General features: G+C 71.7%; 42 protein-coding genes, 2 rRNA genes and 2 pseudogenes (1 of these 46 running past the window's edge). 22 read left to right on the top strand and 24 right to left on the bottom strand.

What is annotated here, in order from left to right; translation table 11 throughout:
• The 4 genes from smpB to ftsE all read right to left on the bottom strand — a co-directional run.
• On the bottom strand, positions 1–176 hold the 5' end (the start) of the coding sequence (gene smpB, locus ABZ896_RS22505; RefSeq protein WP_360931782.1) for an SsrA-binding protein SmpB. The gene continues 367 nt to the left of window position 1, outside the view; only the first 176 of its 543 coding nucleotides appear in the window; it begins with the start codon at positions 174–176; the stop codon falls past the left edge of the window.
• Between the two features lie 139 nt (positions 177–315).
• The gene (locus ABZ896_RS22500) at positions 316–1,488 is read right to left on the bottom strand and encodes a S41 family peptidase (RefSeq protein WP_360931770.1); all 1,173 of its coding nucleotides are present in this window, start codon (positions 1,486–1,488) and stop codon (positions 316–318) included.
• Between the two features lie 67 nt (positions 1,489–1,555).
• Positions 1,556–2,473 (bottom strand): permease-like cell division protein FtsX, encoded by a 918-nt coding sequence (gene ftsX, locus ABZ896_RS22495; RefSeq protein ID WP_360931767.1) that lies wholly within the window; start codon positions 2,471–2,473, stop codon positions 1,556–1,558.
• 42 nt (positions 2,474–2,515) lie between these two features.
• Positions 2,516–3,205, bottom strand: a complete 690-nt coding sequence (ftsE, locus tag ABZ896_RS22490) for a cell division ATP-binding protein FtsE (RefSeq protein ID WP_164433344.1) — start codon at positions 3,203–3,205, stop codon at positions 2,516–2,518.
• Positions 3,206–3,438: 233 nt separating this feature from the next.
• On the opposite strand from ftsE, the gene ABZ896_RS22485 reads away from it, so the two are divergent.
• On the top strand, positions 3,439–3,630 hold the full coding sequence (locus ABZ896_RS22485; protein ID WP_360931763.1) for a hypothetical protein: 192 nt from the start codon (positions 3,439–3,441) through the stop codon (positions 3,628–3,630).
• 105 nt (positions 3,631–3,735) lie between these two features.
• On the opposite strand, the gene ABZ896_RS22480 is transcribed toward ABZ896_RS22485, so the two are convergent.
• The 4 genes from ABZ896_RS22480 to ABZ896_RS22465 form a co-directional block, all read right to left on the bottom strand.
• Entirely contained in the window at positions 3,736–4,554 is an 819-nt protein-coding gene (locus tag ABZ896_RS22480; protein WP_360931760.1) for a hypothetical protein, read from the bottom strand.
• A 292-nt stretch (positions 4,555–4,846) separates the two neighbouring features.
• Positions 4,847–5,950 carry a peptide chain release factor 2 gene (prfB, locus tag ABZ896_RS22475; RefSeq protein WP_360931757.1) on the bottom strand — a complete coding sequence of 368 codons (1,104 nt, stop codon included), beginning with the start codon at positions 5,948–5,950 and terminating at the stop codon, positions 4,847–4,849.
• Positions 5,951–6,029: 79 nt separating this feature from the next.
• Positions 6,030–7,259 (bottom strand): serine/threonine-protein kinase, encoded by a 1,230-nt coding sequence (locus ABZ896_RS22470; RefSeq protein WP_360931754.1) that lies wholly within the window; start codon positions 7,257–7,259, stop codon positions 6,030–6,032.
• A 116-nt stretch (positions 7,260–7,375) separates the two neighbouring features.
• Positions 7,376–9,112 (bottom strand): protein kinase, encoded by a 1,737-nt coding sequence (locus tag ABZ896_RS22465; RefSeq protein ID WP_360931751.1) that lies wholly within the window; start codon positions 9,110–9,112, stop codon positions 7,376–7,378.
• Positions 9,113–9,390: 278 nt separating this feature from the next.
• Here ABZ896_RS22465 and ABZ896_RS22460 point away from each other — a divergent pair, with 278 nt between their 5' ends.
• The 5 genes from ABZ896_RS22460 to ABZ896_RS22440 all read left to right on the top strand — a co-directional run bounded on the left by ABZ896_RS22460 (position 9,391) and on the right by ABZ896_RS22440 (position 20,082).
• Positions 9,391–13,923 (top strand): FHA domain-containing protein, encoded by a 4,533-nt coding sequence (locus tag ABZ896_RS22460; protein ID WP_360931748.1) that lies wholly within the window; start codon positions 9,391–9,393, stop codon positions 13,921–13,923.
• Positions 13,924–14,088: 165 nt separating this feature from the next.
• Positions 14,089–15,468 carry an extracellular solute-binding protein gene (locus tag ABZ896_RS22455; RefSeq protein ID WP_360931745.1) on the top strand — a complete coding sequence of 460 codons (1,380 nt, stop codon included), beginning with the start codon at positions 14,089–14,091 and terminating at the stop codon, positions 15,466–15,468.
• Between the two features lie 4 nt (positions 15,469–15,472).
• Positions 15,473–16,813, top strand: a complete 1,341-nt coding sequence (locus tag ABZ896_RS22450) for a sugar ABC transporter permease (protein ID WP_360931741.1) — start codon at positions 15,473–15,475, stop codon at positions 16,811–16,813.
• On the top strand, positions 16,810–17,688 hold the full coding sequence (locus ABZ896_RS22445) for a carbohydrate ABC transporter permease (RefSeq protein ID WP_360931738.1): 879 nt from the start codon (positions 16,810–16,812) through the stop codon (positions 17,686–17,688). The genes ABZ896_RS22450 and ABZ896_RS22445 overlap by 4 nt, the downstream gene beginning before the upstream one ends.
• Positions 17,689–17,823: 135 nt before the next feature.
• A complete protein-coding gene (locus ABZ896_RS22440) occupies positions 17,824–20,082 on the top strand; it encodes a bifunctional glycosyltransferase family 2 protein/CDP-glycerol:glycerophosphate glycerophosphotransferase (RefSeq protein ID WP_360931735.1) in 2,259 nt (752 codons plus the stop codon).
• Positions 20,083–20,218: 136 nt separating this feature from the next.
• Here the strand turns inward: ABZ896_RS22440 and ABZ896_RS22435 are convergent, their stop codons facing one another.
• A complete protein-coding gene (locus tag ABZ896_RS22435; RefSeq protein ID WP_360931732.1) occupies positions 20,219–20,632 on the bottom strand; it encodes an organic hydroperoxide resistance protein in 414 nt (137 codons plus the stop codon).
• 121 nt (positions 20,633–20,753) lie between these two features.
• Here ABZ896_RS22435 and ABZ896_RS22430 point away from each other — a divergent pair, with 121 nt between their 5' ends.
• From ABZ896_RS22430 to ABZ896_RS22415, 4 genes are all read left to right on the top strand, one after another.
• Positions 20,754–21,233 (top strand): MarR family transcriptional regulator, encoded by a 480-nt coding sequence (locus ABZ896_RS22430; protein ID WP_360931729.1) that lies wholly within the window; start codon positions 20,754–20,756, stop codon positions 21,231–21,233.
• Positions 21,234–21,352: 119 nt separating this feature from the next.
• Entirely contained in the window at positions 21,353–22,552 is a 1,200-nt protein-coding gene (locus ABZ896_RS22425; protein WP_360931779.1) for a glycosyltransferase family 87 protein, read from the top strand.
• 38 nt (positions 22,553–22,590) lie between these two features.
• Positions 22,591–23,571, top strand: a complete 981-nt coding sequence (gene galE, locus ABZ896_RS22420) for a UDP-glucose 4-epimerase GalE (protein WP_360931726.1) — start codon at positions 22,591–22,593, stop codon at positions 23,569–23,571.
• Between the two features lie 73 nt (positions 23,572–23,644).
• The gene (locus ABZ896_RS22415; RefSeq protein ID WP_360931723.1) at positions 23,645–24,583 is read left to right on the top strand and encodes an ADP-ribosylglycohydrolase family protein; all 939 of its coding nucleotides are present in this window, start codon (positions 23,645–23,647) and stop codon (positions 24,581–24,583) included.
• 7 nt (positions 24,584–24,590) lie between these two features.
• Here ABZ896_RS22415 and ABZ896_RS22410 read toward each other — a convergent pair whose 3' ends face one another.
• The gene (locus ABZ896_RS22410; RefSeq protein WP_360931776.1) at positions 24,591–24,821 is read right to left on the bottom strand and encodes an SDR family oxidoreductase; all 231 of its coding nucleotides are present in this window, start codon (positions 24,819–24,821) and stop codon (positions 24,591–24,593) included.
• Here ABZ896_RS22410 and ABZ896_RS22405 point away from each other — a divergent pair.
• A pseudogene (locus ABZ896_RS22405) lies at positions 24,786–25,307 on the top strand (Crp/Fnr family transcriptional regulator); the annotation flags it as partial. The gene ABZ896_RS22410 and the pseudogene ABZ896_RS22405 overlap by 36 nt on opposite strands.
• Positions 25,308–25,456: 149 nt before the next feature.
• Here ABZ896_RS22405 and ABZ896_RS22400 read toward each other — a convergent pair.
• Entirely contained in the window at positions 25,457–26,095 is a 639-nt protein-coding gene (locus tag ABZ896_RS22400) for a TetR/AcrR family transcriptional regulator (RefSeq protein ID WP_360931720.1), read from the bottom strand.
• Between the two features lie 251 nt (positions 26,096–26,346).
• On the opposite strand from ABZ896_RS22400, the gene ABZ896_RS22395 reads away from it, so the two are divergent.
• Both ABZ896_RS22395 and ABZ896_RS22390 read left to right on the top strand, forming a co-directional pair.
• Positions 26,347–27,264 carry an ABC transporter permease gene (locus tag ABZ896_RS22395; protein WP_360931717.1) on the top strand — a complete coding sequence of 306 codons (918 nt, stop codon included), beginning with the start codon at positions 26,347–26,349 and terminating at the stop codon, positions 27,262–27,264.
• Complete coding sequence (locus ABZ896_RS22390; RefSeq protein ID WP_360931714.1) at positions 27,257–28,063, top strand: ABC transporter ATP-binding protein; 807 nt, start codon at positions 27,257–27,259, stop codon at positions 28,061–28,063. The genes ABZ896_RS22395 and ABZ896_RS22390 overlap by 8 nt, the downstream gene beginning before the upstream one ends.
• A gap of 83 nt (positions 28,064–28,146) precedes the next feature.
• Here the strand turns inward: ABZ896_RS22390 and ABZ896_RS22385 are convergent, their stop codons facing one another.
• Entirely contained in the window at positions 28,147–33,096 is a 4,950-nt protein-coding gene (locus ABZ896_RS22385; protein ID WP_360931711.1) for an NAD-glutamate dehydrogenase, read from the bottom strand.
• A gap of 531 nt (positions 33,097–33,627) precedes the next feature.
• On the opposite strand from ABZ896_RS22385, the gene ABZ896_RS22380 reads away from it, so the two are divergent.
• A complete protein-coding gene (locus tag ABZ896_RS22380; RefSeq protein ID WP_360931708.1) occupies positions 33,628–34,194 on the top strand; it encodes a DJ-1/PfpI family protein in 567 nt (188 codons plus the stop codon).
• 144 nt (positions 34,195–34,338) lie between these two features.
• Here ABZ896_RS22380 and ABZ896_RS22375 read toward each other — a convergent pair whose 3' ends face one another.
• On the bottom strand, positions 34,339–35,004 hold the full coding sequence (locus tag ABZ896_RS22375) for an HAD family hydrolase (protein ID WP_360931705.1): 666 nt from the start codon (positions 35,002–35,004) through the stop codon (positions 34,339–34,341).
• A gap of 268 nt (positions 35,005–35,272) precedes the next feature.
• Complete coding sequence (locus tag ABZ896_RS22370; protein ID WP_360931702.1) at positions 35,273–35,788, bottom strand: hypothetical protein; 516 nt, start codon at positions 35,786–35,788, stop codon at positions 35,273–35,275.
• A 309-nt stretch (positions 35,789–36,097) separates the two neighbouring features.
• Between ABZ896_RS22370 and ABZ896_RS22365 the strand changes: the two genes are divergently transcribed.
• A complete protein-coding gene (locus ABZ896_RS22365) occupies positions 36,098–36,865 on the top strand; it encodes an Rv3235 family protein (protein WP_360931699.1) in 768 nt (255 codons plus the stop codon).
• Positions 36,866–37,080: 215 nt separating this feature from the next.
• Here ABZ896_RS22365 and secA read toward each other — a convergent pair whose 3' ends face one another.
• Complete coding sequence (secA, locus tag ABZ896_RS22360; RefSeq protein WP_360931696.1) at positions 37,081–39,918, bottom strand: preprotein translocase subunit SecA; 2,838 nt, start codon at positions 39,916–39,918, stop codon at positions 37,081–37,083.
• Between the two features lie 270 nt (positions 39,919–40,188).
• Between secA and ABZ896_RS22355 the strand changes: the two genes are divergently transcribed.
• Together ABZ896_RS22355 and ABZ896_RS22350 are read left to right on the top strand one after the other, a co-directional pair.
• A complete protein-coding gene (locus tag ABZ896_RS22355; protein ID WP_360931693.1) occupies positions 40,189–40,761 on the top strand; it encodes a GNAT family N-acetyltransferase in 573 nt (190 codons plus the stop codon).
• Between the two features lie 67 nt (positions 40,762–40,828).
• Positions 40,829–42,040, top strand: a complete 1,212-nt coding sequence (locus ABZ896_RS22350; RefSeq protein ID WP_360931690.1) for a crosslink repair DNA glycosylase YcaQ family protein — start codon at positions 40,829–40,831, stop codon at positions 42,038–42,040.
• 37 nt (positions 42,041–42,077) lie between these two features.
• On the opposite strand, the gene ABZ896_RS22345 is transcribed toward ABZ896_RS22350, so the two are convergent.
• The 7 genes and pseudogenes from ABZ896_RS22345 to mtnA form a co-directional block, all read right to left on the bottom strand.
• Positions 42,078–42,824, bottom strand: coding sequence for a response regulator transcription factor (locus tag ABZ896_RS22345; RefSeq protein WP_360931687.1), 747 nt, complete (start codon positions 42,822–42,824; stop codon positions 42,078–42,080).
• 202 nt (positions 42,825–43,026) lie between these two features.
• Positions 43,027–43,719 (bottom strand): ribosome-associated translation inhibitor RaiA, encoded by a 693-nt coding sequence (gene raiA / locus ABZ896_RS22340; RefSeq protein ID WP_360931684.1) that lies wholly within the window; start codon positions 43,717–43,719, stop codon positions 43,027–43,029.
• 1,053 nt (positions 43,720–44,772) lie between these two features.
• Positions 44,773–45,405 (bottom strand): annotated as a pseudogene (locus ABZ896_RS22335) (ComF family protein); the annotation flags it as partial.
• Between the two features lie 253 nt (positions 45,406–45,658).
• Entirely contained in the window at positions 45,659–47,497 is a 1,839-nt protein-coding gene (locus ABZ896_RS22330; protein ID WP_360931681.1) for an LpqB family beta-propeller domain-containing protein, read from the bottom strand.
• The gene (mtrB, locus tag ABZ896_RS22325; protein ID WP_360931678.1) at positions 47,487–49,565 is read right to left on the bottom strand and encodes an MtrAB system histidine kinase MtrB; all 2,079 of its coding nucleotides are present in this window, start codon (positions 49,563–49,565) and stop codon (positions 47,487–47,489) included. Before mtrB ends, ABZ896_RS22330 begins: the two co-directional genes overlap by 11 nt.
• Position 49,566: 1 nt before the next feature.
• Positions 49,567–50,256: a two-component system response regulator MtrA gene (mtrA, locus tag ABZ896_RS22320; protein WP_189786864.1), complete on the bottom strand. Its 690-nt coding sequence runs from the start codon at positions 50,254–50,256 to the stop codon at positions 49,567–49,569.
• 124 nt (positions 50,257–50,380) lie between these two features.
• Positions 50,381–51,529, bottom strand: a complete 1,149-nt coding sequence (mtnA, locus tag ABZ896_RS22315; RefSeq protein ID WP_360931673.1) for an S-methyl-5-thioribose-1-phosphate isomerase — start codon at positions 51,527–51,529, stop codon at positions 50,381–50,383.
• A gap of 140 nt (positions 51,530–51,669) precedes the next feature.
• Here mtnA and ABZ896_RS22310 point away from each other — a divergent pair, with 140 nt between their 5' ends.
• Genes ABZ896_RS22310 through ABZ896_RS22290 form a run of 5 tightly spaced genes read left to right on the top strand, consistent with a single transcriptional unit; the run spans position 51,670 to position 57,289 of the window.
• Positions 51,670–53,031, top strand: coding sequence for a hypothetical protein (locus ABZ896_RS22310; protein ID WP_360931670.1), 1,362 nt, complete (start codon positions 51,670–51,672; stop codon positions 53,029–53,031).
• A 31-nt stretch (positions 53,032–53,062) separates the two neighbouring features.
• Complete coding sequence (locus ABZ896_RS22305; RefSeq protein ID WP_360931773.1) at positions 53,063–53,791, top strand: DUF4129 domain-containing protein; 729 nt, start codon at positions 53,063–53,065, stop codon at positions 53,789–53,791.
• The gene (locus ABZ896_RS22300; protein WP_360931667.1) at positions 53,788–54,990 is read left to right on the top strand and encodes a DUF4350 domain-containing protein; all 1,203 of its coding nucleotides are present in this window, start codon (positions 53,788–53,790) and stop codon (positions 54,988–54,990) included. The genes ABZ896_RS22305 and ABZ896_RS22300 overlap by 4 nt, the downstream gene beginning before the upstream one ends.
• Complete coding sequence (locus ABZ896_RS22295; RefSeq protein WP_360931664.1) at positions 54,990–55,979, top strand: MoxR family ATPase; 990 nt, start codon at positions 54,990–54,992, stop codon at positions 55,977–55,979. Before ABZ896_RS22300 ends, ABZ896_RS22295 begins: the two co-directional genes overlap by 1 nt.
• Positions 55,979–57,289, top strand: coding sequence for a DUF58 domain-containing protein (locus ABZ896_RS22290; RefSeq protein WP_360931661.1), 1,311 nt, complete (start codon positions 55,979–55,981; stop codon positions 57,287–57,289). The genes ABZ896_RS22295 and ABZ896_RS22290 overlap by 1 nt, the downstream gene beginning before the upstream one ends.
• A 97-nt stretch (positions 57,290–57,386) precedes the next feature.
• Here the strand turns inward: ABZ896_RS22290 and rrf are convergent.
• Both rrf and ABZ896_RS22280 read right to left on the bottom strand, forming a co-directional pair.
• Positions 57,387–57,503 (bottom strand): 5S ribosomal RNA (gene rrf / locus ABZ896_RS22285).
• A 71-nt stretch (positions 57,504–57,574) separates the two neighbouring features.
• A 23S ribosomal RNA gene (locus tag ABZ896_RS22280) occupies positions 57,575–57,671 on the bottom strand; the annotation flags it as partial.

Below are 57,671 nucleotides of genomic sequence, written 5' to 3'. Positions count from 1 at the left end.
GACTTGACCTCGGTACCGGTCAGCACGATGCCGGCCTCGTAGGTGTCGATGATCGCGTAGTCGTGCCGGGCCTTCTTGTTCTGGGCGACGATCTTGCGCTTGCCGCCCTTCTCCCCGTCCTGCGCCTTCGCGCCCCCACCACCCTGCTTGGGCTGGGACTCCTTCGGTACGTACATTCCCTTGCTCATAGTGCCGTCCATTTTCGCACTAGGGAGGGGTGGCGGGGTACCTCTTAATCAGGGGGTGCGGACACCGACTCAGGGGCGCGGGGAACTGCGCGACAAGCCCCCACCGGCCCGCAGCCAAGCAACGACCTCAGCCGCCCAATCCCCCGAGCACGGTCTCAGCCTGCCGAAGAGCCCCGTCATCGGCCTCAAGATCCGGCACGATCCCCCGCCCGTCGACCCCCCGCCCCGACGGCGTCCGGTAATGCCCCACGGTCAGCTCGGCCACCACCCCGTCCGGCAGCCGGCTGGGCATCTGCACGGACCCCTTCCCGAACGTCCGCGACCCCACGACAACGGCCCGCCCCCGGTCCTGCAACGCCCCGGTGAGCAACTCGGCCGCACTCATGGTCCCCCCGTCGACCAGAGCGACCAGCGGTCTCGCCGTATCCCCACCGGTCTCCGCGTGCAGCGCCCGCTGCCGCCCGTCGACGTCGTACGTCGCGACCAGCCCCCCGTCGAGAAACGCGGACGCGGCGGTGACGGCCTCGGAGACCAGCCCCCCGGAGTTCCCGCGCAGATCGAGAACGACGCCCGCCCCGGCCGGCGCCTCCCGCACGGCGTCCCGTACGGCCTCCCCGGACCCCTTGGTGAACGCCGCGATCTTGATGACGGTGATCCCGTCGTCGAGCTCTCGAACAGTGACCGAGTCCGTGGACAGCAGAGCGCGCCGCACGGTCTCGCTCCACGCGCGTGTGCCCCGCTCCAGACCCAGCCGTACGGTCGTGCCGGCGGCCGCGTCCGTGGCGTCACCGCGCAGTAAGGAGACCACCTCGGTGACCGGCCGCCCGTCGACCCGCTGCCCGTCGACGCTGCGCAGCAGATCGCCCTTGTGGATCCCGGCACCGGCCGCGGGCGACCCCGACTGCACCTTGGTGACCTCGATACGGCCGTCCCGCTCGCGCCGCGCCCACAGTCCGACGCCGGTGTACAGCCCGTCGAGGGCCTCCTCGAACTCCTCGTACTCGCCACGGGAGTAGACGGCCCCCCAGCGGTCCCCGCTCCGGCTCACGGCCCGCTCGGCCGCCTCCATCGGCGACTTCCCGTCGGCCACGGCCTCCTCGGCCGCCTGCGTCACGCTCTCGTGGTGCCCGGCGGGAGAGGCCGAACGCGCGCTGTCGGCAGCGGACTTGCGCTCCCCGCGCTCCGTGTCCGGCAACGCCCCGGTGGCCGCCCCGGCCACCAGCACACTCGCGAACACCAACGTCAGAGCCGCCCCGCGGCGCACACGGCGGGGCTGACAGAACAGGTCTCGGCCTGACATGCCGGTGAGTCTAGGACAAGGGGAAGGGCCGCACGGGCGGTTGCCCGTACGGCCCTCTTGGCATGTGTCACACCTTCAGGTACTTGCGCAGCGCGAAGAACGCCGCCAGCGCCGGCATCAGGAGGCTCGCGGCGAGGATCAGGGGGAGCTTGGTGAGGACCGCGTCCCAGCCGATGAAGTTGATCAGGTTGAGCTTCTGGGACAGGGCGAGGCCGTGGTCGATGAGGAAGTACCGGGCGATCACCAGGAAGCCGCAGGCGACCACACCGCCGATGAGCCCGGCGACCGCGGCCTCCGCGATGAACGGCGCCTGGATGTAGAAGCCGGAGGCGCCGACGAGCCGCATGATGCCGGTCTCGCGCCTACGGCTGAACGCCGAGACGCGCACGGTATTGACGATCAGCATCAGCGCCACGACCAGCATCAGCACCATGACCATCAGCGCCGCCCAGTTCATGCCGTTGAGCAGCCCGAAGAGGTTGTCCAGGATGCCCTTCTGGTCCTGCACGGACTGCACGCCGTCGCGCCCGTTGAAGGCGGTCGCGATGACCTGGTACTTCTCCGGGTCCTTGAGCTTGATCCGGTACGACTCCTGCATCTGGTCCGGCGTCAGGGACGCCGCCAGCGGGGAGTCGCCGAACTGCTCCTTGTAGTGCTTGTAGGCCTCGTCCTGGGACTCGTACGTGACCTTCTCGACCACCGACATCTTGTCCAGGTCGGACAGGACGTCCTTCTTCTGGTCCTCGGTGACCGCGCCCTTGGCGCAGTTCGGGTCGGACTCGGCGTCGCTCTTGTTGCAGAGGAAGATCGAGACGTTGACCTTGTCGTACCAGTAGCCCTTCATGGTGCTGACCTGGTCGCGCATCAGGAGCGACCCGCCGAACAGGGCGAGCGACAGGGCGACGGAGACGATGACGGCGAACGTCATCGTCAGGTTGCGGCGGAGACCGACACCGATCTCGGAGAGTACGAACTGGGCGCGCATGGCGTCTTCTTCAGGCCTTTCCGTGGACGCTTCGGACGGCGGTCAGTGCTGGTAGCCGTAGACGCCGCGGGCCTGGTCCCGGACGAGGCGCCCCTGCTCCAGCTCGATGACGCGCTTGCGCATCTGGTCCACGATGTTCTGGTCGTGCGTCGCCATCAGCACGGTGGTGCCGGTGCGGTTGATCCGGTCGAGCAGCTTCATGATGCCGACGGAGGTCTGCGGGTCGAGGTTGCCCGTGGGCTCGTCGGCGATCAGCAGCTTGGGCCGGTTCACGAAGGCCCGCGCGATGGCCACGCGCTGCTGCTCACCACCGGAGAGCTCGCCGGGCATCCGGTCCTCCTTGCCGCCGAGCCCGACGAGGTCGAGCACCTGCGGCACGGACTTGCGGATCTCGCCTCGGGACTTGCCGATGACCTCCTGGGCGAAGGCCACGTTCTCCGCGACCGTCTTGTTCGGCAGCAGCCGGAAGTCCTGGAAGACCGTCCCCAGCTGGCGCCGCATCTGCGGCACCTTCCAGTTGGACAGGCGTGCGAGGTCCTTGCCCAGCACGTGCACCTGCCCCTGGCTGGTCCGCTCCTCGCGGAGCACCAGCCGCAGGAAGGTGGACTTTCCGGAGCCGGAGGACCCCACCAGGAACACGAACTCGCCCTTCTCCACTTCCAGGGAGACATCCCTGAGTGCGGGGCGGGTCTGCTTGGGGTAGACCTTGGATACGTTGTCGAATCGGATCACGGATGCACCACGGTTGGCCGGGGGTAGATGAGCGTGACCATACGCGACCCGGGTGCACGCGCGCAGGCACAGGTTCGGGTTGGGTATCGGATGTGCCTGTTTGTACCGCCCTCGCGGGCCCCTCTTTCCGGCTCACAGGCGACACCCGGGGGAACCTGGCACAGTAGGGAAGGGAACGTTCTCGTACGCGGAGGCGTTCTAAGGACGGAAGCACTCGCGAGAAGGGCACGCGCATGACGTACGACCGGCTGGTGTGCGCGAACTGCGCCGCGCCCGTGAGTGAGGGCCGTTGCCCCGTGTGCCGCGCGAACCGTCAGCGGCTGCAGCAGGAGAGCCCCTTCGCGGGCCTGAACCCCATGGCGCTGATCGCCCTGCTCGCGGTGCTGATCGCGGCGCTGGCGCTGGTGGCCCACCAGACCGCGTAGGCGCGGTCCCGAAGACGCCCGAGGGGCCCGGAGCGATCACGCTCCGGGCCCCTCGTCGTACAGCGTGTGTACGGAGTGTTCCCGTACGACCGCCTACCGCCGCCGTCAGGCAGCGGCGCCGCGGCCGCCCGCGAGGCGGGGCAGGACGCGGAAGCCGATGCCGCCGGCGATCATCGTGGCGGCACCGATCACCAGGAAGGCGGTCTGGCCGGCACCGGTCTCGGCGAGCTCGGCACCGTTGCCCTGAGCCTGCGCGTCGGACCCGGTGTCGGTCAGCGCCGAGGACCCCTCGTCCTGAGTGACGGCGTCGTTGCCACCGCCGTCGGGGGTGGTGTTGTCACCACCGGTGGAGCCACCGGTCGAACCGCCGGTGCTGCTGTCGCCGCCCGTGGAGCCACCGGTCGAACCGCCCGTGGAACCGCCGGAGGTGGAGCCGCCCGAGGTGCCGCCGGTCGTGTCGCCGCCGGTCGTGCCACCCGTGGTGTCACCGCCCGTGCTGCCGCCCGTCGTGTCGCCACCGGTCGTGTCACCGCCGCCGATCAGGCCGCCGATCGAGGCGTCGCCGCCCGTGGAGCCACCGGTCGTGGGGTCACCCGTGCCGCCACCGGTGGTGGTGTCGCCCGTCGTGCCACCCGTGGTGGTGTCACCGGTGGTGCCACCCGTCGTGGTGTCGCCCGTGCTGCCGCCGGTCGTGCCACCGCTGATCACGCCGCCGATCGCGCCGCCCGTGGTGTCTCCGGTGGTCCCGCCGGTGGTGTCACCCGTGGTGCCGCCGGTCGAGGGGTCGTCATCGTTGGCCGTGACGCTCAGGCCGATGTTGGCGTCGAGCGCCGAAGCGGCGCCCGCCGCGGTCAGCGAGGCGCCCGCCGCGATCACGGCACCGGCGGCTATGCGCGCGATCCGGACCCGCGTCTTCTTCGTCATGTGTTTGCTACCCCCAGTAGCTCATCGTCAATGAGGCGGCGCTCGGGGCCGTGATCGACGGAGGAAGGTAGCCGTACTCAAGTCCCCCGGTTCACATGCGCCCCAGAGATACGCATGCCGCGCTTTACCCTTCCCATTTTTCAAAGCAACGTCAAGGGCGTTGCGCGCGCGATGTCCGACTCGGAAGGGTTTGCCGGAGGGGGGAGTCTGTGAGTGTGATGTAAAACCCAGACATCACGCAAACTGCCGCCCACTGGACGGCAGTTGCGTAAACGGGGTCAAGTCGACAAAGTTACTTCTCCTGCTGCTTGCGCCAGCGAATTCCGGCCTCGATGAAACCGTCGATCTCGCCGTTGAAGACAGCCTCGGGGTTGCCGACCTCGAACTCCGTACGCAGGTCCTTGACCATCTGGTACGGGTGCAGGACGTACGACCGCATCTGGTTGCCCCAGGAGCTGCCGCCGTCCTTGAGGGCGTCCATCTTGGCCCGCTCCTCCTGGCGCTGCCGTTCCAGCAGCTTGGCCTGGAGGACGTTCATCGCGGTCGCCTTGTTCTGGATCTGCGACCGCTCGTTCTGGCAGGAGACGACGATGCCGGTGGGCAGGTGGGTCAGGCGCACCGCGGAGTCGGTGGTGTTGACGCCCTGTCCGCCGGGCCCGGAGGACCGGTAGACGTCCACGCGCAGCTCGGACTCGTCGATCTCGATGTGGTCGGTCTGCTCGACCACGGGCAGGATCTCGACACCCGCGAAGGAGGTCTGCCGGCGGCCCTGGTTGTCGAAGGGCGAGATGCGCACGAGCCGGTGGGTGCCCTGCTCGACGGACAAGGTCCCATAGGCGTACGGCGCCTGCACGGAGAAGGTGGTCGACTTGATGCCGGCCTCTTCGGCGTACGACGTCTCGATGAGCTCGGTCTTGTAGCCCTTGGCCTCGGCCCAGCGCAGGTACATCCGCTGGAGCTTCTCCGCGAAGTCGGCGGCGTCGACGCCACCGGCCTCGGCGCGGATGTTGACCAGCGCCTCACGGGAGTCGTACTCGCCGCTGAGGAGCGTACGGACCTCCATCTCGTCCAGCGCCTTCTTGACGGCGGCGAGCTCGGACTCGGCCTCGGCGCGGGTGTCCGGGTCGTCCTCCTCCTCGGCCATCTCGAAGAGCACGGAGAGATCGTCGATCCGGCCCCGCAGGGTCTCGGCCTTCCTGACCTCGGCCTGGAGGTGGCTCAGCTTGCTGGTGATCTTCTGCGCCTCGTCCGGGTTGTCCCACAGGGACGGCGCGGCCGCCTGCTCCTCGAGCACGGCGATGTCTGCCCTCAGCTGGTCGAGGTCCAGAACGGCCTCGATCGACTCCATGGTCGAGGAGAGGGACTTGAGCTCTTCGGATACATCGACGACTGCCACGCCCTCCAGCCTAACGGCTCCGCCGATGGACCGACGCCGGGTGACCGCAGGCGGCAGAGCACCCCGCGTGGACCACCCCTCACGGCGAGGCGGGCGCCGAGTTCCGCGTGTCCTGCGGCGTCGCCCCCGCGTCGTCCGTGGCCGCCCACACCCCGATCCCCGCGGCGACGGCCAGTACGAGCGCCCCGATACCCAGCGCCACCCGGCGCCGCCGCGCGACCACCCGGTTCCGCGCGGACCCGGGCCGCGGCGCACCCGCGGCGCGCGGCACCCGCGCCGTCCCCCGCGCGCCCCCGGCCAGCTCGTCCGGCGCCGGTACCCGCATCGACGTGTGGGTGTCCCGGTTGGAGTCGGCCGGCTTCGCGCCCGGAACCAGCGGTACGGCGCCCCGCCGCACCGGCCGCCCGGAGGCCACCGGCTCCTGCGGCAGCGCCTCCTCCACGTCCTCCTCGTCGTCCGGCTCGTCCACGTCCAGCGGGGGCATCCCGGCCAGCAGCGGCAGCAGCTCCCGCAGCCGCGCGCCCAGCTCGGAGGCGCGCAGCCGGGAGGCCGGCGCCTTGGCGAGGCACTGCACCATGAGCTGCCAGAGCTCGTCGGGGATGCCGGGAAGGGGGACGACCGTCTCCGTGACGTGCCGGCGCAGCACCGCGCCCGGGTGGCCGCCGCCGAAGGGCGTGAAGCCCGCCAGCAGCTCGTAGAGCACGGTGGCGAGCGCGTAGATGTCGACCGCGGCGCGCGGCGGCAGGCCCTCCACGATCTCCGGCGCGAGGTAGTCCGGCGTACCGATGATCTTCGTGGCCCGGGTCCGGCGCGGGGAGTCGATGAGCTTGGCGACCCCGAAGTCGGTCAGCAGGGCCGGGTGCGCGCCGCCGGGACCGAGCGGGCCCTGCATGTCCAGCAGGACGTTCTCCGGCTTGACGTCGCGGTGCACGACCCCGGCCGCGTGCGCGGCGGCGAGTCCGTCGGCGACGTCCGCGACGATGGCGACCGCGGCCTCGGGCGCGAGCCGCTTCTCCCGGTCCAGGCGGGTGCGCAGATCCGTGCCGCGGACCAGGTCCATGACGAGCGCGAGGTCGTTGCCGTCGACGACGAGGTCGCGCACGGAGACGACGTTCGGGTGCTCCAGGCCGAGCAGGGCGGTGCGCTCCTGCACGAACCGGCCGACGAGCTCCTGGTCGGAGGAGAGATCCTCGCGCAGCATCTTGATGGCGACGGGCCCCTCGGGCCCCTCACCCAGCCACACCGTGCCGGCGCTGCCCCGCCCCAGGATCTGGTTGGCGGTGTACCGGCTGCCGATCTTCCGTCCCAAGACTGCTCCTACAGACGCGTGTTGTCGTTAAAACTACGCGCCGGAAGAGCCAACCTTCACCGCGGAGACGGAAATCACCCGCCAGGTGTCGACAAATCCCCAACCTCGTCGTGCGGCTACTGCCCGGAAGTTCCGGAGGAACCGGATGATCCGCCCAGATCCCCGATCCAGCCGGTGACCGTGTCGAACCAGTCGCCGAGCTGCTGCCAGTAGCTCTTGCCGGTGCCGATCCACTCCTGGAGGGGGCTCAGCTCCCAGACCAGCCAGCCCGCCACGAACAGGATGACGATCGTGAACAGGCAGCCCTTGAGGCAGCCGAGCCCGGGGATCTTCATCGGGTTGGCGCTGCGCTGCCGCGGCTCGCGCGGCTCGCGCCGGGGCTGCTGCGGCTCCGGCCGCGAGGGCGGCGGGGCGTACCGCTGCGGCTGCTGCTGCGCGGGGGCGGCGTACTGCTGGGGCTGTTGCTGCGGCTGACGGCCGTAACCGCCCTGCTGGGGCCGCTGCTGCTGCGGCTGCTGCTGTTGGGGCCGCTGCTGCTGCGGCCGGGCGGCCTGCCGCTGCGGGCGGCGGCGCAGCGGGTCCTCGCTGGGGTCGAGGTACTGGACCTGCGTCTGTTCGTTGCGGTCCCGGGCCGCGCGCAACTGGTTCTGCCAGGGGTGCGGCTCCTCGGGCCCACCGGGCTGCCGGCCCTGCTGCCCCTGCGGACCGCCGTACTGTCCCGGCTGCCCGGGCGGCATCGGCGGCATGACGGCGGTCGGGTCGGCCGCGCCGCGGTTCGTCGGGAGTACGGCGGTGGGGTCGGCCGCGCCGAGCGGGTTCCCGGGGCCGGTGTGCGGCAGGACGCTGGTCGCGGCGTTGGGGTCGAAGGCGCCCGCCCCCGCGCCGTGCGGCAGCACCTGGGTCGGGTCGGCGGCGCCGGGCATGTCCGGGACGGCCGTCGGGGCCGGGTCGGGCGCGAGCAGCGCGGCCACGCCCTCGGCGGCGGCGATCTGCGCGGAGTTCGCGTGCACGCCGACGCCCTCGGCGACCGTGCGCAGGGCGCGCGCGAGGTTCTCGGCGCTGGGGCGTTCGTCGGGGTTCTTGCGCAGACAGCGCTCGATGACCGTCCACAGCGGGTCCGGGACCGTGGAGGGGCGGCGCGGCTCGGCGCTCAGGTGCTGGTGGAGCACTTCCAGGGCGGTCTGGCCGGCGAACGGCGGACGGCCGGTGACCAGCTCGTACAGCAGGATGCCGGCGCCGTAGATGTCGACGGCGGAGGTCTGCGGGCGGCCCTCGGCGGACTCGGGAGCGACGTACGCGGGCGTGCCGACGAATTCCTGGGTGCGGGTCAGGCCCGGCGAGTCGGCGAGGCGGGCGATGCCGAAGTCGGTCAGCAGGGGGTGCATCTGGCCGCCGTACTGCCGCAGCAGCACATTGGCGGGCTTCAGGTCGCGGTGGACCACGCCGTCGGCATGGCTCGCGGCGAGCGCGTCGGCGATCTGGGCGGTGAGCAGGGCCGCTCCGACCGGGCTGAAGGGGCCGTTCTCGCGCAGGTAGCGGTGCAGGTCGGGGCCCTCGACGAGGTCCATGACCAGGGCGAGCAGATCGCCCTCGACGACCAGGTCGCGGACCCGCACGATGTTCGGGTGGGTGAGCCGGAGCAGCACGGAGCGCTCACGCAAAAAGCGCATCACGATGTCCGGGTCGCTCGCGAGCTCCTCCTTGAGGACCTTGATCGCGACGGTCTCTCCGGGCTGGCCCGCGACAGCGGCCTCGGCGCCCGCGGCCTCCCGCTGGCGGGCACGCCAGACGGTGCCCGTGGCGCCGCGTCCGAGCGGCTCCTCGAGGAAGTACTTGCTGCCTACCGGCCGCACGTCATGCGCTCCCTGCTGCTTGCCTGTCCGTTCCGACCCAACTGTAGTGCCGCCCTTCACGCATGTTCGAAGGAAAGACGCTTCCCCCTGGCTCCCGGTTGCCAACCGTGAACGTGACCGATCTCAAGTGATCACGGACACCGCACCGAGCAGGCACTTTTAGGGGCAGAGCCGACCAATCAAGATCACTTGCGTCCGGGTGGTGGGCGCGTTGTCAGTGGTGGGTGCGAGGATGCCTCCAGTCAAGGAGGACCTCGTAGAAGGGACCGCTGACGGCGATGCAGATCCGGCTGACCGTCGTAGACCCGCTGGGCCCGCCCGACCGGGCCCGGGGCCGCGCCGCGAGCTGCGACGTGCTGGTCACGGCTCCCGTCGGCACCGCCCTGGCCGCGGTGGCCTCGGCCCTCGCCTCGGCGGTCTCGGCCGGCGACGGCCCGGTGGTGCTGTTCGCCGACGGCGAGCGGCTCGACGACCGCCGCGCCACCCTGGGCGAGCCCCCGCTGATCGACGGCGCCGTGCTGTCCCTGGGCGCCCCGGCCGCCCCCGAGCCCCACCCCGAGCTGGACGACGCCCCGACCCAGCTCCATGTGGTCGCGGGCCCGGACGCGGGCGGTGTCCACCTCCTGCACGGCGGCCAGATCCACATCGGCCGCTCCGCCGACGCGGACGTCCCGCTGGACGACCCGGACGTCTCCCGCCTGCACTGCGCGATCACCGTCGACCCCGACGGCCGCGTCGCGGTCGCCGACCTCGGCTCCACCAACGGCACCCTCCTGGACGGCACCCGCGTGGGCCCCCACCCGGTGCGCTTCCCTCCGGGGGCGCTCCTGAGGATCGGCGAGTCGGCCCTACGGCTGTCCCCGAGCGGGGTCGACCGTCTCGGCGTCGCCCCGGACGGCGAGGGGCACGTGCGCGTGGGGGGCGACGAGGCGGACGGGACGGCGGGACAGGCGCGTGGGGGGCGGACGGGCGCCGGTGGGATCGGCAGGGCCGGATCGGCTCCGGGTGCGGGACAGGGACACGGGACCCGCACAGACGCGCAGGACAACCGCCGGTCCGGACCGGCTCCGGGCACAGGGCAGGGGCACAGGGCGCGGACGGACCTGCAGGACGCCCGCGGGTCCGGATCGGCTCCGGACGCGGGACAGGGGCACGGGCCCCGGACGGACTCGCAGGGTGCCCGCGGCGCCGGAGAGGGGCCGGGCTCGCGGCGAGGGCAGGGGGCGGGCGGTTCGGTAGCCGGTGGGGGTGGTCCCGTCGCCGCGGGGGCAGGCGAGGACTCGCCACGCGCGCGTACGACCGCCGATGGCGTCGACGCCCGGGTCCGGCCGTCCGCCGACCGGGTCCACCCGGGCCACGACACGGACGGCTGGGGCGCCCCCGGGGCGCCGGTCGTCGTGCCGGGGCAGGGGGGCGCGCCGCCGATCGAGAACCAGGACCCGGGCAGGTCCGGCCTCGTCGGCCGAGGCGACCGGACGGTTCCCGGGGACGGACCCGGCGGTACGACCCCCTCCCGGGGCGGCGGCCGCGACGGCTCGGATCCGCGCGGCCACGGCCCCGACGGCACCGCGCCGACCGGCGGCGATCGACAGGGCCGTGGGGACACACACGCCGGCCGCTTCGGCGTTCCCGGGCTGGACCAGCCGTCCGTCTCGGACCCGGCCCGCGCCTCGTCCCGTACGACCGCCGACGCTCCCTTCGACGACACCGGCCTCTCCGAGGACTCCCCGGCCGCGGGCCGCCGTAAGGGAACCCCCTTGCGCGGCACGGCCGTCCCGGACACCGGCCGCCAGGAAGACACGCCCCGGCACGACACCACCGTCTCCGACGCACCCGCGACCGGCCGCCGCAAAGGCACGCCCCCGCGCGGCTCGTCGACCCCCGAGCCCCCCGACACTTCCGCCCCCGACACCCCCGCAGCCGGTCGCCGCAAAGGCACTGTGGGCGGGACCGGCGGCTCGCGGCGGCGCGGTGGGATCGGGGCGTGGGCGCGGCGGCTGGCCGGGGGGCGTGGGGAGCAGGAGGCGGTCGGGCGGGAGGCGTACGACGAGGAACCGGCGGCCGTCGAAGCCGTCCCGTCGGCCACCGCCCCCCAGGCACCCGAGGTCTGGCCGGACCCGGCGGCCCTGCTGCTGACGGCGCTGGGCCCGGGCGTACGGCTGTGGGAGCGCGACCCGGGGCACCCGGAGGCGCTCACCGTCCGGCTCGGCACCGCCGACCGCGCGGCCCCCGACGGCTCGGGGCTGCTGCCCGCCGTCCCGGTCACCGCGGACCTGCGGGAGGCCGGCGCACTGGGTCTGGCCGGTCCGCGCGCGCGGCTCGCGGGGCTGGCCCGCGCGGTGGTGGCGCAGCTCGCCGCGCTGCACGCGCCCGAGGCCCTGGAGCTCGTCCTGATCAGCGCGGACCGCTCGCGCCCCACGGAGGAGCGGACGGCGGAGTGGGCCTGGCTGGGCTGGCTCCCCCATGTCCGTCCGGGCCACGGCCAGGACTGCCGGCTCCTGCTCGCCTACGACCGGGAGCAGGCGGCGGCCCGTACCGACGAGCTTCTGCGGCGCCTGGAGGACCACCTGGCCGACACGGCGGGCCGGCCCCCGACGGTCCCCGCGGCGAGGTCGGAGCAGGACCGGCTCCGGGGCGCCGCACGCCGGCCGTCCTGGGCCCGGGAGGACGAGGACGGCGAGGGCCTCAGGGGGCCGTACACCGTGGTCGTGGTGGACGGCGACCCCGGCGGCGCGGACGTGCGCAAGGCGGTGGCCCGGCTGGCGGCGGAGGGCCCGCAGGCCGGCATCCATGTGGTGTGCCTGGCCGAGACGGCCCCGGCGTCACCGGCCTCCCCGGTGACGGAGACGTACGAGGCCGCGTGCGCGGCGGCGCCGACGTTCCGCGAGTGCGGCGCGGTCGGTCTGCTCAGCGGCGACGTGGCGACGGCCCTGCGCCTGATGCGGGTGGCCCCGGCCGGAAGGCCGGTGGACGGGGGCGCGACGGCACAGGGCAACGCGTCCGACGCGGCCGCGGCGCGCAGCGGCTGGGACACCGACGGAGACACCGGGGCGTACCGGGCCGACACCGGCCTGTCCGGCACAGGCACAGGCACCGCTACCGGCACCCGACCGCCCGGATCCGGCACCACCCCGTCCGAGGCCGACACTGGCTCCCGCCGGCCGCCTCGAACCGTCACCGACCCGTACGGGACGGACACCCGCTCGCCCCGGTCCGGAGCCGACACCCGCTCTCCCCGCCGGTCCGCAGCCGACCCGTCCGGATTCGGCGCCCCACCGCCCCGACCCACCGCCGACCCGTCCGGTCCCGCCCGAGCCGACGCCGACGGCGCCGCTCCACGTGCGCGTGCCGCTCACCCCGGCGCGGACGGCTCCCTCACCAGCACCCAGCTCCCCCGCCCCGGCACCGAGACGGTCCCCTCCGCCTCCGACGCCGCCCGCCCCACCCCCGTGGGCCACGGCACCGTCGCCGCCGTGGACGCCGTCTCCGCGGCCTGGGCGGAGCGGTTCGCGCGGGCGCTGGCGCCGTTGCGGACGGACGGGACCGGCGCCGGCCGGCACACCCGGGTCTCCGCGCCGCTGCCGCAGTCGGCGCGGCTGCTGGACGAGTTGGGGCTGGCCAGGGCCACCCCGGCGTCGCTGATGACCCGCTGGGCGGACGCGGCCGACGACACGGAGTCGCTGGGCGGGCGGGCGTGGGCGGTGCTCGGCGCCGGCCCGCGCGGCCCGGTCGGCGCGGACCTCGTCGCCGACGGGCCGCATCTGCTGATCGAGGGCCCGGCGGGCAGCGGCCGTACGGAACTGCTGCGGGCGGTCGTCGCCTCGCTCGCCGCGGCCGAGCGCCCCGACCGGCTGGGTCTCGTCCTGGTCGACGGCCGCGACAGCGTGGGCGCGGGCGCCGGCGGCCACGGCGAGGGTCTGCGGGTGTGCACGGACGTCCCGCACGTCACGACCCACCTCACCGCCAACGACCCGGTCCGCATGCGGGAGTTCGCCCAGTCCCTGAGCGCCGAGCTCAAACGCCGGGCGGAGCTGCTGGGCCGCTCCGACTTCACGGAATGGCACACGGGCCGGCAGCTGACGGGCCGGATGGTCGCGCAGCGGGCCACCACGCCCCCGAACAGCCACACCGGCACGAGCACCGGGAGAGGTACCAGCGCCGCGACCGGGGTCGGCACCGGATTCGGCACCGGCTCCCACTCCACCCACCCCGACGCCTCCGCCGACCTCGACTCCCCGCCCAGCTCCACCATCCGGCTGCGTCCCGCCGCCGCCCGGCGGCAGCAGGAGGCCGCGCCGCCGCTCCCCCGCCTCGTCGTGGTCGTCGACGACCTGGACGCGCTGGTCTCCCCGCCGCTCGGCTCCCCGGGCCGCCCCGCCGCCGGCTCGGTGATACGCGCGCTGGAGGCGGTGGCCCGTGAGGGCGAGCGGCTCGGGGTGCACCTGGTCGCCGCGGCCGGCCCGGACACCCGTACGGCGGAATCGGAGCCGTCGAGAAGGGCCACCCTGCGCGTCGCCCTGGATCCCCCGGCCACCGGCCCCGACGAGCCGTCCCCCGGCCGCGGCCGTCTGACCTGCCCCGACGGCCGTACGACCGCCTTCCAGGGCGGCCGGGTCACCGGCCGCATCCCCCGTACGGCGACCCTGCGCCCCACGGTCGTGCCGCTCGACTGGGACCGCATGGGCGACCCCCCGACCCGCCGCCCGGTCCGTGAACTGGGCAACGGCCCGACGGACCTGGCCCTGCTGGCCAGCGCCCTGGAAAGGGCGGCGAAGGAGGTGTCGGCCACCGAGGTCCCCTCGCTGCTGTGACCGAGGCCGACGGCAGCCCGCCCCGACCCCGCGCACTGGTCACGAGGGGGTCACGATCCCCCGGTTGACATCAGACGCGCTCTTGCCGACCCCGTGCTCCCGGCGTAGACCAGACCGCACGGGACAGCCTTCAACGTTCGACGAGGAACGAAGAACGGGGTCGTGATGCGCAGCACGAGCAGCACAAACCGGAAGACCAGGGCGGCGAGGACCGCGGCGGTCACCCTCACCGCCGCCCTGGCCCTCTCCCTCACCGCTTGCGGCGGAGACGACGACAAGAGCAGCGACAGCGGTGCGACCGGCGGCAAGGAGACCGGCACCACGGTCACCCTCCCCAAGCTGAACGGCGCGAGCCTGGAGGTCGCGGCCGTCTGGAGCGGCGCGGAGCAGGCCAACTTCAAGAAGGTCCTCGCGGAGTTCGAGAAGCGCACCGGCGCCAAGGTCTCGTTCGTGCCCGCCCAGGACCCGATCATCAACTTCCTGGGCTCGAAGGTCGCGGGCGGCCAGCCCCCGGACATCGCGATGCTGCCGCAGCCCGGCGCCATCAAGCAGGCCGTGGACAAGAAGTGGGCCAAGCCGCTGGGCGCGGAGGCGAAGGCGGAGCTGGCGAAGAACTACTCGCAGGGCTGGCAGGACATCGGCAAGGTGAACGGCGAGCAGTACGGCGTCTACTACAAGGCCGCCAACAAGTCGCTGATCTGGTACAACGCGAAGGTCTTCGAGAACGCGGGGGCGAGCGAGCCCAAGACCTGGGCCGAACTGCTGACCACCGCGCAGACGGTGTACGACTCGGGCGTCACCCCGTTCTCCGTCGGCGGCGCCGAGGGCTGGACGCTGACGGACTGGTTCGAGAACGTCTACCTCTCCCAGGCGGGCCCGGAGAAGTACGACCAGCTCGCCAAGCACGAGATCAAGTGGACGGACCCGTCCGTGAAGGACGCGCTGACCGCGCTGGCCCAGGTGTGGGGCAAGAAGGACTACGTCGCGGGCGGCGCGAAGGGAGCGCTCCAGACGGACTTCCCGGCCTCGGTCACCCAGACCTTCACCGGTGGCGACCAGCCCAAGGCGGCGATGGTCTACGAGGGCGACTTCGCGCAGGTCAACATCGGTACGGCGGGCGCGAAGGTGGGCACCGACGCGAAGGTATTCCCGTTCCCGAAGGTCGGCGACACCGCCCCTGTGGTCTCCGGCGGCGACGCGGCGGTGATCCTGAAGGACTCCAAGGCCGCGCAGGCGCTGGCGACCTTCCTGGCCTCCCCGGACGCGGCCACCATCCAGGCCAAGCTGGGCGGTTACCTCTCGCCGAACAAGAACGTGGACAACTCCGCGTATCCGAACCCGGTGCAGCAGAAGATCGCCAAGGCGCTGATCGACTCGGGCGACGACTTCCGCTTCGACATGTCCGACCAGGCCCCGCAGGCGTTCGGCGGCACGCCCGGCAAGGGCGAGTGGAAGGACCTGCAGGACTTCCTGACGAACCCGACGAACATCGCGGGGACCCAGGCGAAGCTGGAGGCCGACGCGGCGGCCGCCTTCGGGAACTGACGGCATGACCACAGCCACGACGGCGGGGGCCGCACCGGCCCCCGCCCCCAAGTCCCGCAAGAGCGTGACCGGCACCCGCAAGACCGTGGCGGCGCTGTTCCTGCTGCCCGCTCTCGTGCTGCTGGGCGCGCTCGTGGTCTACCCGATCGGGTACTCGGTCGTGCGCAGCTTCTACGACCAGTCCGGTGACGGTTTCGCCGGGTTCGACAACTACAAGACGCTCTTCACCGACGACGGCATCCGCACCGCTCTGAAGAACAACATCATCTGGGTGGTGTTCGCGCCGACGATCGCCACCGCGCTCGGTCTGATCTTCGCGGTGCTGACCGAACGGGTGCGCTGGGGAACGGCGTTCAAGCTGGTCGTCTTCATGCCGATGGCGATCTCGATGCTGGCGGCGGGCATCATCTTCCGGCTCGTCTACGACCAGGACCCGGACAAGGGCGTCGCCAACGCGGTGTGGGTGGGCGTCCACGACACCTTCGCCGAGTCCTCGGCGTTCCCGAAGGCGCACCCGGGCCGCGACTCGCCGCTGGTCGCCGACAAGGGCGGCTTCATCACCAAGGACACGGTCCGCACCGGCGCCACGGTCACCCTGCCGCTGGTGGGCGTGGCCCCCGACCAGATGCCCGGCGACGCGCGGAAGGCCGTGGCGCCCCAGGCCGACCCGGGCCGGATCACCGGCACGACCTGGCAGGACTTCACCCGCGGCAAGGGTGTGGGCAAGCTCGGCGTGCCCGACCCGACCGAGCTGGGCTACCCCGGGATGAAGATCGAGGCGGTCAAGGACGGCAAGGTCGTCGAGACGGTGAAGGCCGGCGACGACGGCACCTTCTCCTTCTCCGAGAAAGCGGACGGCGCTCAACTCCGGCTCCCGGCGAGCAACTTCAAGGAGCCCTACAACGGACTGGACTGGCTCGGCCCGTCGCTGGTGACGCCGTCGATCATCGGGGCGTACATCTGGATGTGGGCCGGGTTCGCGATGGTGCTGATCGCGGCGGGGCTCGCGGGCATCCCACGGGATCTGCTGGAGGCGGCCCGGGTGGACGGCGCGAACGAGTGGCAGGTGTTCCGCAAGGTCACGGTCCCGCTCCTCGCGCCCGTCCTCGCGGTCGTCGCCGTCACGCTGATGATCAACGTCCTGAAGATCTTCGACCTGGTCTTCATCATCGCCCCGGGCTCCTCCCAGGACGACGCGAACGTCCTCGCCCTGGAGCTGTACCGCAAGGGCTTCGCCGAGGACCAGCCGGGCGTGGCGAGCGCGATCTCGGTGTTCCTGCTGCTGCTGGTGATCCCGGTGATGTGGTTCAACATTCGACGGCTCAGGCGGGAGGTGCGGCGATGACCACGGTCGACTCCGTGAAGGCCAGGCAGTCCCTCGGCTCCCGCGTGGTGGAGAAGGTCAGCGGCGGTGCGGTCAGCGTGTTCCTGATCGTCGTCGGGCTGTTCTGGCTGATGCCGACGATCGGGCTGCTGATCTCCTCCCTGCGCTCCCCGCAGGACATGACGGCCAGCGGCTGGTGGGAGGTGTTCACCAAGCCGTCCCAACTCACCATCGACAGCTACGACAAGCTCCTGCAGAACGGCGACATCACCGACTCCATCCTCAACACCGTGCTGATCACGGTCCCGGCGACGCTCCTCGTGATCGTCATCGGCGCGCTCGCGGGCTACGCGTTCGCGTGGATGGAGTTCCCGGGCCGCGACTGGTGGTTCATGGGCGTGGTCGGCCTGCTGGTCGTCCCCGTGCAGGTCGCGCTGATCCCGATCGCCGAACTCTTCGGAAAGATCGGCCTGTTCGGCTCGATCTTCGGAGTGGTGCTCTTCCACACCGGCTTCGGGCTGCCCTTCGCGGTGTTCCTGCTGCGGAACTTCTTCGCGGAGATCCCCCGCGAACTCCTGGAGGCGGCACGGCTGGACGGCGCGGGTGAACTGCGCCTGTTCACACGGGTCGTGATGCCGCTCGGCGGGCCCGCGATCGCGAGCCTGGGCATCTTCCAGTTCCTGTGGGTGTGGAACGACATGCTGATCGCGCTGGTGTTCACGAACGTCGGCAGCCAGCCCATCACGGTCGCCCTGCAGACCCAGATGCGCGCCTTCGCCGACAACGTCGACGTGCTCGCGCCCGGCGCGTTCATCTCGATGGTGATCCCGCTGATCGTGTTCTTCGCGTTCCAGCGGCAGTTCGTGTCCGGCGTGATGGCGGGCGCGGTCAAGTAGCCCGTACGACAGCCCGATTGACCCGTACGACAGCCGTATTGGAGGGACAGTCCCCCATATGCCGCACGCGGCGTAACCAACCTCCATGGGCCGGCGTTCCAGGGCCGACCGCCCGCGCCGACCCATGGATGTGCCGTGCCCAGGTTCAGTGTCATCGTCCCCGCCCACAAGGTGCAGGCGTACCTGCCCGCGTGCCTGGATTCGGTGCTGTCGCAGTCGTACGAGGATCTGGAGCTGATCGCGGTCGACGACTGCTCGCCGGACGCGTGCGGGCAGCTCGCCGACGAGTACGCGGCCCGCGAGCCGCGGATGCGGGTGGTGCGCCTGGACCACCACCAGGGGCCGGGGCCCGCCCGCAACGCGGGGATCGCGCAGGCGACCGGTGACTACCTGGTCTTCCTCGACGGCGGCGACACCCTCACCCCGCACGCGCTGCGGTCGATCGCCGACCGGCTGAAGGAGACGGGCGAGCCGGACGTCCTGGTCCACGACCACGCGCTCACCGACCGGACGGGCCGGACCGTCGGCAGCGGGCTCTGCGGTCACCTCGGCGAGCAGGGCCCGGCGCCCTTCCGTCTGGAGGACCGGCCGGGCCTGCTGCGGGTGGCCACGGCGGCCGGGAACAAGGTGTACCGCCGGGAGTTCGTCGAGCGCGAGGGCTTCGCCTTCCCGCCGGGCAGCCACGAGGACACGCCCTGGAGCCACCCGGTCCTGATGACCGCCGAGTCGATCGCCACCCTGGACCGGGTGTGCGTGCTCCACAGGCGGCACCGCCGCGGGACGGTCCACGTCGGCCACTTCGACGTCTTCGACCAGTACGACCGGCTCTTCGCGTACGTCGACGCACGCCCCGAACTCGCCCGCTGGCGGCCGGTGTTGTTCCGCCGCATGGTCGACCACCTCGCGGCGCTGTTCACCGACCGGGACGGCCTCCCGCGCGAGAGCCGCGCCGAGTTCCTCCGCAGGGCGCGTGCCCATCACCGCGCCCACCGCACCCCGGGCCACCCGGTCCCGGTCGGCTCCCGGGTGCACGACACCCTGATCCGCCTGGGCCTGGACCGCACGTACCGCGCGCTGGAGTGGTCCAGGCGACTGGGCCGGCGCACCGGCGCCCTCGCCGTACGCCTGTCAAAGGCCGTGCGCACGGCCGCACTTCGACTGCACTACCGGATCCAGCTGCGGCTGCCGCTGCGGGAGGACCGTGCCGTCTTCGCCGCGTACGGGGGCCGCGGGTACGGCTGCAACCCCGGTGCGCTGGAGAAGGCGTTCCGCACGTACGCCCCGCAGCTGCGCACCGCCTGGATCGCCGACCCCCGCCACCACCACACGATCCCGACCGCGGCCCGCCGTCTCACGCCCGGCACGGCCGCGTACTGGACAGCGCTCGCCCGCTCCAAGTACCTGGTGAACAACACCGAGTTCGACGGCCGCCTGGTCAAGCGCCCCAGTCAGGTCCTCGTACAGACCCAACACGGCACGCCCCTCAAGCACATGGGCCTGGACCTCCGCGAACGCCCGGCGGTGGCACGGAACTTGGACGTCGACGCGCTCCTGAAGGACGTCGACCGGTGGGACTTCCTGCTGTCCCCCAACCGCCACACCACCCTGACCTGGGAGCGCGTATACCCCGGCGGCTACACCACGCTGCCGTACGGCCAGCCCCGCAACGACGTGTTCCAGAGGGCGACTTCGGAGGACGTACGGCGGATCCGCGAGTCGCTCGGCATCCCGGAGGGCACGGTCGCGATCCTCTACGCGCCGACGTACCGCGACCACCGCCGCACCCAGCGCCCGCTGTTGGACCTGGACCGGCTGCTGCGCCGCCTCGGCCCCCGCTTCGTCGTGCTGGCCCGCGCCCACCACCGGCACGGCGGCCCGCTCGCGCCCTCCGTGCCGGGCCGGGTCATCGACGTCACCGACCATCCGAGCGTCGAGTCGCTGTGCCTGGCCTCGGACGCGCTGGTCACCGACTACTCGTCGCTGATGTTCGACTACGCCAACCTGGACCGGCCGATGGTGATCCACGCCCCCGACGACGGCCACGCGGCGTACGAGGCGGCTCGCGGCACCTACTTCGACCTGCGCTCCTTCCCGCCGGGCGCGGTCGCGCGCAGCGAGGACGAGCTGACCGACATCTTCGCCACCGGCCACTGGCGCGGCTCCCGCTCCACCCAGCTGCGCTCGGCGTTCCGGACCCGATTCTGCCCGTACGACGACGGGCGCGCCGCCGAGCGGGTCGTACGCCATGTCGTGCTGGGCGAGACGGAGTTGCCGCCGGTCGTGCCGCTCGCGGAGCGGCATCCGGTGCCGTCCGCGGCGGCCGCGTCCGAGCGCACCCCGCTGGCCACCGTGCCGCACCCGGCGAGCCCGCGGGCCGTCACCGAGAGCCTCTGAACACCTGTCCCGGCAAGGGGAGTTGCGTATGCCCTCCAGCCCGTCGCGGCCGACCCCGAGCCGCCCGTCCACCTGGCGTCCGGCGGGGCGGCCGGGGCGCTGAGCCCATCACAGCGACTCACTCGACCTGCTCGTCCTACTCGACGACGAGGTTGACCTCGATGTTGCCGCGGGTCGCGTTGGAGTAGGGGCAGACCTGGTGGGCGGTCTCGACGAGCTTGCGGCCGGTCGCCTCGTCCACGGTGTCGGGCAGCTCGACGCGGAGGGTGACCTTGAGGCCGAAGCCCTCGCCCTGCTTGCCTATGCCGACCTCGGCGGTGACGGCGGCGTCGCTGACGTCCACCTTGGCCTGGCGGCCGACGAGACCGAGCGCGCTGCCGAAGCAGGCCGCGTAACCGGCGGCGAACAGCTGCTCGGGGTTGGTGCCCTGGCCGTTGCCGCCCAGCTCCGCCGGCGGGGCGAGCGCGACGTCGATCTTGCCGTCGTTCGTGTACGCACGGCCGTCACGGCCGTGGGTGGCGGTGGCGACGGCGGTGTAGATCGCGTCCATGGAAGACCATCCCTCTCGAAGTCGGTTCCGGCGGCCTTCCCGCGGCCGCCTCACGACGACAAGTAGAGCACACAATTCAATTGTGCACAACTAAATGGCTCGCACGAGCTACCCTGGAGCCATGACCACCTCGCCCACCACCGACTGGCTCCGCCTCGACCAGCAGATCTGCTTCTCCCTGCACGCCGCGTCCCGCGCCTTCAACGGCGTCTACCGCGTGATCCTCAAGGACCTGGGGCTGACCTACCCCCAGTACCTCGTGATGCTCGTGCTGTGGGAGCACGGCGACCTGCCGGTCAAGAAGCTGGGCGAACACCTGCGGCTGGACTCCGGCACCCTGTCGCCGCTGCTCAAACGCCTGGAGGCGGCGGGTCTGGTACGGCGTGAGCGCAGCGCCCGCGACGAGCGCTCGGTGGAGGTGCGGCTGACCGACTCCGGGACGGCCCTGCGCGAGCAGGCGCTCCAGGTGCCGCGCCGGATCGCCGCCGCGACCGGCTTCGACGTGACCGAGATCCGCGAGCTGCGCACCCGCCTCGACGAGCTGACCGCGCGGATGGACGCCGTGGCGCAGACGGAGGCGCGGGCGGCCGAGGGAGCCTGACCCTTACCGAAATCTAGGCACGCTTTGGCACCGGTGCGGCATATGCCCGCTTACGATCCGCCGGTGTGAGACATCCCCGCGCCGCGCCGGCCCTCGCCTGGCTCACCACCCGCGCCCTGATGCTGTGGCTCCTCGCCCACGACCGACTGCGCGTGCTGGGCCACGGCGACGTCACGCGCGAGGTCTCGGGGCTGTACGGCCACTGGTACGGCGTCCTCACCCACGGCGCCTTCCCGGTGCACGACCCGCTCTGGCAGTACCCGCCGGGCGCGGGCCCCGTCCTGCTCTCCCCCGCGCTGCTGCCGGGTCTGAGCTACCTCCAGGGGTTCGTGGCGCTGACCCTGGCCGCGGACGCGGTGATCGCGCTGGCGCTGACCCGCGCGGGCACGCGTGAAGGCCGTACCCTCCTCGGCGCGGCCTTCTGGATCTGCGGCCTCCCCCTCCTCCTGCACGTCCCGCTCGCCCGTTACGACGTCCAGGTCACCGCCCTCGCGGTGCTCTCCCTGCTGCTGTCGACGCGCTCCACGCGCGCGTGCGGCGCGTTCGCGGCGCTGGGGGCGCTGGTGAAGGTGTGGCCGGTCCTGGTGCTCACGGGCCTGCCGAAAGGGCGGGCGGCCCGATCGGCGTGGACGGGGGCCGCGGTCACCGGGACCACCGTCCTGGCCCTCCTGGTGACCCTCTTCGACCACCCCTTCGCCTTCCTGCGCGGCCAGGGCGCCCGGGGCGTGCAGATCGAGTCCTTCGGCGGCACACTGCTCGCGCTGGCCCGGCACGCGGGCTGGCCGGGGAAGGTGCGGTACCGGTACGGGGCGCTGGAGTACACCGGTCCGTATGTCTCGACGGTCGCCCACGTCTCCCTCGCGCTGACGGCCGTAGCCCTGGGTCTCGTGCTGCTGTGGCGGGCGCGGGCCAGGCGCTGGGGCGAGGCCACGCCGTACGACGCGGCGCTCGCCGCCGTCCTGCTGTTCACCGTCACCAGCCGGGTGATCAGCCCCCAGTACCTGATCTGGCTGCTGGGCCTGGCCGCCGTCTGTCTGACCTCCCGGCACACCACCCAGCGCCCGGTCGCCGCGCTGCTGCTGGCCGCGACGGCGGTGACCGCCGTCGTCTACCCGGTCCTGTACGACGAGGTCACGGCGGCGACCTGGACGGGCTGCGCGCTGATGGTCGTCCGCAACGGTCTGCTGGCGGCGGCCGCCGTGCTGTCCTGCACGCGCGTGTGGCGCTCGACGGTGACACCGCCACTACCACGCGCCTCCCGGGGCGCACAGGCGCTCACGCCGGCCGCGCCCGCCGGGGCCCACGGCCTGCTTCACTGATACGCGCACAGGGGCAACCGACGAGGGGACGGCCGTACATGACCTGGCTGATCACCGGCGGCGCCGGCTACATCGGGGCGCATGTCGTGAGGGCGATGACCGGGGCGGGCGAGCAGACCGTGGTCTACGACGACCTGTCGACCGGCATCGCCGAGCGGGTGCCGGCCGACGTACCGCTGGTGGTGGGTTCCACGCTGGACGCCGACAAGGTGGCGCACACCCTCGCCGACCACGAGGTCACCGGGGTCGTCCATCTCGCGGCGAAGAAGCAGGTCGGCGAGTCGGTGGACCGGCCGCTGCACTACTACCGGGAGAACGTGGAGGGCCTGCGCGTCCTCCTGGAGGCCGTCTCGACGGCCGGGGTGTCCTCCTTCGTCTTCTCGTCCTCCGCGGCCGTGTACGGCATGCCGGACGTCCCGCTGGTCACGGAGGAGACCCCGTGCCTGCCGATGTCGCCGTACGGCGAGACGAAGCTGGCCGGGGAGTGGCTGGTCCGCGCGACGGGCCGGGCGACGGGCCTGTCCACGGCGTCCCTGCGCTACTTCAACGTGGCGGGCGCGGCCGCCCCCGAACTCGCCGACACCGGCGTCTTCAACATCGTCCCGATGGTCTTCGAGAAGCTCACCGAGAACGCGCCCCCGCGCATCTTCGGCGACGACTACGACACCCCGGACGGCACCTGCGTCCGGGACTACATCCACGTGTCCGACCTGGCGGAGGCCCATGTGGCGGCGGCCCGCACCCTCCAGTCCGCCCCCGGCCGCGACCTCACCCTCAACATCGGCCGCGGCGAGGGCGTCTCGGTCCGCGAGATGATCGACCACATCAACGCCCTGACAGGCCACGACCGCCCCCCGACAGTCCACCCCCGCCGCCCCGGCGACCCCACCCGAGTCGTCGCCTCCGCGGACCGCGCCACCACAGAACTCGGCTGGAAGGCGAAGCACGACGTCCAGGACATGATCACGTCGGCCTGGGAGGGATGGGTACGGCTGCATCCGGGGGCGGCGCGGGGGTAGGGGTGAGCGCGCTGACCGTGCCCGGCGTCCAACCCGTTGGCGCGTCCCATTGGCCCCGCTCTAACCTGCCTGGATGACCTCCCCGGAAGACCGCGCCCTGGGCACCGTCATCGGCTCCGCCGTCGGTGACGCCCTGGGCGCACCTTTCGAGTTCGGCCCCGAGGGTGCCTTCTCGGCCCGGTTCCCCGCGCCGGGCGCCGGTGGCGAGATGTGCGGAGGCGGTGGCTGGGACCCGGGTGAGGCGACCGACGACACTCAGATGGCGGTGCTCGTCGGCGAGTCCCTGCTGGAGTGCGACGGCCTCGAACTCCCCGACGTCTTCCGCCGGTTCCGGCGCTGGGCGGCCGCGGATCCCAAGGACATCGGCCTCCAGACGGAGGCGGTACTGGGCAGCGGCGACCCCTGGGACCTCGCCGCCGCCCTGCACTTCCAGGTGAGCCGACGTGCCGCGGGCAACGGGGCGTTGATGCGGGCGGCCACCTCCGCCGTGTACTTCGCGGGGCTCGGCCGGGACGTCACCATGGACGCGGGCCGCCGCCTCGCCGCCCTCACCCACGGCGACCGCGCGGCCTGGGAGGGCACGGCCGCCTTCCACGAGCTGGTCCGGGTCGCCCTGACCGGAGACGACCCGCCGGCCGCCGTACCGGACACCCTGGAGGCCCTGCACCCCGACCACCGGTCGCGCTACGCCACCGTCCTGGCCCCCGGCTGGCACCCCGACCTCGCCACCGAGTTCAACGGCGCCGTATGGCCCTGCCTCGGCTCCGCCCTGTGGGCCCTGCGCACCACCTCCTCCTACGAGGACGCCGCGCGCGCCGCGATCGACCTGGGCGGTGACACCGACACCGTGGCGGCGGTGACCGGAGGTCTCGCGGGCGCGGTGTACGGGGCTTCCGCGATCCCCGGCCGCTGGACGGCACCCCTGCACGTGCCGCTGCCGGGATGCGGCGACCGGGTCCTGCGCTACGACGACCTGGCGGAACTCGCCCAGCGGCTCACCGGAGCCCCGTAACCGCCCCTCACGCGCGCGCGTGGACACCCACGCCGCCGGAGACCGTCAGGTTGTCGCCGGTGATGCAGGCGGCCGCGTCCGAGGCGAGGAAGGCGACCGCCTCGGCGATGTCGGTGGGGTGCCGGCTTCGGTGCGCCGAGGCTGGGCTCTGGCCGCCGTACTGGGCTGTATCGCGCGATACAGTCCGGCGAAGGGGGCGCCGATGACCGCCGCGTTCGACTGGCGACGCCTGCGGGATGCCCCCCTGTTCGCCGCGCTCCCGGACACCGTCCTGCGCGGCCTGTGGGACGCCTCCGTCCCGCGTCGCTACGGCACCGGCGAGACCCTGTACCGGCAGGGCGCCCCCGCCGACCGCCTCGACGGCAGCACGGCCGCCTCCGCCACGACCGCCGGCGGCCGGGTCGTACGGTTCGGCACCTGGGCCGCCCGGTGCGCGCTCGACAAGGTGGCGCTGCTGGACGGCGCCGGTCACACGGCGACGTTCACCGCGCTCACCCCGTGCGCCGTACGGGCCGTGCCGCGGGCCCGCTTCACCGCGCTGCTGGACGACTCCGCCGCCGTACGGGCCCACGTCCTGCGGCTGCTGGCGGCCCAGGCCCGCGCCCAGCAGGACCGGCTCGCCGACACCGTCGCCCTGCCCTGCGAGGCCCGGCTGGCGGCCTGGCTGCTGGAGGCGTGCGCGGCACCGACGGCTGGGCTGCTCTCCCCGCCCCCGGGCGGCCAGGGCGCGCTCGCCGACCTCCTCGGCGTCACCCGCGTCACCGTCAACCGGGCCCTGTCCCGGCGAGGGCGGCCGCGGCCGCGTGCTCGCGCCGGAACTCCTCGCCCTGCGCGCCGACCCGGAAGCCCCGGAGCGCGGCCTCTAACGAAGGCTCACAGCGCCTTCAGCGCCTCCGTCGTCGCCCTGGCCAGCCCCGCGATGTACCCCTTGGGCAGCTTCGGGCTGCGCACCACCACCGAGCGCCAGTACAGCGGGCCGGAGATCAGGTCGAGGGCCAGTTCGTCGTCGAAGCCCAGCCGGATCTCGCCGCGCTGCTCCGCCGCCACGATGATCTTGTTGGCGACACCCTCCTGGCCCTTCTGGAGCGCGTCCTGGAAGGCCTCGGCGATCTCGGGGTTGCGCGCCGCCTCCGCCTGGAGGTCCGGGATGATCTGCGAGGCCACCGGGTGCCGCAGCGCCCGGGACGTCACCTCGTACAGCATCCTGAGGTCGTCCTCCAACGAGCCCGTGTCCGGCACCGGCAGGCCCAGCACCGCGATCTCCGAGAGCACGTCGAGCACCAGGTGCAGCTTGGACTTCCACCGGCGGTAGACCGCCGTCTTCCCGACGCCCGCGCGGCGCGCGATCCCCTCGATCGACATCCGCGCGTATCCGACGGCCGCGAGCTCCTCGAAGACGGCCCCCCGGATGGCTTCCGTCACATCCTCACGGAGCACGGCGGCTCCGGCCGGAGCACGGCGGCGCGTACGGGTCTGTGGCGCGTCGGCGTTGGTCGTCATGCGGTCCAGCATAGGGCGTAGCGACGAAACGGTGCCGTCCCGACGCGAACCGTTACGACGATACAGTTCCGTCCCGACGTAATCCGTCACGACGAAACGGTTGCGTTCCGACGTCCGATCGACCTACGCTCACGTTGCGACGATACGGTCCCGTCCCGACGTAAGAAAACGTGAAGAGAAGCGTAAGTGAACGTCCGGCCAACCGACCGGCGGCCGACGGGCCGCACCCGACGCACCCCACCCCCCGAGCGAAAGCAGCGGATGTGAGCCAGGTCCTCCACACACCGCCCCCCACCGCGGCCCCGGCCGACGACGACCTCGCGGCCCTCGCCGCGCGGCACGGTCTGTCGGTCAGCGGCGCGCGCCCCTCCCTGCCCGAGTACGTGCGCCAGCTGTGGGCACGGCGGCACTTCATCACCGCGTTCTCGACCGCCAAACTGACCGCGCAGTACGCCCAGGCGAAGCTGGGACAGGTCTGGCAGGTGATGAACCCGCTGCTCAACGCGGCGGTGTACTTCTTCATCTTCGGTGTGCTGCTCGGCACCAAGAAGGGCGTGCCGGACTACATCCCGTTCCTGGTGACGGGCGTGTTCATCTGGACGTTCACCCAGAGCTCGATCCTCGCGGGCACCCGCGCGATCTCCGGCAACCTCGGCCTGGTGCGGGCGCTGCACTTCCCGCGGGCCGCGCTGCCGCTCTCGTTCTGCCTCCAGCAGCTCCAGCAGCTGCTGTTCTCGATGGCCGCGCTGGTGGTGATCCTGCTCTGCTTCGGCGTGCCGGTCTCGGCGTCCTGGCTGCTGGCGATGCCGGCGCTGATCCTTCAGTTCACGTTCAACGCGGGCGTCTCGATGGTCATGGCGCGGATGGGCGCGAAGACCCCGGACATCGCGCAGCTGATGCCGTTCATCCTGCGCACGTGGATGTACGTCTCCGGTGTGATGTGGAGCATCGACCGGCTGGCCAAGGGCCACCACGACTGGCCGTCCTGGGTGGTGCCGGTCCTCCAGGCCAACCCGGCCGCCGTCTACATCGACCTGATGCGCTACGCCCTGATCGACACCTTCCACTCCAGCCAGCTGCCCCACCACGTGTGGGCGATCGCGGCGGGCTGGGCGCTGGTCGCCGGCGTCGGCGGGTTCATCTACTTCTGGAAGGCTGAGGAGACGTACGGCCGTGGCTGACATCGACAGCAGCAGGATCCCCACCGTCGTCTGCGACAGCGTCGACATCGTCTACCGCGTCAACGGCACCGGCGCCGGGAAGGGCTCCGCCACCGCCGCCCTGAACCGCATGTTGCGCAAGGGACAGGCCGAGAAGGCGGCGGGCGTGCGCAGGGTGCACGCCGTCAAGAAGGTCTCCTTCGTCGCGTACAAGGGCGAGGCCGTCGGCCTGATCGGCACCAACGGCTCCGGCAAGTCGACGCTGCTGAAGGCGGTCGCGGGCCTGCTGCCGGTGGAGAACGGCAGCATCTACACCGACGGCCAGCCCTCCCTCCTCGGCGTCAACGCGGCCCTCATGGGCGATCTGACCGGCGAGAAGAACGTCTACCTCGGCGGCCTCGCCATGGGCATGTCCCGCGAGGAGATCAAGGAGCGCTACGAGTCGATCGTCGACTTCTCCGGCATCAACGAGAAGGGCGACTTCATCACCCTCCCGATGCGCACCTACTCCTCCGGCATGGGCGCCCGGCTGCGCTTCTCCATCGCCGCGGCCAAGGACCACGACGTGCTGCTCATCGACGAGGCGCTCGCCACCGGCGACCGTTCCTTCCAGCGGCGCTCCGAGGAACGCATCCGCGAACTGCGCCAGCACGCGGGCACGGTGTTCCTGGTCAGCCACAACAACAAGTCGATCCGCGACACCTGCGAGCGGGTCCTGTGGCTGGAGCGCGGCGAGCTGCGGATGGACGGCCCGACCGAGGAGGTCATGGCGGCGTACGAGGAGTTCACCGGCGGCGCCGACAAGCCGAAGGCGGCCTGAACTCCCCCACCACGTCAGGAGGGGCGCCCCGAGCCGATCCGGCCCGGGGCGCCCCTCATCGTCGTACCGCTCAGTCGTACCGCTTACGAGTGCTGCCGCAGCAGGGTGCGCATCGTCCGCATCGCCACCGACAGATTGGCGAGGTCGAACGTCTCCGAGCCCTGGATCTCCTCCAGGGTGGTGCGGGCCCGGCCGAGGATCGCGGCGTTCTTCTGCTCCCAGGCCTTGAAGCGCTGCTCGGGGGTGGAGGTGCCGTTGCCCACCGCCAGCACGTCGGCCGTCAGCGCCGAGTGCGCCGCGTACAGGTCCTCGCGGATCGACGCGCGGGCCATGGACTGCCAGCGGTCCGCGCGGGGCAGCTCGATGATGCGGTCCATGAGCTGGGTGATGCGGAGGCGGTCGGCGAGGTCGTAGTACACCTCGGCGACGTCCATCGGATCCCGGCCCATGCGGTCGCCCACCGAGACGATGTCCAGCGTCGGGAAGGCGGAGGAGAACCCGGCCACGCGGGTGGCGAGTTCGTCCGGGACGCCGGCGCCGGTCAGCTCGTCGTAGATCTTCTGGTACCACTCCAGGTCCGCGCCGCGCAGCAGCTTCGGCAGCTGCCCCCACACCAGCTCGACCCGGTCGGCGAAGAACTCGACGGTCTCGGCGAGTTCCAGCGGCTGCGGCCGGTTGTTGAGCAGCCAGCGCGTGCCGCGCTCGACCAGGCGCCGCGAGTGCAGCCGAATCCGGGTCTGTACGGCGGCCTCGACCCGGTTGTCGAGCGCCTCGACCCCGTCCCAGACCACGCCGGAGCGGAAGATCGCGCGGGCCACGGTCTGCGCCCGGACGATCTCCTCCAGCGACGCACCGGTCTCCTCCCGGAGGCGGTGCAGATAGGTCGTACCACCGGTGTTGACCGTGTCGTTGACCAGGACGGTCGTGGTGATCTCGCGGTGCAGCGGGTGGGTGTCGATGTGCTCGGGGAACTGCTCGCGCAGCGCCTTCGGGAAGTACGTGTGCAGCAGACCGTGCAGATAGGGGTCGTCCGGGAGCGAGGTGTGCAGCAGTTCCTCGGCGACCGTGATCTTCGTGTACGCCAGCAGGACGGCCGTCTCCGGGCTGGTCAGGCCCTGCCCGGTGTTGAGCCGCTCGCGGATCTGCCGGTCGGTGGGCAGGAACTCCAGGGCCCGGTCGAGGTGGCCCTCGCGCACCAGGTGGCGCATGAAGCGCTGCTGGGCGTGGAGCATGTCCTTGGACTGGGCGAGCGCGTTGGCGATGGCGGTGTTCTGCGCGTAGTTGTTGCGCAGGACCAGGCGGCCGACCTCGTCGGTCATCTCGGCGAGCAGTTTGTTGCGCTGCTTGACGGTCATGTCGCCTTCGGTGACCAGGCCGTTGAGCAGGATCTTGATGTTCACCTCGTGGTCGGAGGTGTCCACGCCGGCGCTGTTGTCGATGGCGTCGGTGTTGATCTTGCCGCCGTGCAGTGCGAACTCGATCCGGCCCAGCTGGGTCAGGCCCAGGTTGCCGCCCTCGCCGACGACGCGCACGCGCAGGTCGGCGCCGTCGACGCGGATCGGGTCGTTGGCCTTGTCGCCGACGTCCGCGTGGGTCTCCGTCGACGCCTTCACGTACGTGCCGATGCCGCCGTTCCACAGCAGGTCCACCGGCGCCTTGAGGATCGCCTTCATCAGGTCGGCCGGGGTCATCTTGGCGACCTTGTCCTCGATGCCGAGGGCCTCGCGGACGTGGGCGTTGACGGGGATGGACTTGGCGCTGCGGGGGAAGATGCCGCCGCCGGCCGAGATCAGTTCGGCGTTGTAATCGGCCCAACTCGACCTGGGCAGTTCGAAGATGCGGCGGCGCTCGGCGTAGGAGGTGGCCGCGTCGGGCTTCGGGTCGATGAAGATGTGCCGGTGGTCGAAGGCGGCGACCAGGCGGATGTGCTCGCTCAGCAGCATGCCGTTGCCGAACACGTCACCGGACATGTCACCGATGCCGACAACGGTGAAGTCCTCGGTCTGGGTGTCGAGGTCCAGTTCGCGGAAGTGCCGCTTGACGGACTCCCAGGCACCGCGGGCGGTGATGCCCATGCCCTTGTGGTCGTAACCGGCCGAGCCGCCGGAGGCGAAGGCGTCGCCGAGCCAGAAGTTGTACGACTCCGCGACCCCGTTGGCGATGTCGGAGAACGTCGCCGTGCCCTTGTCGGCCGCGACCACCAGGTAGGTGTCGTCCTCGTCGTGCCGTACGACGTCGGCGGGCGGGACGACCTCACCGGCGACCATGTTGTCGGTGATGTCGAGCAGCGCCGAGATGAACGTCTTGTAGCTGCCGATGCCCTCGGCGAGCCAGGCGTCCCGGTCCACGCTCGGGTCGGGCAGCTGCTTGGCGACGAAGCCGCCCTTGGCGCCGACCGGCACGATGACGGTGTTCTTCACCATCTGCGCCTTGACCAGGCCGAGGATCTCGGTGCGGAAGTCCTCACGCCGGTCGGACCAGCGCAGACCACCGCGCGCGACCTTGCCGAAGCGCAGGTGGACGCCCTCGACGCGCGGGGAGTACACCCAGATCTCGAACGCCGGACGCGGGGCCGGGAGGTCCGGGATGGCCTGCGGGTCGAACTTCATGGAGACGTAGTCGTGCGGCTTTCCGCCCGCGGCCTCCTGGAAGAAGTTGGTGCGCAGGGTCGCCTTGATGACCGTCAGGAAGGACCTGAGGATCCGGTCCTCGTCGAGGCTCGCGACCTGGTCGAGCGCCGCGTCGAGCTCCTCCAGGAGGGCGTCGACCAGCTCGTGCCCGGCGCGCTGCCGGTCCGGCGACATCCGCGCCTCGAACAGGGAGACGAGCAGCCGGGTGGTGTGGACGTTGTTGCGGAGGGTGTCCTCCATGTAGTCCTGCGAGAACGTCGAGCCCGCCTGGCGCAGGTACTTGGCGTACGCCCGCAGCACCATCGCCTGGCGCCAGCCGAGCCCGGCGCTGAGCACCAGGGCGTTGAAGCCGTCGTTCTCCGCCTTGCCGGTCCAGGTGGCGGCGAAGGCCTCCTGGAAGCGCTCGCGGCCGTCGTCGCCGAGGTAGTCACCGGTGCCGTTCTGCGACTTGGGCATACGCAGGCCGAAGTCGTAGATCCAGGCGATGCTCCGGTCCGAGCACCGCAGTTCGTACGGCCGCTCGTCCGTCACCTCGACACCGAGGCGGCTCAGCACCGGCAGCACCGCGGACAGGGAGATCGCGTCACCCTTGCGGTAGATCTTGAAGCGGCGCTCCTCGGGGGCGGCGCCGACCGGCTCGTACAGGCTCAGCGCGAAGTCGTTGCCCTCGGCCCCGGTCTCGGCGTCGGTGAGCTTCTCGAGGTGGACGAGGTCGGCGACCGCGGAGCGCGGGGTGTGGTCGGCCTTGTAGCCCTCGGGGAAGGCGTTGCCGTAGCGGCGCGCCAGTTCGGCGGCGCGCTCCTCGCCGAGCTCGGCGGTGAGCGCCTCGGTCCAGCCGTCGGCCCAGGAGCGGGCGGCCTCGACCAGACGGGCCTCGATGCGCTCCTTGTCGCTGTCGCTGAGCTGCGGCAGCTCGGTGCCCTGCGGGACGCGGACCACGAAGTGCAGCCGGGACAGGATCGACTCGGTGTTCCAGGCCGTGAAGTCGACGCTGGTGCCGTGGAGTTCCTCCTTGAGGATGTCGATGATCCTCAGGCGGACGCCGGTGGTGTAGCGGTCGCGCGGGAGGTAGACGAGGGCGGAGTAGTAGCGGCCGTACTCGTCCTGGCGCAGGTAGAGGCGCAGCCGCCGGCGCTCCTGGAGGTACAGCACGGAGGTCGCGATGGACTCCAACTCGTCGGCCGGGGTCTGGAAGAGCTCGTCGCGCGGGTAGGTCTCCAGGATCTGGAGCAGGTCGCGGCCGTCGTGGCTGTTGGGCGAGAAACCGGCCCGCTCCAGCACTTCGTCCACCTTGCGCCGGATGACCGGAACGCGACGCACCGATTCGGTGTACGCGGCGGAGGAGAACAGACCGAGGAAGCGCCGCTCGCCGACGACATTGCCTGCCGCGTCGAACTTCTTCACCCCGATGTAGTCCAGGTACGACGGCCGGTGCACGGTCGCCCGGCTGTTGGCCTTGGTCAGCACCAGCAGCTTGTGCTCGCGGGCCTTGGCGCGCGCGTCGGCGGGCAGCCGCTCGAAGGACGGGCTGACCGGGTGGCCCTCCTCGCCCGCGTGGTGCGGGTCGGAGCGCAGGATGCCGAGGCCGGTGCCGGGGACGGCCGCGAGGGAGTCGTCCTCGCGGAGCTGGTACTCGCGGTAGCCGAGGAAGGTGAAGTGGTCGGCGGCCAGCCAGCGCAGCAGCTCGCGGGCCTCCTCGATCTCCAGGTCGCGCAGGTCGGGGGCGACGGGCTCGGCGGGCAGTTCGTCGGCCATCCGCAGGGCCGCGTCCCGCATCTTCTCCCAGTCCTCGACGGCCTCGCGGACGTCGGACAGGACGCGCAGCAGGTCGTTGGTGATCTGCTTCAGGTCGGAGCGGTCGGTCTCGCGGTCGATCTCGACGTGGATCCACGACTCGGTGTGCGCGTCGTGCGGGAGGTCACCGGTGGGCGGGGTGGTGAGGACCTCGATCAGCTTGCCGGTGAGGTCGCGGCGGACGACGACCTGCGGGTGGATGACGACATGGATGCCGCGGCTCTGGCGCGTCAGGTCGTTGGTGACGGAGTCGACGAGGAAGGGCATGTCGTCGGTGACGACCTCGACGACGGAGTGGGTGCACGTCCAGCCGTTCTCCTCCACCGTGGGCGTGTACACCCGTACGTTGGCCGTGCCCTGCGGGCGGTTCTCGGCCAGCCGGTAGTGGGAGAGAGCGGCGCCGAAGACGTCGACCGGGTCGCGGTCGGTGATGTCCTCCGGGGCGGTGTGCAGGTAGTAGCGCTGGAGGAACGCGAGCACGGTGTCCCGGTCGGGAGTGCTCTCGTCCGTCGACCCGGTCGGTAGGTGCCCCCCGACCGGGCTGTTCTCAGCTACCCGGGCGGCCCTTTCGAGCAGCTCGGCCTTGGCTTCGTCCAGCTTGGTCTGCATTGTCCTCTGGCTCCTGTCGCGCGCCGTTGCGTGACGTAGAAGGAAGTACGGTCTCTTCCCCTGCGGCTGCCCGCCACGGCCCGGGGTCTCCGGTCTGCTCAGACGCTATGCCGCAGGGTGAGATGAGCGGGGGGATATCAGCCATTCTCGACACGCCCGGCAGGTGTGACGCTGCTCTCTGCCGCGCCGGTGACGAGGGTGTACGTGGCGTCATGAGGGCCGCTGCGACCCTGTCCCGCCCGCGAGGACCAGCGGCCGCCGCCCGGCCACGGAGGTAATCCGTGCGCACCGGGCGCAGGGCAGGGGCGACGATGCCCCCGCGAACTATCGCGCTGATCACGCCACCAAGGCTATCGCTCCTTACAGGGCCTCCGTCATGAGCCGTATGTGTACAAAACCGGGTGGTGAACTTTGACAGTCTGCACAGGAGCGGACGGCGCGAATCCGCCGTAATGCGACGGACCGGTCACCTGCGTCCTCCATGCTGCACACCCCCTTGGCAAGACCCTTTTCTGGATGCACGTTGCCGACATGACAGCCAAAATCCTGATCGTCACCGGCGACGCGGCGGAGTCGCTCGAGGTCCTGTACCCCTACCAGCGCCTGCGCGAGGAGGGCTACGAGGTCCACATCGCGGCCCCCGCCCGCAAGAAGCTCCGGTTCGTCGTCCACGACTTCGAACCCGGCTTCGACACCTACACCGAGAAGCCCGGCTACACCTGGCCCGCCGACCTGGCCTTCGCCGAGGTGGATCCCGGCGCGTACGCCGCGATCGTCATCCCCGGCGGCCGGGCCCCCGAGTACCTGCGCAACGACCCCGAGCTGCGCAAGATCCTCAAGTCCTTCTTCGACGCGGACAAGCCGGTCGCCCAGATCTGTCACGGCCCCCTGCTCACCGCGGCGGTCGACGGCCTCCGCGGCCGCCGCGTCACGGCGTATCCCGCGCTGGAGCCCGACATGCAGGCGGCGGGGGCGGCGTTCCAGGACGCAGAGGTCGTGGTCGACGGCACGTTGGTGTCGTCACGGGCCTGGCCGGACCACTCGGTGTGGATGCGGGAGTTCTTGACGGTGCTGCGGGCGAAGGCGCCGGTGACGTAGGCGAAGCAGCCGTCGTGTCCGCCGTAGCTGCGGGCAGTCGTGCCGCAGGGGCGGCTCCCGACCCACAGAAACGGCACCCCGCCCCGCGCGGGCGAGCGAAACCCACCCACGCCCAGCCCCAGCGCCGGGCACCCCACCACCCGGCTACGCCGCTATTCGCTCCGCCTCCGCGACCGCCTCGGCCAGCGTGTCCACCACCGGCACCCCGACCGCCTCAAGACTCTCCCGCCCATGCGACCCCCCGGTGTACAGCACGGCCCGCGCCCCCACCCCCAGCGCCGCCACCGCGTCGTCCGCCGCGTCCCCGATCACCACCGTACGAGCCGGATCCACGCCCACCAGCGCCGCGAGATGCCGCTCCATGTGCTCCGCCTTGCTGCCACCGGACGGCCCGGTCCGCCCGTCCACCCGCAGGAAGTGCGGTTCGATCCCGAACCCCCGGACGAGCGGCACGAGATCCTCATGCCCGTACATGCTGAGAATCGACTGGCTGCGCCCCGCCGACCGCCACCCCGCGAGCAGCTCCACCGCACCGTCGGTGAGCCCGCACCCCACGCGGTGCTCGGTGTAGTACCGGTGGAAGGTCACGTCCATGACCTCCCACTCCGCGTCGGTGGGCAGCCGTCCGAGCAGCCGCTCGTAGAACTTCGGCACCGGCACGCAGTACAGCGCCCGGTACCGCTCCATCGTGATCGGCGCGAGCCCCAGCTCGGCGAACGCGGCGTTCGTCGCGCCGATGATCGCGTCGTTGTCGTGGAACAGCGTGCCGTTCCAGTCCCAGACGATGTGCGCCCCTGTCAGCTTCCCCATGTCAAAAACGTACCCGCCCCCACTGACAATCAAGAGAGCCGCAGGTCGAGCGCGGGCGAACGGGAGAGGGACCGGCGCCGGCGGCTGAGGCGGAATCCCGTACGGCAGGGCGCCCAGCGCGAGGGCGGCCGCCAGCCCGGGCCCGCGTGCGCCGCAGGGGCCGATCCACTGCCGCGGGGGCCGATCCACTCGGGAACGCGCCGGTCACGGGGCCGGTCCGGTTCGGAACCGCGTCAGCCGTGAGGTCCGCGCCCCGTGCGGCACGGCCTCAGCCGCCCAGGCCCACCAGGTTCGGGATCTCCTGCGTGGCGTACCAGAGCAGCTCGTGGTCCTCCGCGCCGTCCACCACGAACTGCGCGTCGTCGTCCCCGGCGGCCGCCGCCTCCAGCGAGGCCACCGCCGCGGTGACGTCCTCCTCCGCGTCGTCGGAGTCGACGTGCACCGCGGCCGCCTTGGCCAGCGCCACCGGTCCGGTGACCCGCACCTCGCCCAGCGCCACCGGGTCGAGCGCCCGGTCGGGGTCGGAGACGGCCGCGCCGTCGGGTACGTCCACGGCGACCACGACCCGGCGCCGCGGCGCCCTCTCGTCCGCCGCGAGCAGCCGCAGCGAGGCCACCGCGGCCCGGTTCAGCGCCGCGTACTCCAGCTCCTCGATGTCGTCGGAGAGGTACCACTCCCGCAGGCCGGGCGTGACGGCGTAGGCGAGGAGCGGCCCGGCCCCCAGCTCACCCGTCTTGTACGCCTCGGCGAGACCGGGGAGGGTCAGAGGGACGTAGACGCGCATGGCTGGCCGCTTTCGTGGTCGGAGGAGGCGGTCCGGAAGGCTCCGCGAAGACCTTCAGGATACGTGCGGGCGTCCCCTTTCGAGTCCCCGCCCACCCCTCGTCAGGCGTCCACTCCAGGCCCGGAATTCACCCGGTACCGGCCGGGAATCCCGGGCCGCGGCACCCCCGTACTCACTCTGATAGGTGAACTCCACGGCCCTTCGACCCGGGCCTCCGCTTCCTTGCTGTCGAGGTCCACAGCCCCGTACAAGATCCCCAACCAGGAAGTTACTGCTCGGTATCAACCGGGCCCACCGAACGGGGACCCCATGAACAAGGTCATGACCAGGACGCAGCCCTCCACCGCCGGCCGCCCGCCGACCCGCCGCGACTCCCGCCGCCCCGGCGACCTCCCGCCCCGCACCCCCGGCGGCACCCCGACCCGTACCTCCCCGGGCGACGCCCGCCCACCGGGCTCCCCCGGCCCCCGCCCCCGCACGGGCCCCACGGACAACCGCCCCGAGACCGCGCCCACCACAGCCACCTCGACCAGGCCCGCCTCCAGCACGCCGGCCCGTGCCGGGACCACAGCCGACACGACCGCCCCTGGCAGGACAGCAGGCGGTACGACGACCACAAGCAGCACGACGCCCGCCCCCACTCGGCCCACCGCCTCCGCGCCCGCCGACACCCGAGCGGCCACCGCCCTCGCCACCCCGACCGTCCCCACCCAGACCCCCCGCAGGCCGGTGGCTCCCCAACCCCGTCCCACCGATCTCTTCGCCGACCTCCTCCTCGCCGTCCTGAGCGGTCAGCGCCCCGTGCACTCGATGCTCCGGCACACCGTCGGCCGCGCCTACGACGAGCTGGCGTGGCTCGCCGAACGCAGCCCCCTGCGCACCCGCGGCACCCGCCCCGTCGTCCGGGACATCGGCTACTACGTCCCCCGTCCGGGCGCCGTGGAGGCCTTCGCCCGCATCGGCGCCGGCGACCAGCTGCGCGCCATGGCCTTCCGCCTGGAACAGGGCCAGGACCTCCGCTGGCGCTGCACGGCGGTGGAGCTGGGCGGCCCCCGCGCTCCCCACCACGCGGACTGACACCCCGCACGCCGAAGGGCCGGACCCCTTTCGGGTAACCCGGCCCTTCACACCGCCACGGCACCTCAGGCACCGTCACACCATTCCGCTACGACGCCTCGGAGCACCGTCGCGCCAGTCCGCCACAGCCCCTCAGGACACCGTCACGTCACTCCGCCACTCCGCCCCAGGCACCGTGACATCCCTCCGCCACGGCGCCCAGCGGCCCGTACGGACTACTTCTTGCGACGCCGCCCACGGGACTGCTTGCGGCGCTCCGCGCGCGTGAGGCCGTCCGCCTCGGAGCGCACGGGCTCGTCGTCGTCGGCGAACTCGCCCTCGACGACACCGCCCTCCCCGTCCACGGTGGGCGCGGAGAAGTGCAGGTCCCGGCGCTGCGGAGCATCCAGCCCCTTGGCGCGGATCTCGGGACGCGCGCCCGCCTGCGCCGGCACCGCGTCCTTCTTGTCGAGCGACGGCGCGGCGTCCTCGACCGGGACCTCCTCGACCTGCTGCTCGACCTGGACCTCCAGGTTGAACAGGTAGCCGACGGACTCCTCCTTGATGCCCTCCATCATCGCGGTGAACATGTCGAAGCCCTCGCGCTGGTACTCGACCAGCGGGTCCTTCTGCGCCATCGCGCGCAGGCCGATGCCCTCCTGGAGGTAGTCCATCTCGTAGAGGTGCTCGCGCCACTTGCGGTCCAGGACCGACAGCACGACCCGGCGCTCCAGCTCACGCATGATCTCGGAGCCCAGCTGGGCCTCCCGCGCCTCGTACTGCTCGTGGATGTCGTCCTTGATGGACTCGGAGATGAAGTCGGCGGTCAGACCCGCGCGGTCACCGGCCGCCTCCTCCAGCTCCTCGACCGTGATCTTCACGGGGTAGAGCTGCTTGAAGGCGCCCCACAGCCGGTCGAGGTCCCAGTCCTCGGCGAAGCCCTCGGCGGTCTCCGCCGCGACGTACTCGTCGATCGTGTCGTCCATGAAGTGCACGACCTGCTCCTGCAGGTCCTCGCCCTCCAGAACGCGGCGCCGCTCGCCGTAGATGACCTCGCGCTGGCGGTTGAGGACCTCGTCGTACTTCAGGACGTTCTTACGGGTCTCGAAGTTCTGCTGCTCGACCTGCGACTGAGCGGAGGCGATCGCGCGCGTGACCATCTTGTTCTCGATCGGCACGTCGTCCGGGACGTTCGCCATCGACATCACGCGCTCGACCATCTGGGCCTTGAACAGACGCATCAGGTCGTCACCGAGGGAGAGGTAGAAGCGGGACTCGCCGGGGTCGCCCTGACGGCCGGAACGACCGCGCAGCTGGTTGTCGATACGGCGCGACTCGTGCCGCTCGGTGCCCAGGACGTAGAGCCCGCCGAGCTCCTCGACCTCGTCCTTCTCGTCCTTGACGGCCTGCTGGGCCCGCTCCAGGGCGGCGGGGAGGGCCTGCGCCCACTCCTCGATGTGCTCCTCGGGGTCGAGCCCGCGCTGGCGCAGCTCGGCCTCGGCGAGGTCCTCGGGGTTGCCGCCGAGCTTGATGTCCGTACCACGGCCGGCCATGTTGGTGGCCACGGTCACGGCGCCCTTGCGGCCGGCCTGGGCGACGATCGTCGCCTCACGGTCGTGCTGCTTGGCGTTGAGCACCTCGTGCTGGACGCCGCGCTTGGACAGCTGCTGCGAGAGGTACTCGGACTTCTCGACCGAGGTCGTGCCGACGAGGATCGGCTGACCCTTCTCGTGCTTCTCGACGATGTCGTCGACGACCGCCTCGAACTTCGCTACCTCGGTGCGGTAGATCAGGTCCGACTGGTCCTTGCGGATCATCGGCTTGTTGGTCGGGATCGGGACGACGCCGAGCTTGTAGATCTGGTGGAACTCGGCGGCCTCGGTCATCGCCGTACCGGTCATGCCGCACAGACCGGGCTGTTCCTTGCCGTCGTGGTCGTGGCGCTTGTAGAGGCGGAAGAAGTTCTGCAGGGTGATCGTGGCGAGGGTCTGGTTCTCGTCCTTGATGTCCACCCCTTCCTTCGCCTCGATCGCCTGGTGCATGCCCTCGTTGTAGCGGCGGCCGGCGAGGATACGGCCGGTGTGCTCGTCGACGATCATGACTTCGCCGTCCATGACGACGTAGTCCTTGTCCTTCTTGAAGAGCTCCTTCGCCTTGATGGCGTTGTTCAGGTAGCCCACCAGAGGGGTGTTCACCGACTCGTAGAGGTTGTCGATGCCCAGCCAGTCCTCGACCTTGGAGACACCGGACTCGTGGATGGCGACCGTGCGCTTCTTCTCGTCGACCTCGTAGTCGCCGGTCTCCTCGATGCCCTTGAGGGGGTTGCCCGCCTCGCCCTTCTTCAGGCGCAGGACCAACTTGGCGAAGTCGCCGTACCACTTGGTGGCCTGGTCGGCCGGGCCGGAGATGATCAGCGGCGTACGGGCCTCGTCGACGAGGATGGAGTCGACCTCGTCGACGATGGCGAAGTTGTGGCCGCGCTGGACGAGCTCGTCCTGGGACCACGCCATGTTGTCGCGCAGGTAGTCGAAGCCGAACTCGTTGTTCGTGCCGTAGGTGATGTCGCACGCGTACTGCTCGCGGCGCTGGGCCGGCGTCATGTTGGCGAGGATGCAGCCGACGCTCAGGCCCAGGAACTTGTGGACCCGGCCCATCATCTCGGAGTCGCGCTCGGCCAGGTAGTCGTTGACCGTGATCAGGTGGACGCCCTTGCCGGACAGCGCGTTCAGATACGCGGGCAGGGTGCCGACGAGCGTCTTGCCCTCACCGGTCTTCATCTCCGCCACGTAACCGAGGTGGAGAGCGGCGCCGCCCATGATCTGCACGTCGTAATGACGCTGGCCGAGGGCGCGCTTGGCGGCCTCGCGCACGGTGGCGAACGCCTCGGGGAGCAGGTCGTCCAGGCTCTCGCCGTCGGCGTACCGCTGCTTGTACTCCTCGGTCAGGGCACGCAGCTCGGCGTCGGAGAGGTCGATGAAGTCCTCTTCGATGGAGTTGACCTGGCCCGCGATGCGGTGCAGCTTGCGCAGGATCTTGCCTTCGCCTGCACGCATGATCTTCGAGAGGACGGACACGGGGGTTGGTCTCCTTGCCGGTCGGGCCTGGGACGGTCGGTTTCCATTTGGCTTGCTGAGCAACGGCCATCGTATGCGAGGACCCGGTCACGCCGGGAGGCCTGCCGGGTACGCCGACTGTCAGCTCTTTCAAATCTGCTTCAAAGGGGACAACGGACGGAGAACGCGGTTGGTGCCGCGCCCCGTCCACGAATTGCGCGAATTGTGATCACCCGCTCACGCACGGCAAAAAGATGGCGTCCTCGTCGGCCTCCCGAGCAGAATCGGCCGATGGACCCCGTCACGCTCACCACGGACCGTCTTCTCCTGCGCGCGCCAGGCCCCGAGGACGCCGACGCCGTGCTCGCCGCCGCCCAGGACCCCGACATCCAGCGCTGGACCTCGATCCCCTCGCCGTATCTGCGCGAGCACGCCGAGAGCTTCCTCGGCCGGCTCGTCCCCCAGGGCTGGTCCGAGGGCACGATGCTCACCTGGGGGCTGTTCCTTCCCGCGGGGGAGCCCCTGGTGGGCATGGTGAGCCTGACCATGCGCTCCGTGGGCACGGTCGAGGTCGGCTACTGGGGCGTCAAGGAACACCGCGGCAACGGCTACATCGTCGAGGCCGTCCGCACCGTCTCCCGCTGGGCCTTCACCGAGTTGTCGGTCGACCGGGTGGAATGGCGCGCGGAGGTCGGCAACGCCCCCTCGCTCACGGTGGTCGAACGCGTCGGCTTCGTCCTGGAGGGCGTCCAGCGCTCCGCGATCGTCCACCAGGGCGTCCGCCGGGACTGCTGGTCGGGAGCGCTGCTGCCCTCCGACCTGGGACTGCCGTCGACGACGCCGTACCTCCCCGCGCCCCGCTGACTCCCCGCTTGCGAAAGATCCGCAGCTCAGGCCCCGTTGTCAGTGCCGGCCTCTATCGTTCGGACCCATGACGACCCCGCGTCCCACCACCGACCTCTCGGCCGACGAGGCCCGGCGCATCGCCCTGCGCGCCCAGGGCTTCCTCGGCACCCCCGACCGCAAGGCCGGGGTCCGCGGCGTCCTGCGTCATCTCGGCGCGGTCCAGCTCGACACCATCTCGGTCCTCGCCCGCTCCCACGAGCTGATCCCCTACGCCCGCCTCGGCAGAGTGGACCGCAAGAAGGTGGAGCGCGCCTACTGGAACACCGAGTCCACCGCCGGATCCGCCTCCCGGCCGCACGCCTTCGAGTACTGGTCCCACGCGGCCTGCATCCTCCCCATCGAGAAGTGGCCCCACTTCGCCTTCCGCCGCCGCGCCTACCGCGCCCGCCCGCACTGGAACCACGAACTCCCCGACGGCGCCTACGACCAGGTCGTCAAGCAGCTGCGCGCGGAAGGCCCCCTCACCGCCACCGAGTTGGGCGGCGCGAAGAAGACCAGCGAGTGGTGGGACTGGTCGGGCGCCAAGGTCGCCGTCGAGCGCGCCCTGATGTACGGCGAGGTGGTGTGCGTCGAGCGCCGCGGCTGGAAGCGGGTGTACGACCTCGCCGAGCGCGCCGTCCCGGCCGACCTGCTCCACGACGAGCTGGACGACACCGAGTGCCTGCGCCGCCTGGTCGGCCTCGCCGGACAGGCCCTGGGCGTGGGCACGCGCGCGGACATCGCCGACTACCACCGCCTCAAGGGCGAGCAGGTCGACGCGGTGATCGCCGATTCAGGTCTGGTGCCGGTCACCGTCGAGGGCTGGGGCAAGCCGGCCTGGGCCGACCCGGCCGCTCTGGAGGCGCCTGTGCGCGGCCGCCACCGCACCACCCTGCTGTCCCCGTTCGACTCCCTGATCTGGGAACGGGCGCGCACGGAGCGGATCTTCGGCTTCACCCACCGCCTGGAGGCCTACGTCCCCAAGCCCAAGCGGATCCACGGCTACTTCGCGATGCCAGTGCTCGCCGGTGGCCGGCTGGTCGGCCGGGTGGACCCGGCCCGTGAGGGAGAGACCCTGGTGGCCCGGCAGATCACGCTGGACGGCCCGAAGGCGGCCCCGGCGGTGGCCCAGGCCCTGGTCGAGGCGGCGAGCTGGGTGAACTGCACGAGCGTCCGCGTGGAGCGCGTGGACGCCCCGGAGCTGCACGAGCCGCTCACCAAGGAGGTGACCCGGGCGCTCATCGCGGCGCTGCGCTGACCGGTCGGAAATAGACCTGAGGAGATCTCAGCAGATCTCACCGGATCTCGAGGATCTTCTCCCGCATCGCGTAGACGACGGCCTCCATCCTGGAGTGCAGCTGAAGCTTCTCCAGGATGTTGCGGACGTGGTTCTTCACGGTGTTCTCGGAGATGAACAACTCCTTCGCGATATCGCGGTTGTTCATTCCCGTGGCGACGAGCTTGAGGACTTCGAGTTCCCGGTCGGTGAGCCGCGGCGCCGGCACCAGTCGGCGTTCGTCGGTGCGCTGGATCATCGACTTGAACTCGGTGAGCAGTTTCGACGCCATGGAAGGGCTGATCTGCGACTGCCCGTCGGCCACCGCGCGAATGGCGGTCGCCACCTCGTCGGTGGAGATCTCCTTGAGGAGATATCCGGTCGCGCCGGCCTTGATCGCGTCGTAGAGATCGGCTTCCTCGTCGCTGATCGTCAACATGATGATCTTCGCACTGGGGGCCACCTCCTTGATGGAGGTGCAGGCCTCGATCCCGCCCCGCTTCGGCATCCGCACATCCATCAGCACGATGTCCGGAAGCAGGTCGGCGGCCTTGTCGACGGCTTCCGCACCGTCGCCCGCCTCGCCCACGACCTGGATGTCCTCCTCGGCCGCGAGCACGATCTCCAGTCCGCGCCGGAAGAGTGCGTGGTCGTCCACGACCAGGACCCGGATGGGTTCCTTGCGTGGTGAGCCCGTGTCCGCGCCCATGTCGACGACGCCGTCGCCGGCGTCCTCGCCGTGCAGCGGTCCGAAGCTGTCCGCCATCGTTCCTCCCCCTGAAGGCTGTGGCTGGTCCTGTGCCATCGCCAACCCAAGGCAACGGCCCACCGGTTGGGCCGGTGCGGCCATGATTTCATGCCCGGACGACAGTGAGGTGACAGAGCGGGGCGCGAAGTGGTCGCACACTGGTGCCCCTGGGGGCGCACATGCGCTCCAGGGGCACCTGATCGGCTGTCGTCCGGGAAGGTCAGCTCCCCGTCGTGTCACCCGTCGCGGGAGAGTGCGCCCGGGCGACCATCGGGTCCGTGCTCAGGTGGATGACGCCGTAGTCGTAGGCGTGTCGCCGGTAGACGACACTCGGTTCCTTGGTCTCGGAGTCGACGAACAGATAGAAGTCGTGCCCGACCAGCTCCATCTCGTAGAGAGCCTGGTCGAGGGTCATCGGGGAGGCGACGTGGGTCTTCTCACGGACGATGAGGGGGCCTTCACCCTGGATCTCCAGCGAGCCGATCCTCTTGGTGGGCACGCCGTCCGACTCTTCCTCGTGAACGGCCTGTCCGTTGCCGTTGAGCGTCGCCGCGCCCGGGACGTGGTCGGCGACCTCGGCGGCCGTGAGCCGTCGTGCGCCCCTGCGTGTGTGGCGCTTGTCGTGCTCCTTGCGCAGCCGGGCGTCCAGCTTCTCCGCCGCCAGGTCGAGTGCCGCGTACGGGTCGTTGGCCGACGCCTCCGCCCGGATCACCGGACCGCGGGAGCGGAGCGTGATCTCCACTCGGTCGCAACGGTCGGCCTGTCGGGGGTTGGGCTCCTTGGACACCTCGACGTCGAGGCTGATCACCTTGCCGTCGAGCTTCTGGATCTTCTCCAGCTTCAGCTTCTCGGCCACGTGCTTGCGGAACCGCTCGGGCACCTCGGTCTTGCGGCCCTTGACGACGATGTCCACGCAGAACTCCGTTCCCGGATCGCTCCGCCTCGATGCGGAGCATCTCCCTTTTGCACCAGGCTCCGGTGAGTCCCGGAACCTCGGACTCGGTGACGTCCACCTCCTCCCCCGCGGGCAAGATCCCCATTCCCCCGGCACGGGTGATGATGAAAATTCCCACGGGACGGCATTCGGATGGGAGAGGTGTGGCCTGCGCCTTTCTCTCACAACCGAACATATCTCGCCTGGACGGATGTCGTCACCCTCTACCGCGGCGTACCTCCGTTCAGGTGAATAGACCCTCTCGTAACCTGCAACGATGCAAGTTCGCAGTCAGTTCCGGTTTATTTCGAAGGAATCCGGCGAGGCCGCGACCACAGCCGCGCAGATCCAGTCACAGATGTCATGGGCGCCCGCCACGGCGGGGCCTCCGGGCTCCCGGCCCGTGTCCTCCTCCGTCGCTGCGGTCATCCGTTCCCCCATCCCTTCCCGACCCACCGCGCCGTACACGACGAATCTCCCTCCGGGCTCCCTCACGTCCGCCTCCCGTTGCCCCAGGCGTTCGGCACCGCCCCGCCCACCGCCGTCCCCTCCAAGTCCCCTCCCCCGCCCGGCCACACCCCCATCCCGACCGCCACCGAATACGACACCGCCCTCCCGATCACTCACCCACCCGCCGGTTTCCCGCCCCTCCCCACGCACCCCGCCTTCACGCACGCCCCCTTGCGCAACGCCCACCCGACCACCCCGGTACCCGACGGCCCCCAGCCCCTCCCTGCCCACCGACCCTTCGAAACGCCCCACGTCTCCGGCCACCCCCCAACCACCGCCGGACCCGGCCCCAGCCCACTCGCTGCCGTACCCGGCCTCCGCCCCCGCGCCCCGCCCCCGACCCCCGCCGTACAGAGCCCCCTCCGAACCCCCGCCATACCCGACCCCCTCCTGACCGCCGTCGTACGCAACCCCCTCCCGACCAGCACCGCGCCCACCCAGGGCCCAGCCCTCGCCGTAGCCGACCTCCGCCCCCGCACCGCCCTCCCGACGATCGCCATACCAAGCCCCCTCCCGCCCCCACGCCTCCCGAACAGCCCGCGCCGCCTCTGCCAGGGACGCGCCCGTCGTCATCACGTCGTCGACCAGCACGACCCGCCCCGCCGCCAGCAACCGTCCCCCGCCCGGCACGACGGTCAGCGCGCCCGCGAGATTCTCCAGTCGTTCCCGGGAGTTGAGCCCCGCCTGGTCGGCCACGGCCCGTCGCTGCCGCAGCACCGCCAGCACCCGCGCCGGCACCCCCGCCCGCCGCAGTTCCCCCGCCGCCGCGAGCGCGATCCGCCGCGCCGGATCATGCCCCCGCGCCCGCACGGCCCACCGAGCCGACGGAACGGGAACCAAGAGCACCGGCGCCGCCCCGGACACCCCCACGCCCGCCCGCACGGCCCCCGCCAGAGCCGCGCCGAGCGGCCCCGCGAGCGTCAGCGCCCCCCGCTCCTTGTGGGCCAGCAGCACCGCCCGTACCGCATCCGCGTACGCGGCCGCCGCGTGCACGGCCGGCAGCCCCGCCGGCTCCGGCACCGGTCGCACCCGGCGCGGTACGGCCCCGCTCAGGGCCGCACGGCACTCCGGACAGAGCACCGTACGAGGCCTCCCACAGCCTCCGCACTCGGCCGGCAGCACCAGTTCCGTGAGGTCCTGCCACCACCCCCGCATGCCCACCACTGTGCCAACACCGCCCCGGCCCGACCACCCCTGTGGATAACCCCCTGTGGAAAACCCCGCGCCGATACGAACAGCCGTTTGCCCCCGGCTTTCCCCCGCGACTTCCCCCACGGTTCTCCCCCGCGACCTCCCTCGCGGCTTTCCCCGGTTTCCCCGGTTTCCTCGGTTTCCCCACACAAAAGCGGCCGCCCCCACCGGATCCCCACCCGGCAAAAGCGGCCGCCTCACCCGACGAACCCGGAACTCACCCCGGATAAACCGGCGCCGTCCCGTCCGCGTCCACCTTCTGCCACTGCGCCCCCGACGGCAGCCGTACGATCCCGTCCTCCGAGTACGCCACCAACGGCATCTGGTCGTCCTCGGACGCCGCGATCTCCTTCACGCCCGTCAGCGCGGCCGGCGGCGGCCCCTCCGGCGTGGAGCCGTCGACCTGGACGTACCGCGTCTGCTGCACACCGCCCTGCTCGCGCCCGACCACCACGAGCCTGCTGTCGCCGGCCCACGACATGGTCGTGACCTCCTCCAGGTCGGGCGTCGTTGAGCGCAGCTCCCGTACCGAGACGGTCTGCTTCTCCCCGGCCTTGCCCTCCCGCTCGATCCGCCCGACGAGCAGGGACTGCCGGCCGTCCTTCTCCACGACGAGCGCGATCCGCACCCCGTCGGCGGCGACCCGCAGATCCTTGATCCGTCCGTCCAGCCCGGGGATCCGCACCGTCAGCGGCTCCCCCGCGCCCTCCTCCAGCAGCAGCAACCGCGGATCGGCGGGGTTGCGGTCGGCCACCCACAGGTCGCCCTCCACGTCCCAACTGGGCGTGGTCAGCCGGTCCTCGGCGGCCTTGCCCGCACTGGTCAGCACGGGCTCGCCGAGCGAACCACCCGCCACCAGCGAACCGACGTACAGCGCCTTGCCGTCGAGCCCGACGCCGGCCGCCATGTGCTCGTCGCGCGAGACGGCCACCGACCGCAGGTCCTTGTCCCCCTCGCCCAACGCTCCCGGCACCGGCTCGGCCTGGGCACCACTGCCGGCCGACGTGGCCGGAATCCGCACCAACCGGTGCCGGCCGTCCACGAAGTACAGGAACCCCGGCTCCTCCACCGATCCGCGCGTGGCGGCGCGTTCGGCCTGCTCCTCGCCGACGGTGCACAACTGCTTGTCTCCCGCCCGCAGTTCGACGTCGTCCACGGCGGGAGCGAGGTCCGACAGGGTGAACAGCAGCTGGGCGGCCATCTGTTCGCACGGCCCCGAACTGACTCCGGCGGCCTTGTCGTTGAGCGGCACCACCAGTGTGTTGCGGTCGTCGGGGGCCAGCGAGGCGGCACCCTTCTGCAGCGCCGTACCCGTGGGAAAGCTCGTCCTGACGACCGGGTCGAGCCAGCTCGTCGGCCCGCTCAGCAGCGACCGCACCAGAGTCGTCATGGGATCCACGCGCTCACGGACGTACACCGGATCGGCCACCGCCACCATCTGCGGGGCGGTCACGGCCTTCGTGTCCGAGGCGAAGTAGTACTTGTCGACGGACACGTAGTTGCGCTGGAAGTCCGACTTCCCCATGACGACACCCTGCGGAAGGCTGTCGATCCGCCACTGCTTCGTCTTCGGGTCCTGCACCAGGTGCACCGGCTCGTGGTACTCGCCGGAGGCAGGCGTGTACGACTGCTGCGTGTCCACCACGGCCACCTTGGTGCCGGTCAGCGTGAACGACGCGTCGTCGGTCTCTCCCCGGTCGACGGGCCGTGTGTAGTCGGCGCGGGGACCGTCGTCGAGCACCGTAGTGGCCCGGTCCGGCTGCCACTGCCGTGCCGCGCGGGGGGTCAGGTACTTCTTCGCGGTCTCATACTGCGGATCGTCGCTGGTCAGCGCCTCCAGGAAGCCCTGCACGATGTCCGTCGGCTCGGCGTCCTCCTGCGGCGGCATCGCGAAGACCCGCACCTGCGTGTCCTGACGGGCCGTGGAGTCCACCCCGCGCAGATCGCCGCTGTCCGGCATGGAGGCACACCCCGTCAGCAGTACGACGCCACAGGCGACGTACGCCGCCGCGCGCCCCGGCGTGCGCCGGACGCCCCCCTCGCGGTCAGCGCCCACGGAATGCCTCCCCCTGCTCGTACGAGTCCTGCGACCGGCTCACGTCCCCACCATTGGGCTGCCCCTCGCCGTGTGAACCATGGGGCCGCCCGTCGCCGTCCGCCGCCCCGCTCTGCCCTCGCGCGCCCGAGGCGGGCCGGGGCACCACGCGCGCGCCGTTGCCCGGCAACGCCGTCGGATCGGCCGTGGGCGCGACCGCGGCGGACCGGATCGGATCCCGCGAGGTCACCTGGTCGCCCACCGACTGGACCGGCACGGTCGCGCTCTTGTCGACGCCCCCGCGCGGCAGACCGGCTTCGTCGAGCCCGCGATTGCGGCGCGAGTCCTTGGGCTCCAGCGGTATCGGCGAGCCCCTGAGCGGCTCGTCGGCCGTCCTGGGCAGCGTCAGCCGGAACTGCGAGCCGCCGCCCGGCTCACCCCACGCCTGCAGCCAGCCGCCGTGCAGCCGTGCGTCCTCCAGGGCGATGGACAGCCCGAGACCGGTACCGCCGGTGGTACGCGCGCGTGCCGGGTCGGCCCGCCAGAAACGGCTGAACACGCGCGTGGCCTCACCCGGCTTGAGCCCCACGCCGTAGTCGCGCACCGCGATCGCGACGGCCCCGCCCGCCGAGGCGAGCTTGACGACGACGTCCTTGCCCTCGCCGTGCTCCACGGCGTTGACCACGAGGTTGCGCAGCACCCGCTCCACCCGCCGGGCGTCCGCCTCGGCGACGACGGGCTGCTGGTCGCCGACGATCCGCACCGTCGTCCCCTTGCGCTCGGCCAATGGTGCGGCCCCGCCGACCACGCGCCGTACGACCTCCCTGAGGTCTATCGGCTCCGCCTCCAGCGCCGCCGCGCCCGCGTCGAAGCGGCTGATCTCCAGCAGGTCCGCGAGCAGCGTCTCGAACCGGTCCAGCTGGTCGGCGAGCAGCTCGGCCGACCGCGCGGTCATCGGGTCGAAGTCCTCGCGCGCGTCATGGATGACGTCGGCGGCCATCCGTACGGTCGTCAGGGGCGTCCGCAGCTCGTGCGACACGTCGGAGACGAACCGCCGCTGCATCCGCGACAGGTCCTCCAGTTGCTGGATCTTCAACTGGAGGTTCTGCGCCATCTTGTTGAAGGCCTCGCCGAGCCGCGCGATGTCGTCCTCACCGGTGACCTTCATCCGCTCCTGAAGCCGCCCGGCGGACAGCCGCTCGGCGATCCCGGCCGCCATCCGCACCGGCGTGACGACCTGGCGCACCACGAGCCAGGCGATGGCCCCGAGGAGTACGACCACGAAGAGCCCGGCAGTCGCCAGTGTCCCCTTGACCAGGCTGAGCGACTTCTCCTCCTGGGTGAGCGGGAAGAGGTAGTACAGCTGGTACGGGTCGCCGTTGGGGTCGTTGACCTGCTTGCCGATGACCAGGGCCGGCTGGGTCTCCCTGTCGGCGTCGTAGACGATGCGCGTGTAGCTCTGCGCGGCCGCCGTACTGGAGTCGATCTTCTCGCGCAGGTCCTCGGGCACGCTGGCCGTCGGGTCGACGTCGCCGGAGGCCCGCGGACCGCGCCCGCTGCCACTGTCGCCGCCCACCGGCAGGGTGACGACATCGAAGGCGCCCTGACCGCCGCTGGAGAGCGTGTAGACGAGGTTGCTCATCCACTCGATGACGTTCTGGTCGGACTGTCCGTCCGCCGTGGTCGCGTCGTCCGTCCCGGCCGAGGCCTCGTCGGACTTCTGCTTGGCCACCGCGAACCCGCCCGTGGCCTGGCTCTGCGAGGCCTTGACCTTGGCGTCCAGCAGGCCGTTGCGCACCTGCCCGATGACGACGAAGCCCAGCAGGAGCACCACACCGAGCGACATCAGCAGGGTGGTGACGACCACCTTGAGCTGGATGTTGCGCCGCCACAGCCGCATCACGGGCAGCAGCGGCCGCCGCACCCAGCGCATGAAGAGCCTCAGGACCGGGCTGCCCTGGACTCCGCCCTGCAGCAGCCCGCCCTCGAGGAGACGGCCCCATCGGGAGCCGCCCGGCTTCCGCCCGACAGGCCGCCCCGCACCGTCCCCGGTCCGCCCGGGCGACGAAGCGGCACTGTCTCCGGACATGTCAGCTGGGTCCTGCCTTGTATCCGACACCACGGACGGTCACCACGATCTCGGGCCGCTCGGGGTCCTTCTCGACCTTGGAGCGAAGCCGCTGCACGTGCACGTTGACGAGCCGGGTGTCGGCGGCGTGCCGGTAGCCCCACACCTGCTCGAGGAGCACCTCACGCGTGAACACCTGCCACGGCTTGCGCGCGAGCGCGACCAGCAGGTCGAACTCCAGCGGCGTCAACGCGATCGACTGCCCGTCCCGCTTCACGGAGTGCCCGGCCACGTCGATGACCAGGTCACCAATGGCGAGCTGCTCGGGCGCGGGCTCCTCGGACCTCCGCAGCCGAGCCCGGATCCGCGCGACCAGCTCCTTCGGCTTGAACGGCTTCACGATGTAGTCGTCGGCGCCGGACTCCAGCCCGACCACCACATCGACCGTGTCGCTCTTGGCCGTCAGCATCACGATCGGCACACCGGACTCCGCCCTGATCAGACGGCACACCTCGATGCCGTCCCGCCCGGGCAGCATCAGGTCCAGCAGCACCAGATCGGGCTTGGCCTCCCGGAACGCGGCCAGCGCCTTGTCGCCGTCGGCTACGAAAGACGGCTCAAAACCTTCACCACGCAGCACGATGCCGAGCATCTCGGCCAGTGCGGTGTCGTCGTCGACGACAAGGACTCGTCCCTTCATAAAGGCCATCATCCCATTCTCGTAACAGTGACCGGGGCGCTGGTGAGGGAGGTCACTGACCTGTGACGATAGTCGTATGGGGGCGTCACTGTCTGCGGTTCGTGACTCGGCGGGACGCGTGGCCCCGGCTTCCGGATCAGCCGGTCGCCGCCTGACCGGCTCTGGCACACAGTTCGGCAAGCGCCTCAGCCGTCACAGGAGACACGACTCCCTCCTCGGTGACGATCGCCGTCACCAGTTCGGGGGGCGTCACATCGAACGCCGGGTTGTACGCCTGCGTCCCCAGCGGCGCCACCGGAATCCCGCCACCCGCCTCGGCTCCCGCGACCGGCGCCTGGGGAGCCGCGATCTCGGTCACCTCGTGCCCGGCCCGCTGCTCCACCTCGATCGACGCGCCGTCCGGAGTGTCCGGATCGACCGTCGTCACCGGCGCCACCACGATGAACGGCACATGGTGGTACCGCGCCAGCACCGCGAGCGGATAGCTCCCCACCTTGTTCGCCACCGACCCGTCCGCCGCGATCCGGTCCGCCCCGATCAGCACCGCGTCCACCTCCCCGGCCGCGAACAGCGAACCCGCCGCGTTGTCGGTCAGCAAGGTGTACGCCATCCCGCTGCGCGCCGCCTCGTACGCCGTCAGCCGGGCCCCCTGGAGCAGCGGACGCGTCTCGTCCACCCACAGCCGCCGCAGCCGCCCCACCCGATGGGCGGCCAGCGCCACCGCGAACGCCGTCCCCTCACCGCCCGACACCAGCGAACCGGTGTTGCAGTGCGTCAGGACCCGGTGCCCGCCCCCGGGCAACAGCTCGTCCAGCAGCGCCAGCCCGCGCTCGGCCATCGCCGCACTGGCCGCGGCGTCCTCCTGATGCAGCCTGCGCGCCGCGGCGAGCGCCGCCTCGGCCGCCCGGCCCTGGTCCCCGCTCCCGCCGAGCTCGGCCCGGTAGGCGTCCTGGGCTCTGCGCACCCCCACGGCGAGGTTCACCGCGGTGGGCCGCGCCCCCGCCAGCACGGTCGCCGCCTCGTCCACGTCGAACCCGCGCGCGGCGGCGAGCGCGACGCCGTACGCCCCGGCGATCCCGAGCAGCGGCGCCCCGCGCACGGCGAGCGAACGGATCGCGTCGACCAGCGCGGACGCGTCCGTACAAACCAGTTCGACCTCCTCGGCCGGCAGCCTCGTCTGGTCCAGAAGCACCAGGACGGGACCTTCGGGTGGCTCCTCCCAGCGGATCGCCGGTATCTCGGTGGGCTTGCTGTCCTCGCCGGATTGCGCGTACTGATCAGCCATGCGGTCAGTCTGCCCCTTGTGCGGCGGACTATTGAAGGTGCGCAGCCCCTACCGCAGCTGGTCCTTCCCGTACCACCCCATGGCACGATGGCTGCCAACCTGCCGCCGCGACCGCGGACGGGCACCGTGAAGGAGCGACGATGAAAGACACTCCGGGCTGGGCATCGCCCGGATCCGCCCCGTCCGACGGGCACGAGCCCGGCGCATCCGGTCCTGCCGAGCCCTCCGACCGTCCCACGGACCCCGCGAACCCCGCGCAGCAGCCGGGTGAGACCCCTCAGGACTCCGGCTCGAAGTGGTCGCAGGAACAGCCGCCACCCGGCCAGTGGTCCGCGCCCGCGGGCCCCGGCGCCCCCGGCCAGGCGCCCCCGCCCCCGCCGCCCGGCCCGGGCTGGGGCTCCCAGCCCCCCGCCGGCCCGCCGCCCGGTGGCCCCGGGGGCTACGGCGGCTGGGGAGGCGGCTACGGCGCTCCCGGCGGCCGCCCCGGCTACGGCTACGGCGGCTGGGGTGGCCCCCCGCCCGCGGCCAAGCCCGGTGTGATCCCGCTGCGCCCGCTCGGCGTGGGCGAGATCCTCGACGGCGCGGTCTCCACCATGCGCACCTACTGGCGCACGGTCCTGGGGATCTCCCTGACCGTCGCGGTCGTCACCCAGGTCCTCGTCATCCTGCTCCAGGGCTTCGTCCTCAACGACAGCGCCGGCAGCGAGGCCCTGAGCGACCCCAGCGCCACCGCCGACGAGGTGTCCCGCGCCCTGGGCGAGACCATGATCGGCACCAGTGTCGTCTTCCTCATCTCGCTGATCGGCACGGTCGCCGCGACCGCCCTGCTCACGACCGTCACCAGCCGCGCAGTCCTCGGCAAGTCGGTCACCACCGGCGAGGCCTGGCGCGACGCCCGCCCGCAGGTGCTCAAGCTGTTCGGCCTGATCCTCCTGCTGCTCCTCATCACCTTCGGTGTGCTCGTCGTGGGCATCCTGCCCGGCGTACTCGTCGCCCTCTCGGGCTCGAACGGCCCCGGTATCGCGCTGGCCGTCCTGGGCGGCATCGGCGCCGGTGTCGTCGCCCTGTGGCTGATGATCCGCTTCTCGCTGGCCTCGCCCGCGCTGATGCTGGAGAAGCAGGGCATCGTGAAGTCGCTGAGCCGCTCCACGAAACTGGTCCGCGGCTCCTGGTGGCGGGTCCTGGGCATCCAGCTGCTCGCCACGATCATCGCCAACATCGTCTCCGCGATCGTCGTGCTCCCCTTCACCTTCGTCGCGGCCGCGGTCGGCGGCGAGGGCATCAGCGGCTTCGTCAACGGCAGCGGCGACCTCGGCTGGACCTTCCTCATCGTCAGCGGCATCGGCTCGGTGATCGGCTCCATGATCACCTTCCCGATCACGGCAGGCGTCACCGTCCTCCTCTACATCGACCAGCGCATCCGCCGCGAGGCCCTCGACCTCGACCTGGCCCGCGCGGCCGGCGTCCAGGACTACGGCACCGACCCCACCCCCGGGAGCTGACGGGGTGACCATTCCGGGGGGAGTTCTCACCATGCTGGGCGCCGGCGGCACCTCCGTGCTGTCGGCGGCGGCCTCCGGCGACGAGCCGCCGCTGACAACCCCGCGCGACCCCGCACGGGAGGCGGCACGGCGCGAACTGTCCAAACGCATGTACCACGAGAACGACCCCAGCTGGTTCCAGCGCGCCCTCAACGCCTTCTGGGACTGGGTCGGCAAGCTCTTCAACGCCGCCTCCGGCGCAACCCCGGGAGGGACGCTCGGCCTGGTCGTCGTCATCCTGGCCGTCCTCCTGGTCGTCGGCGCCCTGTGGTGGCGCCTCGGCACCCCGCGCCGCGAACCCACCTCGTCCGCCGCCCTGTTCGACGACCGCCCCCGCAGCGCCGCCGAACACCGCGCGGCCGCCGAGGCCCAGGCCGCCCAGGGCCACTGGAACCAGGCCGTCCAGGAACGCATGCGCGCCATCGTCCGCTCCCTGGAGGAACGCACCCTGCTCGACATCCGCCCCGGCCGCACCGCGGACGAGGCGGCCGCCGAAGCGGGCCGCGCCCTGCCCTCCCACACGGACCGCCTGCGCACCGCGGCCCGGGACTTCGACGACGTCACATACGGAGGCAGGTCCGCGTCGGAGGTGTCGTACCGCCGCATCGCCGACCTCGACGACGACCTGGAGCGCACCAAGCCGGTGCTGGCGAGCAACGTGAACAGCGCGAGCAGCACCCCCGACGCGGCCCGCACCACCCGCCAGGGAGCCGCCGAATGACCACCGAGGCCACGCTCCCCTCCACCTCGGCCTCGCCCACCGCCCGCCAGGTGTGGACCCGCACGCGCGGCATCGTCCTCGCGGCCGTCCTCCTCCTCGCCGCGGCCGTGGCCATCGCCGCGGTCCGCTCCGGCGAGCGCCACGGCGTCCTCGACCCGCGCGCCGCCGACCCCTACGGCAGCCGCGCCGTCGCCGAACTCCTCGCCGACCGAGGCGTCTCCACGCGCGTGGTGACCACCCTCGACGAGGCCCGCGCCGCGGCCGGCCCGGACACCACGCTCCTGGTCGCCGTACCCGACCTGCTGACGCACGGCCAACAGGACGCCCTGCACTCGGCGACCGCGGACTCCGGCGGCCGTACCGTCCTCGTCGCCCCCGGCGGCTGGTCCGTCGAGCGTCTCGCCCCGGGGGTCGTCGCCGACCCGGCCACCAGCCTCGACTCCGCGCTCTCCCCCGACTGCGCGCTGCCCGCCGCCCGACGCGCGGGCTCCGCCGACACCGGCGGCATCCGCTACACCGTCACCCACCCCGGCTCCGACGAGTGCTACCCGAGCGAGCGGCTGCCCACCCTCGTCCGCGTCCCGGCAGCGTCCGGGGACGGCGACACCGTCGTGCTCGGCGCGCCCGACATCCTCTACAACGACACCCTCGACAAGCAGGGCAACGCCTCGCTCGCCCTGCAACTCCTCGGTTCCCGCCCCCATCTGGTCTGGTACCTCCCCTCGCTCTCCGACGCCACCGCCGCCGACCCCGACGAGCAGCGCGACCTCTTCGACCTGCTCCCCTCGGGCTGGCTCTGGGGCACACTCCAGCTCTTCTTCGCGGCAGGACTCGCCGCCCTGTGGCGGGCACGCCGGCTCGGCCCCCTCGTGCCCGAGAAACTCCCCGTGGCGATCCGCGCCTCCGAGACCGTCGAAGGCCGCGCCCGCCTCTACCGCAAGGCAGGCGCCCACGACCGCGCGGCCAACGCCCTGCGCTCCACCACCCGCACCCGCCTCGCCCCCCTCGTAGGCGTCCCCGTCGCCCAGGCGCACGCGCCCGAGGCACTGCTCCCCGCCCTGTCCGCCCACCTCCACGACCACGGAGACGGACAGACCCTGCACTCCCTCCTCTTCGGCCCGCCGCCCGGCGACGACGCGGCCCTCGTATCCCTCGCCGACCAACTCGACGCCCTCGAAAGAGAGGTACGCCGTTCATGATGGACCCGACCACTGACAACGCCGGGAACACCGGGGATGCGGGCACCGCCCGAGCGTCCTTGGAGGCCCTGCGCGCCGAGATCGCCAAAGCCGTGGTCGGCCAGGACCCCGCCGTGACCGGTCTCGTCGTCGCCCTTCTCTGCCGCGGACACGTCCTCCTAGAAGGAGTCCCTGGGGTCGCCAAAACGTTGCTCGTCCGCGCCCTCGCATCCGCGTTGGAACTCGACACCAAGCGCGTCCAGTTCACTCCCGACCTGATGCCCAGCGACGTCACGGGCTCCCTGGTCTACGACACCCGCAGCGCGGAGTTCTCCTTCCAGCCCGGCCCGGTCTTCACCAACCTCCTCCTGGCCGACGAGATCAACCGCACCCCGCCCAAGACCCAGTCCTCCCTCCTGGAGGCCATGGAGGAGCGCCAGGTCACGGTCGACGGCACCCCCCGCCTGCTCCCGGACCCGTTCCTGGTCGCCGCGACCCAGAACCCCGTGGAGTACGAGGGCACGTACCCCCTCCCCGAGGCCCAGCTGGACCGTTTCCTCCTCAAGCTGACGATCCCGCTCCCCTCCCGCCAGGACGAGATCGACGTCCTCACCCGCCACGCCGAGGGCTTCAACCCGCGCGACCTCAAGGCCGCCGGCGTACGCCCCGTGGCAGGCCCCGCGGACCTCGAAGCCGCACGCGCCGCCGTCGCCAAGACCACGGTCTCCCCCGAGATCACGGCCTACGTCGTCGACATCTGCCGCGCCACCCGCGAGTCCCCGTCCCTCACCCTCGGCGTCTCCCCGCGCGGAGCCACGGCCCTCCTGGCCACCGCCCGCGCCTGGGCCTGGCTGACCGGCCGCGACTACGTCATCCCCGACGACGTGAAGGCCCTCGCCCTCCCCACCCTCCGCCACCGCGTACAACTCCGCCCGGAGGCCGAGATGGAAGGCGTCACTCCGGACTCCGTCATCAACGCGATCCTCGCCCACGTCCCGGTCCCCCGCTGATGGCCCTCACCGGACGCGCGGCCCTCCTGGCCGCGCTGGGTTCCCTCCCCATCGGCATCTGGGAACCCAGCTGGACGGGCATCCTCGCGGTCAACGCCCCTTTGGCGGTTGCCTGCGCCTGTGACTTCGCCCTGGCTGCCCCCGTACGACGCCTCGGCCTGACCCGCTCCGGCGACACCTCCGCCCGCCTCGGCGAGACTGCAGACGTCACCCTCACGATCACCAACCCGTCCAACCGCCCCCTGCGCGCCCAGGTACGCGACGCCTGGCCCCCCAGCAGCTGGCAGCCCGGCACAGAGGTGGAGGCCTCACGCCACCGGCTCACCGTCCCCGCCGGCGAACGCCGCCGCATCACCACCCGCCTACGCCCCACCCGCCGAGGCGACCGCCAGGCCGACCGCGTGACGATTCGCTCCTACGGCCCCCTCCGGCTCTTCTCCCGCCAAGGCACCCACAAGGCCCCCTGGACGGTACGCGTCCTGCCCCCGTTCACCAGTCGCAAGCACCTCCCCTCCAAGCTCGCCCGCCTGCGCGAACTCGACGGCCGCACCAGCGTCCTCACCCGCGGCGAAGGCACGGAGTTCGACAGCCTGCGCGAATACGTCCCCGGCGACGACACCCGCTCCATCGACTGGCGCGCCACAGCCCGCCAGAGCGCGGTGGCTGTCCGCACCTGGCGCCCCGAACGCGACCGCCACATCCTCGTGGTCCTCGACACCGGCCGCACCTCAGCAGGCCGCGTCGGAGACGCCCCGCGCCTCGACGCCTCCATGGACGCGGCCCTGCTCCTGGCGGCACTGGCCGCCCGCGCCGGCGACCGCGTCGACCTGCTCGCCTACGACCGTCGCCTACGCGCGCTGGTCCAGGGCCGCACGGCAAAGGACGTCCTCCCCTCCCTGGTCAACGCGATGGCCACCCTCGAACCCGAGCTCGTCGAAACGGACGCGCGGGGCCTCACGGCGACAGCCCTGCGTACGGCTCCCCGCCGCTCGCTGATCGTGCTCCTCACCAGCCTCGACGCCGCCCCGATCGAAGAGGGCCTGCTCCCCGTCCTCCCCCAGCTCACCCAGCGCCATACGGTCCTGCTGGCGTCCGTGGCCGACCCGCACATCGCCCACATGGCCGGGGCCCGCGGAAACACCGATGCCATCTACGAGGCCGCGGCTGCCGCTCAAGCCCAGTCGGACCGTCACCGCACGGCGGATCAACTCCGCCGCCATGGCGTCACAGTCGTCGACGCGACACCTGACGATCTGGCGCCTGCACTCGCCGACGCGTATCTGGCCCTGAAGGCGGCGGGACGCCTGTAAACGAAAAGAGGGGGTGCCGCAGCACCCCCTCTACACATATCCATCCCTGAAATGCAGAAAGGCCCACACCTTAAGGTGTGGGCCTTTCTCAAGATTTGTTCGGCGGTGTCCTACTCTCCCACAGGGTCCCCCCTGCAGTACCATCGGCGCTGTAAGGCTTAGCTTCCGGGTTCGGAATGTAACCGGGCGTTTCCCTCACGCTATGACCACCGAAACACTATGAAGTTAGACCGGAAACACAACACGGTCGTTGCCTCAGAACTAACACAGTGGACGCGAGCAACTGAGGACAAGCCCTCGGCCTATTAGTACCGGTCACCTCCACCCATTACTGGGCTTCCAGATCCGGCCTATCAACCCAGTCGTCTACTGGGAGCCTTAC

Source organism: Streptomyces sp. NPDC047072 (assembly GCF_040643855.1).
Lineage (GTDB): Bacteria > Actinomycetota > Actinomycetes > Streptomycetales > Streptomycetaceae > Streptomyces.
The sequence above is the reverse complement of the archived record's forward strand: the minus strand, read 5'-3'. Positions and strand labels throughout refer to the sequence as shown.

Bases quoted from the DNA above. Each gene is read 5' to 3' on its own strand.
- ABZ896_RS22500 (WP_360931770.1), bottom strand. From the start codon at position 1,488: ATGTCAGGCCGAGACCTGTTCTGTCAGCCCCGCCGTGTGCGCCGCGGG.
- ftsX (WP_360931767.1), bottom strand. From the start codon at position 2,473: ATGCGCGCCCAGTTCGTACTCTCCGAGATCGGTGTCGGTCTCCGCCGC.
- ABZ896_RS22485 (WP_360931763.1), top strand. From the start codon at position 3,439: ATGACGTACGACCGGCTGGTGTGCGCGAACTGCGCCGCGCCCGTGAGT.
- ABZ896_RS22480 (WP_360931760.1), bottom strand. From the start codon at position 4,554: ATGACGAAGAAGACGCGGGTCCGGATCGCGCGCATAGCCGCCGGTGCC.
- ABZ896_RS22460 (WP_360931748.1), top strand. From the start codon at position 9,391: ATGCAGATCCGGCTGACCGTCGTAGACCCGCTGGGCCCGCCCGACCGG.
- ABZ896_RS22455 (WP_360931745.1), top strand. From the start codon at position 14,089: ATGCGCAGCACGAGCAGCACAAACCGGAAGACCAGGGCGGCGAGGACC.
- ABZ896_RS22450 (WP_360931741.1), top strand. From the start codon at position 15,473: ATGACCACAGCCACGACGGCGGGGGCCGCACCGGCCCCCGCCCCCAAG.
- ABZ896_RS22445 (WP_360931738.1), top strand. From the start codon at position 16,810: ATGACCACGGTCGACTCCGTGAAGGCCAGGCAGTCCCTCGGCTCCCGC.
- ABZ896_RS22435 (WP_360931732.1), bottom strand. From the start codon at position 20,632: ATGGACGCGATCTACACCGCCGTCGCCACCGCCACCCACGGCCGTGAC.
- ABZ896_RS22430 (WP_360931729.1), top strand. From the start codon at position 20,754: ATGACCACCTCGCCCACCACCGACTGGCTCCGCCTCGACCAGCAGATC.
- ABZ896_RS22425 (WP_360931779.1), top strand. From the start codon at position 21,353: ATGCTGTGGCTCCTCGCCCACGACCGACTGCGCGTGCTGGGCCACGGC.
- galE (WP_360931726.1), top strand. From the start codon at position 22,591: ATGACCTGGCTGATCACCGGCGGCGCCGGCTACATCGGGGCGCATGTC.
- ABZ896_RS22415 (WP_360931723.1), top strand. From the start codon at position 23,645: ATGACCTCCCCGGAAGACCGCGCCCTGGGCACCGTCATCGGCTCCGCC.
- ABZ896_RS22400 (WP_360931720.1), bottom strand. From the start codon at position 26,095: ATGCTGGACCGCATGACGACCAACGCCGACGCGCCACAGACCCGTACG.
- ABZ896_RS22385 (WP_360931711.1), bottom strand. From the start codon at position 33,096: ATGCAGACCAAGCTGGACGAAGCCAAGGCCGAGCTGCTCGAAAGGGCC.
- ABZ896_RS22380 (WP_360931708.1), top strand. From the start codon at position 33,628: ATGACAGCCAAAATCCTGATCGTCACCGGCGACGCGGCGGAGTCGCTC.
- ABZ896_RS22375 (WP_360931705.1), bottom strand. From the start codon at position 35,004: ATGGGGAAGCTGACAGGGGCGCACATCGTCTGGGACTGGAACGGCACG.
- ABZ896_RS22370 (WP_360931702.1), bottom strand. From the start codon at position 35,788: ATGCGCGTCTACGTCCCTCTGACCCTCCCCGGTCTCGCCGAGGCGTAC.
- ABZ896_RS22365 (WP_360931699.1), top strand. From the start codon at position 36,098: ATGAACAAGGTCATGACCAGGACGCAGCCCTCCACCGCCGGCCGCCCG.
- ABZ896_RS22355 (WP_360931693.1), top strand. From the start codon at position 40,189: ATGGACCCCGTCACGCTCACCACGGACCGTCTTCTCCTGCGCGCGCCA.
- ABZ896_RS22350 (WP_360931690.1), top strand. From the start codon at position 40,829: ATGACGACCCCGCGTCCCACCACCGACCTCTCGGCCGACGAGGCCCGG.
- ABZ896_RS22345 (WP_360931687.1), bottom strand. From the start codon at position 42,824: ATGGCGGACAGCTTCGGACCGCTGCACGGCGAGGACGCCGGCGACGGC.
- mtrB (WP_360931678.1), bottom strand. From the start codon at position 49,565: ATGTCCGGAGACAGTGCCGCTTCGTCGCCCGGGCGGACCGGGGACGGT.
- mtrA (WP_189786864.1), bottom strand. From the start codon at position 50,256: ATGATGGCCTTTATGAAGGGACGAGTCCTTGTCGTCGACGACGACACC.
- mtnA (WP_360931673.1), bottom strand. From the start codon at position 51,529: ATGGCTGATCAGTACGCGCAATCCGGCGAGGACAGCAAGCCCACCGAG.
- ABZ896_RS22310 (WP_360931670.1), top strand. From the start codon at position 51,670: ATGAAAGACACTCCGGGCTGGGCATCGCCCGGATCCGCCCCGTCCGAC.
- ABZ896_RS22305 (WP_360931773.1), top strand. From the start codon at position 53,063: ATGCTGGGCGCCGGCGGCACCTCCGTGCTGTCGGCGGCGGCCTCCGGC.
- ABZ896_RS22300 (WP_360931667.1), top strand. From the start codon at position 53,788: ATGACCACCGAGGCCACGCTCCCCTCCACCTCGGCCTCGCCCACCGCC.
- ABZ896_RS22295 (WP_360931664.1), top strand. From the start codon at position 54,990: ATGGACCCGACCACTGACAACGCCGGGAACACCGGGGATGCGGGCACC.
- ABZ896_RS22290 (WP_360931661.1), top strand. From the start codon at position 55,979: ATGGCCCTCACCGGACGCGCGGCCCTCCTGGCCGCGCTGGGTTCCCTC.